Raw genomic sequence first — 56,167 nt, 5'->3', positions numbered from 1 at the left:
ACGCTCGCGAGCGGATAATCGAGGCCGAGCTTCTGCCATTTGGTCTTGCCCATCTGGTGAAAACGCAGGATCTCGACGCGCTGCAGCGACACCAGCCCGGCGCAGATGTCGGCCACCTTCTCCACATTGTCCCAGGCGTCGGTCAGCCCCGGAACCAACACGAAGCGGACCCACATCGGTCTCTGCAGCTCAGACAACCGGCGCGCATAGTCGAGCGTGGGCTGCAGAGGCTGGTGCGTCACCTTCTCGTAGGTTTCCGGGTCGCCCGATTTGATGTCGAGCAGGTTGAGGTCAATATCCATCAATTCCTGGTCACTGAATCGATCGCCCAGGCGGCCCGACGTGTCTATGCAAGTATGGAGGCCCAACTCCTTGCAGCGTCGGAAGATGCGCAGCACGAACGGCCGCTGCACCATCGGCTCACCTCCAGATAGAGTAACTCCACCCTTGCTGATCTTGAGCACCTGAGCGTACTTGGCGATCTCCTGCATAGCGCGCGAAACCGTCACCGGCCGACCGTTGTGTTTGTGCCAAGTATCCGGATTGTGACAATACTGGCAGCGCAGCAGGCAGCCAGTGAGGAAGGCAACGAAGCGCAGGCCGGGACCATCCACGGTGCTGCCGACCTCATAGGAGTGCACATACCCCGTGAGGTCTTCCTCTTCCTTGATCTCCTCGACGTCGCCGGGATGCACGGCATAGTAGTCACCAGCTGCCTTGCGCCCTGCGGCACCCTGGCGACTGATCTGCAGCTCGTAGCGGCTGCCGGTGCGCGGCCCGGTCACGCCCTTCCCCTACAGGCTGCCGTGGAAGGTTCTGTTGATCACATCGAGTTGCTGTTCACGCGTTAGCCTGACGAAGTTCACGGCATAACCCGACACCCGGATGGTGAGCTGCGGATACTTCTCGGGATGCTTCATCGCATCCTGCAGGGTCTCGCGGTTCAACACGTTGATGTTCACGTGAAAACCACCGCTCGAGAAGTACGCGTCCAGGGCGTTGACCCCCCGCTCGATTTGCTCCTGCTGACTCCCAAGCGCCGACGGTACAACGGAGAGGGTCAGCGAGATCCCATCCTCGGCGTCGTCATAGGGGATCTTTGCGACCGACATCAACGCCGCCAGTGCTCCGTGCGTGTCGCGTCCGTTCGAAGGATTGGCACCCGGTGCGAAGGGTTCGCCCTTCTTGCGGCCGTCGGGCGTATTGCCAGTTGCCTTGCCGTAGACAACGTTGGACGTGATGGTCAACACCGACTGCGTGTGCACCGCCCCACGGTAGCTTGGATACATGCGGATCTTGTTCATCATCGTCGACACCAGCTTCTTGGCGATGTCATCCGCGCGATCGTCGTTGTTGCCGAAGCATGGAAACTCCCCGTCGATCTGGAAGTCGACGACAAGACCGCGCGTGTCGCGCACGGGCTTGACCTTGGCATACTTGATGGCCGACAGGCTGTCGGTGGCGTGCGACAGCCCGGCGATGCCACACGCGAGAGTGCGCAGGACATCGCGATCGTGCAGCGCCATCTCGATCGCCTCGTAGCAGTATTTGTCGTGCATGTAGTGGATGCAGTTCAGCGCATTGACATAGGTCATGGCGAGCCAGTCCATCATCGGATCCAGCCGATCCATAACCTCCTCGTAGTTCAGCGTCTCGCCGGTGACCGGCGCGAGTTTCGGCCCGATCTGCTCGCCGCTCACCTCGTCGCGGCCGCCATTGAGCGCATAAAGCATCGTCTTGGGCAGATTGACCCGCGCACCGAAGAACTGCATCTGCTTGCCTACGCGCATCGCCGAAACACAGCATGCAATGGCGCAATCATCACCGAACTTCGGCCGCATAAGATCATCGGACTCGTACTGGATCGAGCTCGTGTCGATTGACGTCTTGATGGCGAACGCCTTGAAGCCTTCGGGCAGACGCGGCGACCAGAAGACAGTCAAGTTGGGCTCTGGCGCCGGACCGAGATTGTGAAGCGTGTTCAGCATACGGAAGGCCGACTTGGTGACGAGCGTGCGGCCATCTTCGCCCATCCCGCCCAGCACCTCGGTGACCCACACCGGATCGCCGGAGAAGAGCTGGTTATACTCGGGTGCACGCAGGAAGCGCACGACGCGCCACTTGATTACCACGTCATCAATTAGTTCTTGCGCCTGCTGTTCAGTCAGCTTACCGGCACGCAAGTCGCGCTCGATATAGATGTCCCAGAAGGTCGACAGCCTGCCGGCCGACATCGCCGCGCCATTCTGCTGCTTGATGGCGGCGAGATAGCCGAAATAGGTCCACTGCACCGCCTCGCGCGCCGTAACGGCCGGCACTGAGATGTCATAGCCATAGTTCTTCGCCATCTCCTTCAATTCCTTGAGGGAGCGGATTTGCTCGGCCAATTCCTCGCGCAGGCGGATCACCTCCTCGGTCGAATGGCGATGATCCATCTCGTGCCGTTCGCGTTCCTTGTCGGAGATCAGGAAATCGACACCGTAGAGCGCCACCCGACGATAGTCGCCAATGATACGACCGCGCCCATAGGCGTCGGGCAAACCGGTAACGATGCCGGACGAACGCGCCTTGCGGATATCCGGCGTATACGCGTCGAACACGCCGTCGTTATGGGTCTTGCGATACTTGGTGAAGATCTCGCCCAGCGCTGGGTCCGGCTCGTAGCCGTAGGACTCCAGGCTCGCCGCCACGACACGCCACCCGCCGAACGGCATGATCGCCCGCTTGAGCGGAGCATCGGTTTGCAGCCCGACGATGAGCTCGTTTTCCTTGTCGATGTATCCCGGTGGATGGGCAAGAATGCCTGAAGGCACCTGAGACACATCTAGAATGCCCTTCTCGCGTTCCTGGACCAGGAGCGGCTGCAGTGTCTTCCAGATGCCAAGCGTCCGGTCGGTAGCACCCTGTAGGAAGGCCCCGTCGCCTTCGTAGGGTGTATAGTTTCGTTGGATGAATTCGCGCAGATTGACTCTGGTCTGCCAGCTGCCGGGTGCGAAGCCGGCCCATGCAGCGATGTCGCCTTGCTCCATCGCGGTCTTTGTCTTGGTCGCCATCGTGCCCCCTATCGCTCAATGCCCTATCGGGCTCGTGTTGCTTGCAATGGCTCGGTGCAGCTTTCTCTCGAGATATCGTCAGCACTCCGATTTACTGAAGCGGTCGTCGAGTATTTGCGGTTCAGTGATCCATGCTCAGGTGTTTGCGCCACCCAAGAGGTCGAGCGTGACTCGAACGACGCCTCGGTCGCGGTGCGTCGTCATCTTGAGGCCGCAGCGCTCGAACACACGAAGCATTGGCAGATTCTCAGGTAGAACGTCCGCGACGAATGTCTGCAGCTCACTGGCCCGCGCGATGGCGACCAAATGTTTCATTAACTGAGTGGCAATGCCGAGCTTCTGATGCGGGTCGTCGATAGCGAAGGCAACCTCCGCCTGACCAGGCTGCGTTAGAACATACCTTGCACCGCCCACGATAGTCTCTTCGCCACTTTCGTTCAGCACGGCCGCCAATGCCACGTGATTGACGAAGTCCACGTTGAGAAAGAATTCGATTTCCCGTTCGCTGAAGCTGTTCTTCGGAGCAAAGAAACGACGGTATCTCGTCTGTGGACTGGTTCTGTCAAAAGCGGCCAGCATCTCTACGCGGTCGCCAGGCACAAGTGCGCGGATCTCGATCTCCGCGCCGTTACGCAAGCGCTCGCTGGCGGAGTATCGTGCGACGTTCATGCGGCGTCACAAGCAACGGTCAGGCGTTGCCTCGGTTTCATATGCCTGCGTCCGCGTAGCATTCTGGCTCTACACCGCCAGTCGAGAAGTGGTGGACGTACCGTGCCCATTGCTGCCTCTTGGTCAGGAAGCGTAAACCTCGCAGGCTGCGCTGCCCTTGACTTTGATCAAGCTGCCAAGACTTCTTCACTATTCCAAAATCGCCGGGATCGCTGATGGACGGCATTCAAGATCGCACCATCAGTGCTGGCCCGGTATGTCGAGGCGGTGAAATTTTTCTCCGACCAAACATCGAGCCAGCGCGTGCGCAACTAGCGCATCGTTGTCTGACTAGGCAGGTGGGGACAGCGCCTCCCTACCGAGCGTCGTCACTTACATGTCGGGAAAGCACGGCAACGCCTGTTCGCGTCGGACTTCCTACTCAACGCGAGCTGCCCCTATCGAATCGGTGAGTGAACTCCGTACCGACTTGAGGGGTCATGAGCTTTGGAGACAAGCGGCTCGAGAGAGACCGAATGTGCCTAGGGATGCTAAAGGATAGCCAGGAGCTTTGCGGGAAAAGTCAACTGTTGCTGGGCACTTTTGAACCGAATCTCGGCCGGAGAGACGGTTCGCGGGGCGATAATGGCGGAGAGGAAGGGATACTCCGCCAAGAAGCCACAAAACGCACAGACTGCTTGATATCTCGAACGGTTCAATTGCACACTGTGTGGAAGATGTGTGTGGAATGGGTTCCGTCGACTATGTATCTCGTCAAGCGTCATCAAATCTACTGGGCCCTTCATGACGTGCCCAAGGCCTTACAAGGGAAGCTCGGTCGCCGCCTCGCCAAGTCGTTGGAGACCGGCAACAAACTGGAGGCCGAACGCAAGGCCTCCTTGCTCTGGCTACACGACTGGTCGCACAAGCTCGCGGGAGGCGGCCGACGGACCGAGGACTCTCAGGCGTTCTTCTATCGAGAGCTGGTCCGCAATGCCGAGACTGAGCGCGAGCGGGAAGCCATCACAAGCCACCTCGCTGATATCTACTCGGATCGCGACTATGCCGCTCAGGAGCGCGGCGATGCCGAGGCCGCAAATGCCAACTTCCGGCAATTCAAGATCGCAACAGGCCGGCTAACGCCCCTCTCAGAGCATCTAGACGCCTGGATGGACAGTGTCGCGGACACCCCCAAGACCAAGGCCATGAAGCGAGCCGAGGTCCTCAAGCTCGAAAAGGCGCATCCCTACGCCGAAGAGGTTACCGCCGAGGTTGCCAGCAAGTGGATCGCGGGCTTGGGAAAGCAGGCATCGGCCAAGACCATAGGACGCATCCTCTCTTTCCTTCGCGGCTATTGGAAGTACCTGCGGGCCCAAGACGTCCTCAAGGCTGACCCGTTCGCCGGTCTGTCCCCGCCTTCGACGGCCCGCCGTAGGGCAAGCTGGGTGCCCTTCACGGCCACTCAGGTAGTCGACCTGAGGAAGCAAGCGGCGGCCGGTGGCGATCACGAGCTGGCCGATTTGATCACCCTGGCCATGTGGTCGGGTGCTCGCATTGAAGAGCTGTGCAGCCTGGAGATTCCGAACGTCGATCTCCAAGCCAAGGCATTCAAGGTTGTCGACGCGAAAACCGAGGCGGGCCTCCGAGAGGTGCCTATTCATCCGAAGGTCTTGCCAACGTTTCGACGGCTGATAGGCAAGCGCAGGGAGGGCTGCGTACTGGCCCACCTCTCATCCAATAAGTTCGGTGACCGATCCAATGCCATTGGTAAGCGCTTCGGGCGGCTCAAGAGTGACGCTAAGTTCGGCGCGGGGCATGTGTTCCACTCGATTCGCAAGACGGTGGTGACGTTGCTGGAGAATGCGGGAACGTCGGAGAACGTGGCGGCGGACATTGTGGGCCACGAGAAACCCAGGATCACCTACGGCCTGTACTCAGGTGGCGCGAGCTTGGAGGTCAAGCGCAAGGCGCTGGCCAAGCTGCGGTATCCTGCGGGCTAGAGGCAATCACCCCTTCAAGGCCTTCCATGTCAGTGTCCGCCCGCGGTCGTCGAGGTGTGATAACATGCGTCAATGCCGAACGACCTTGACCGCACGAAAGTGACCTTCGAGCAAGCTGAGGGCATCGACCCCCTGCCTGCACAGCTAAAACCCCAAGAACTGTCGCCACCCTTGCGAGCAGGACTGTGGGCAATTCTCCATCGTCATCTCGTTAACGCGACGCAGCACGTCGAGTACGGAAGGCCAGTTCTGAGAGAACCTTGGCGCGGCATGTTGGAGGGGTTGCACATTTGGCATCGCCATAAACCGGCCGACGAGTTCACATCACACAGCGAACCGCATATCGCCGCGATGAAGCGAATACTCATGTCAGGGGCCTATCACGAGGTTTATGGGACACTGCAATATCTCGTTCGCCTTCAATCGTGCCCGATCAGCTTTCGCGCTGATATCAAGCAGGTCCTGTTGTTTCGCAACGCCGGCTACAGATTGATAGATGGCCCGCCGCCGACACTCGTCCCCATTTCGAGCGATGAGGAGGCTGGCATTTCAGCACAGGCCTTCGCCGCCGTAAGCTCCTCTCCGCGATACCAAGGCGCCAAGGTTCACCTCGTGTCCGCCGCCGCTCGGTTGAGCGAAGGCGACTGGGCTGGGGCAATACGGGAGAGCATGCAGGCGGTGGAATCGGTAGCCCGAGTGATCACCGGGGAGAATACATTTGCGAACGCTCTCAAGGTGCTCGAGACCCGCTGGAAGATACACGGTGCCCTCAAGACCGGCTTCGGCAGACTCTATGATTACACAAGCGCAGAACAGGGCTTGAGGCATCCCCTGCTGGACGACCCGAACGCTTCAGTCGACGAAGTGGACGCGATGTTTATGTTCGGCGCATGTGCCGCCTTCGTGACATATCTTGTCAACAAGGCCACGCCCAAGTGACTCCGCAGAAGATCGCACCTACGGGTGCCATCACCCTTGCCGTTCCTTACGCTCAGCGACCTGAGCTTTGATCTCTTCAGTTCGGCGCTCAGTTTCGCTCAGGCCGACCATCAACAATGCAAGCGTAGCATGAGTTCCGCCTTCGAACTCGCGCAACGCAAAGTCTTCGAGTGCTCGCCGGAACTCGCGCCACCGATCTTGCACCACTTCGAAGGCCTGCCACTCGTGGTCACCGAGCAGCAGGCGCAGGTCCATCAATGCCTGCTCCAACTGGGCCTTTGCGACGGTATAAGCTGCACTAGTGCGAGCCTTCATAGCTACATTTGAGTTAAACGGTGATGGTGCTTCCGCATCTTTGGCCAGCGCCTCAACAACCCCATTAGCAGCCGTACTGCTGGTGACCGCGGGATTATGCATGATCGATTCGAACTTATGCACGTCATCCAAAGTCATGCCGTTGTCTCGTAGCTTGGCCGCAAGGTCAGTGACGCTGTTGAGATAAGCGGCTCGTTCTTGCCGCGGGGCACCCGTCCACCAGCGTCTAAGCACGAATACCAGACCGCGCCCAAGCCACCCCAGCAACCCACTGACCAAACCAATAACAGCGGCAATGAGTGTGGCTTCTGCGGGTGTAACCTGGATCATCCGCAACTCTTACCTGACCTGCCATTTCGTGGCGACCACCATGGTTGACTATAGAAGCCCACGGCCTCCCAAAAATTGCGACGTCTCTTCAGAAAAATCTGAGCGCCACCCCCTTCTGGCCGGACTGCGACTCCCCCCGTGCCCCGCCCCGTCCTGTACTCGCGCACGCCCAGGCGCACCCGGCCGCGCACAGAGATGATCACGCGCACGAAATGGCACGCTTCATTGGCACATCGGGCCATCCGATGCTGCTGGCAACCGCAGCGCCCACAAGCGAAGGCCCCGAAGTTTCCCTCGGGGCCCTCTAGTCCTCCTGTCGTGCTCCGTTGGTGCGCTGCTAGGCAGCTTCCGCCTTCACCTTGCGGGCCTTAGCTCTGCCAGTTGATTGCCTCGCCGGTCTAAATGCTGCGGCATGTGCGATGACAACCACTTGCCTGTCCCTCCGGTGAAACGTCCAGCCGTCCACTTCCCTCGCCTCCCCGTCCTTGAGGTCCGCTGGGTGAATGTTGGGATCGAACCATTCAATGATCACTCGGTCCTTGTTTGCAAGTTCAACATCGATACCGTCAGTGTCCCACTGAGATGGTACTAACTTCATGTTCATAGGTTGGTCCCGCTTCTGTGCTGTGTCCTCCAGCGGCGGAGCCACTCCGTCGCCGAGTGCCGTTGAGCCTAGCGAGACTTGATGCGGGGTGAATCCCCTCTTTCGCACTGCCACTAATGGCAATAATTGCGCTCATGCGAGAACTCATCTGAGGGTTCATATTCTATCGGCATCGGGGACTCGTCCGGGTGCTGGGCTTAGTGCAGAAGAGCCGCATTGCCTTGAGAAAATATCGTCTGTGGGGGGCCTTCATGGAAGCGATCGGCCGAGACAATGCCCTTGGGCTTCGCGTCATGACGCCCTCAAAGTCCAATGAAACCGGGCATTCTAAACAGACGCCACTGCGGCGGGACAACGGCGGGGGTGTCGTCAAACTCTCCACTAATGGCAGCAGCGGCGCGGTAAGGTCGCCCTTCTCGGCTGGTGTTCCAAAATCCCCCTCGACGCAATCCTTGAGAAACGCAGCAAACACAACCACTCGACCCGTTGGATTTCAATGTTCCAGAAATAGCTGTTATTGGGACAATCGCGATGATACTCTCCCGTCGCCCACGGAAGCCCTTAGGAGCCCGCCAGTGTCGACCAAGCCCCACCGCGTTGCCCTGTACCTCCGCGTGTCGACCGACGGCCAGTCGACGGCCCTGCAGCGCCGCGAGCTGGTGCAAGCCTGCAAGCATCGGGGCTGGGAGGTCACCGAGGTCTACGAGGATGCAGGCATCAGCGGGGCCAAGGGCAGAGATGGCCGCCCAGCGTTCGACAGGCTTTGCCAGGACGCGACCCGCCGTCGCTTCGATGTGATCGCCGCGTGGTCCGTGGATCGCCTAGGGCGCTCCTTGCAGGACCTCGTAGGCTTCCTTGAGGAGGCGCATGGGGTAGGCGTTCACCTCTACCTGCATCAGCAGGCCGTCGACACGACCACGCCAGCGGGCCGCGCCCTCTTCCAGATGATGGGCGTCTTTGCGGAGTTCGAGCGGGCCATGATCCGTGATCGTGTGAAGGCTGGGCTCGCCGACGCCAGGGCCAAGGGCGTGAAGCTCGGAGCGCCGCGGACGGATGCCAAGGTGCTTCAGCGTATCGAGCGGGAGAAGGCGAAAGGGCTGTCAGTGCGGGCCATCGCCGCCAAGGTGGGCGTGGGTGCAGGAACGGTCCATCGTGTACTCAGTGGCGAGCATGTCTCGCAGGCAGGGGCTTAGACCCCGACGAGGCACGGCCTAGCCCTGCCCCCAAAGGAGATGAACCGTGCTGCCCCGCTATACCGACGGCAAGGTCGTTCTAGACGTCGCGTCGAAGGATGAGCGGCGGCGCTTAGAGATCATAGAGCGAGCGGATGGCGTGTGCCGTTACGTAGAGACCTGCCTGGAGTATGACGAGTACGCTGGCAGCTATTGGGGAGTGGCCTACGAGTCGGGCCTGTATGCGGACCTGGGGCTCGCTCGGAGTGACGCTATCCAGACGACCCCGTGGCTGAGGCCCCCTGAGGAGGAGTGGTAGGCTCCTCTTACGGCACCGAGTTCGAGGACTTCTGGCGTGACCGCTAGGTGGCCATAGTTGGCCCTTGGGGTCCTGCCGTGAAGGAGTCGCCTAGCGGAGCTACGCGCTAAGGCCCCAAACGGACTCATACAGCGCCTTTGCCCCGTCCCGAGTCCTTCCCCCGTCAGCCGAGCGGCAAATCGAGTCTGGTGAGTCTCGTAGGGGCTCCTAGGGGCATCCTGAGGTGAGCGGTGTGGTCCGCCATGAGCGCCAGGACGGAGGCCGAGGGCACGACTCATTGTTGCGTGGTGATCCTCGGTCTGAGCAACAATCAAAAAGTCAGCCCCTTTGCACCACTGGAGGCGTTTAGGCCCTCCTGCCCCGAGTTCAGCGCCTGAATAAATAGAGGGGCCAATTAGTCGGTCCCTTTGCATCAATGGAGGTGATCCCGCGCCGAACCTTTGCAGCCGAGGTCCCGGCGTCATTTGCGTCTGATGGGGTTTGCCTGGACCAAAGCGGAGACCAGCGGAGGCGATTAGGGCCCACCTTTGCAATACCGCCAAGCCTCGGCAGGCATGCAAGGGGGCGCAGCCGTCGATCGCCCTACCTTGGAGGCAATTAGGCCGTCCCTTTGCAGCACCCCAAGCTTCCACATGCAGGCAAGAGCCCTTGATCGCCACGGCCTTCGCCTTGGAGGCAATTAGGGCGGACCTTTGCATAACCAAAACCCTGCGCCGGCCCTGAGCCCGCTCGGGGTGCCCTCAAATTCCTCTTCGCGCACCTCGCCAATCCCTTCGCCCGCCCGTTTCGGTTCTCACCCCCATTCAAGGCCCCGACCTTGGAATGCGATGGATGGTCCCAGGAGATGCACCGGGCGGCAAGGTCCGCGAGGTGTGCGCAAGGCGGCGCACGGTGTCTTCCCCGCTCCCGAGGTCTGTCCTGTCCTCGACCGGGGAGCGCCGTGCGTCGTTCGTCACTCAAATTTCAACACCTCACCTACAAGATGAACACCGAAACCAAAGACACCCCCAACGTAGACTGGGCTGCCATCGAGGCCGGCTTGGAAGAACTGAAGCGCCGCCCCAATCGGCTATCGACCCTCATCGGACCACCCGGAAAAACCCATAGGCAGCAGCTCCGCCTAACCTCCGTTGAGAACGCGGCACTAAAGCTCATCAACGTGACGCTCGCCATGCTCGTCGGCCGAGGCGTGAGCCATGCCCTCGTCCACCGGCTCGCCCTGAGCCTCCTCCTCGACCAGTGCAAGGCCTCGCTGGCCGATCCCGCCGTGGCAACTCGGCTGAGAGCCATGCTGATCAAGGTGCGCGAGGAGCGCCGCGCCGAGCATGCGTGATCGAGACAAGCAGGATCAGCTCGCGCGGACCTGGGGTTTGATGGCGGATGCAGTTGAGCGAGCCTTAAGGGCCGAGACACCTAGCGCTGCAACACTTGCCGCGGCCAACAAGTGGCTCGACGCCAACGGAGTTACTTTTGAAATACTGAAGAGCTGGCGACGCAACGGCCTGGGGTTTACCGGCCCACTTCCGACGTTCGACGATGATCCCATCGAAGGCACCGAGGAGACCGCCACGTCTGATCCGCTCCGCGTGGTGCCGTCCTTCGTAGCTTCCGACAGCAACGGCTAACAGTCCCCACAGCCTGCCCATAGTCGCGGGCACGAGGGGGCCTCAGGGCGTCGACCACGCCCCCAGAGCTTTCTCTTATCTACCTCAACGTACTTCTTTCGCTCGCTGATTTTCCTCTTGTCGGATCAAGGGGTTAACAGGCGCTTGGTGCCGTTCGCCTCCCCAGGTCGGCACCACGATCACCACTAAGGGGAACCCCATTTAGGACTAAAGCCGCGTGGCACATGACCTGCAGATAACCGACCGCACCCGGTCAGAGACGACACAACCCTCCACCATCACTGCCCTTCCCGAAATGGTCGTCATCGACACCATTCCCGGTGGCTATAAGACGACGTTCATCATCAACCACATGAACAAGGCTTACGAGAACCACCTCGCGGACAGGTTGATGGGAAGGACCGACGAAGATGGTCTCCCTCCGCGCTTCCTCTACGTCACGCCTCTCCTAGACGAGGTAGAGCGGGTTAAGGAGAAGTGCCCCGACCTCCGCTTCCGAGACCCTGTCCCAGTACATGGCCGAAAGTTCTTCGACTTGGAGCGTTTGGTCGAGGCCGGTGAGAGCATTGCGACAACTCATGAGTTGTTCAGGATGCTTACTCCCGCCGTGGTTAAGAAGCTTCAAGACCGAGCCTACCATCTGGTCATCGACGAAGTCCTGACGTGTGTCGACTACTTCAAGTACGACGAAGATGACGTCCAAATGTTGTTCAACCAGAAGATGGTCTCCATTGAGGAGTCGACCAATCGCCTTCGCTGGAACCACGACCTGTGGCCGGACTACGACGGCAAACATCAACAGGTAAAGAACCTGTGCGACTGCGGAAACTTGGTCGCTTGGACGATGGATGAGGCCGGCTTCGTCCCAGGTAAGAAAGGCAGCCTCCTGTTGTGGGCTTTTCCGACTACCTTTCTCGCAGCATTTCAGACTGTCCACGTCCTCACGTACCTCTTCGCAGGGTCACCAATGAGGGCCTACCTTCAATCTCAGGGCGTCGAGTTCAGCCTTCAGACTGTCGTCAACCAAGGCAAAGGTTTGGCTCCGTGGTCGCGGGCGGCCGAGGGTGAAGCAAAGGCACGCATCAGGAAGCACCTCAAGGTCTACGAAGGTCCCCTCAACGCCATTGGTCGTCGCCCTCGTGGCACTCGTGCGAACCCAATGAGCAAGAACTGGTTCCTGAAGGGTGGAGAGACGATCACCAAGCGGGCGCGGTCGGCGGCAACAAACCGCTTCCGTCAACTCGTGCGCGATCGCTTCTGCACCTCCCGAGAGATCGCTTGGACGACCTTCAAGCCATTCCGCAGCAAGCTGGCAGGCAAGGGCTACAAGCACCACACCCAGTGGATTCCACTCAACGCCAAGGCCAGTAACGAGTACCGGCACAAGACTGCAGTGGCCTACCTTGCTAACCGCTTCGCGCTACCGGAGATCAAGAACTTCTTCGAGAGCTTCGACATCGACATCTGCGAGAACGTCTATGCCTTGAGTGAAATGCTTCAATGGCTCTGGCGTAGCGCAATCCGCGACGACAAGGACCCGAAGGACGTTCACGTCTTCATCCCATCGGAGCGCATGCGGGAGCTGCTGAAGCTTTGGCTGTCGTGTGACGACGCCGAGACGTTCGTGAGGAAGGCATCGGAGTTCACGCTTCGATAGCTTGATCCACCTACGGCCCCTAGGTTCACCTAGCGCCACTTCGAGGGCTGTTCCCTGCGCCCCCTCATGTCTACCTGTGGGTAGGCACGAGAAGACAACGACCGGAGCCCCCGAGGAAAAAACGCCAGAGACCTTTAACCAAGTCTCGCCCAGTCGCCCCTTGGCGCGATCACACAACGACGTGCCCGCGCTTCGGCGAGGGGGGGCCACACCTCTCTTGCCTACCGTCACCATCGAAGAGCCTTGAGGCCCGGACCACAGTTCCTGCGGGAGCTTTGGCATGGAGAACTTCGCGGTCGATCGACGGCGGGACGCGAGAGGGGTGTGGTCGCCCCTCATTCGAACTCCGCCCTCATCGAATCGAAAGGCTCCTCCATTAAAACCTCCACCGCTCCTCCTCCGAAATCACCTCTGCCGCCGCCCGTCCCTCCTGCCTGGAATGCCAAGTGGGCCGGTCGATTGCGTCGGCGTTACGGGATTGCGACCCCGATGGCTCCTGACGACGAAGACAACCACCCCGATGAAGTACCCACGTAAGTCCCAGGCGGCCTTCCTCCGTGAAGCCCGCAAGGGAGCCCTAAGACCACCTCGCGCCACCCGCCCTAGCCGTCGCATGGCCCCGTCCATTGCCGCGAACACCAAGCATCGTTGCGAAGCTCGCCACTGCTTCCGGTCACGACACAGAGTCGGCAGGTACTGCAGAGAGCACGGTGCCCGCTACTGGGAGACTGGCGATCCGGTCGCCCTCAACATCGGGCCTCGGATGTGGCGGCCCTTCTTCCAGCAGGCCGAGAAGTTCGTCACTCAGCATCTGGTCGACGATCATGCTGCCATCTCTGCAGCAGTCCGGTGGATCACGAATGAGATCAAGGCTGCCGAGTCGCCTACCCGCTTCGATGACCCTGCGTTACTCGACTACTGGTCGGCACTCCTCCGGGTTCACCGGAGCGGCATTGAGGCCACCGAGCTGCTTGCAAGATGGGTCTCTGGTGAACTGGCGGACGATCGCTTCACTGGCGAACCCGGCCCTCGCTATGCATCTGACACCCATGCCGCACATCAGCGGGCACGCCTGCTCCTCTACGTGAAGCCCCTCAACCGGCCGGCCTGGGCGAAATGCCAAGTCGAGCCTCAGGCCTCACGAGGCCGCACACGACTCCTCTGGCGGACCCGTGCCTTTGCCTTCGAGCGATGGAACTCCGCGCTAGGGCTTCTCGCCGTCAAGGCAGCCGACGCTATCCGACAGCAGCACCAGCAATAGGCGCACCCGTCGTCACCACCCTTCAATGGAACTCATGACTTACCTTGCCAATACGCCACCACCCTCGACTCCTCCGATGCTCCCGTCGGACCTTCCTCCTCCACGACTTCCCAGCGACGAACCTCTCGGCCTTCCGAGCGATCGTCTCGAGCCCCCGTGGCAACTCCCTAGCGACGCGCCCCTTCGGATCATCTTGCCATCCGACCGCATGCCACCCGCGTCGCCAGAGCGCCCGCACTAGCAGCGTCAAGCAATCACCAGCCCCTCAACCTCACTCAAGAGAACTCAACCACCATGTCCAATGACAACTCTAGCCACCAATTCGGCATCGACACCGGCAGCATTTACGACGCTGAACAGAACACCGACACTGGCGAAGTCCATATCGGAGGCTTGTATTCGGGTGGCTATCGCGGCCACGGCCGAGGCGAAGACAACTACACTCGTACTTATGTGGAGGCTCCTGATCTGGGTGGCTTCACGGCTCGCACCCCGGGTGGCTCCAAGATCACCGACGCGGCCGAGCTTCGCCCCACCGACATTGTCCTCCTACCGAATGGCATGGAGACAACCGTTGAAGTGGCTCGCATGAATGGTCTTCTGGGTCCTGGCGCTCTGCAGCAGGCCCAAGGGCAGAGCGACAACGCCGACCAGCAGGGCGACAACACCGACCAGCAGGTCGACAACGACAAGACTCGGCAGCAGAAGGACGACGCTGAGTACCGGCAGCCTATGCACCCCGCGGCCGAGTCGATCATGAGGCAAGTGCTTGATACGTCAGTCGAGATGACCATGGGCGCGGCCATGAACATCATCGAGAACGATGGCGACCTTGGCGAGGCCAGCGCCGAAGAGATCGCGTCGAGGCTTGGTCAGGGCGTCGACCCCGATCAGGTTCGCGAAATGGCCGAGACTGTGAAGCGTGGTTACAGCGAGGACGCATACAAGGGCGGCGCAAAGGCTGCAGGCGTTCCCTATGCACTCGCCGCCGAAGCTCTCCAAAGCTGGCGCATCAGCAACCCGAGCGCGTTCCGCGAGGCTGCGCTCATGCATCTGAACGAAGGTAGCACCCGGCATTACGGGGAGTTCGTGACCGAGTACATCGCGAACCTCGACGCCACGCCAGAAGGCCGTGCGCGGCTCCTCCGGGCCACCGGCCCAGACCGTCAGCGGCTTCGCGAGGGGAATAACGAAATCATCGTGACGGGTGACGACGGCATCGAAACTAGCTGGGCTACCGCCGTTCGGCAGCGCCGCATCAAGCTGAACTAACAATGGACATCTTCACCTGCGTGGTCGCCCTCTTCGTTGGGGGCGGCTACCTATCTTTGCGGGCTCTTCTGCGGGCACCGCAACAGTGGCGATCAGCGCGGCAGCCAAAATGACTGTCCCTTACATCATCCGAGAGGCCACCCCAGCGGACGCCGACCGGATTGCCCCACTGCTTCGCGAGAAGGACCGGCGGGAGGTCGAGGCCATCACGGGCGAATGCCCCGAGGCTATCCTTCCCCGGTCGTTCGTGGCCGAGCCACCCTGCAAGGTGCTCTTCGCGGAGACGGCCGAGAGCAAGCAGCCCATCCTGATTGGCGGCGTGCGCTCCACGCCTGACCATGGCGCTACCTCGGCCGCCGTCTGGATGGTCGGGACGCCACTCCTAGAGCGCTACAGCTTCACACTCGCTCGGGAAGCTCGCCGCTACGTTGACGCGTGGGGCAGGTCCTATCACCGGCTTTGGAATACCGCTTGGGAAGGCAACGACCTTCATGTCGAGTGGCTCCGATTCCTCGGCTTCACCATTACCGGCCGCTTTGAACATCGCGGCCTCCCATTCATCACCTTCGAGAAAAGTATCCCATGTGTGGAATCGATCCCGTTAGTGCGGGAGTAACCGCTCTCTCCACCGGCCTGAGTATCGCCGGCAAGATGTCCGACCAAGCCACCGCCCAAGCCAACCGCGATTCTGCGATGGGCACCGCGTTCAACGAGACCATCCCGTCAATCAACCGCTCTCGCCGAGGTCTACAACTCCAACAGCGGCCGAGTGAACCAAGAGCGCGACGCTGCGGCAGCCGAGAGTTTCGACATCGTGCGCTCCATGGCGGAAGCCAAGGGCACCGCAGTGGTCGCAGCCGGTGAGTCCGGTGTCGGTGGTGTGAGCTTCGCGAACATCCTCAGCGACTTCGAGACACGCGAAGGGCTCGCTCGGGGCAAGCTCGACTACAACACCCTCACGAAACAGCAGCAGATCGCGGACGACAATGCGCAGGCACGCACGCGAGCGCAGGCGGGGATCAACTCCTCCATCAACGCGGCTGTGAATGCCACCCCGGTTCCTAGTGAGACCGCGATGTGGGCCGGGATTGGTGCTGACATTGCGGGCGCTGGACTCAGGATTGGCGATAAGGCCGGTTGGTTTGACAAGGCCAACAAGGTCGACCCCGCCACCGGCACCGTCATCAAGAAGAGCTGAGCGTGCGCGTACGTTTCTATTCCGGGCCCGAGCGCGAGCGTCTGCATCCTGAAGGCGTCGACATGCCGTTTGGTGGTGGCTCGTTCTTCATTCGGCCCGAGGCGGCCGCGACGTTGGCCCATGGGCTCGTCCAGCGTGACCGGGAGACCGGACGCTATCGCCGTGTGCAACTCACCCAATGCGAAGAGCGCATGATCATCGAGGAAGCCCGAGGGCGGGCGGCAGCGATCGTTGACCGTGACGAGCCCACCCCTTGGTCGAGCGGGCGAACGCCCTTCTCGCAGGCCTCGGTGTCTCCCCCGCAAACCAAACGCTAACGCTTGAGGGCACGTCCCCCGTGCCCGCTTGGTGATTGTCAACAGTCACCAAGCGGGCCACAGCGAGCCACGGGCTGGCATCTAGCAGGGAAAGACCGAAGGCTTCTTCAAGGCGCTCATAGGTCCTCAGTGCTTCGCTATTCAGCCCGAATAGCAACACCCTTGCATGACACTGACGCCCAACAGTTGGTACCCCATGTGTCTGTCCCTGCAGTATCGCAAGTAACGTCCATAACGGAGTTTGCCCCGCGTTTAGCTGCATCCACTCGCAACCGAAGAAGCGCGTCGTTGGTTGTAGGTGGCGGGTCGGTCATCAGGTTTTTGCAGCTATTGCCTACCACCTGCCCAAGGTACTGCGCCACTTTCGGTGCGTCGGCCCCGACCCTGTAGACACGGACATTAAGGGCATCCTTCATCGTCTCTGGAGGCACCGTATCTAGTTTGGTGACGGGTATAAATGGGCCGCAGCCGGCGACAAGTAAAACTGCTGCAAGACTCCACACAATCTTAGGTTTCATTGGTCTCCCCTAAGGAAAACCTATCGCGTGTGCGAGCATACGGCTAGAGGATATGATGTGAGTTAAGTCCGGCCACTCCGATTGAGACTGCTTACTCAAAACGCAGTTTAAAGACTTTCTCAAACCTCTCCCTCAAATCTGCCGGAAGCTTCTCATATCGCTCCCGCTCGTCCCCACTTCCACCAAAACGCTGATTAAAAATTCTCTGTAGCTTTCGAGCATCGTCTGACGATATGTCCAGGATGGCCCTATAGCCGACCCAATCGAAGTCTTCAGGCTCCAACAACGCGGCTTTGCCTTGGAGCGCGGTCACCGTGCTATGGGAAAGCCTGACGCCTGTGCCATCAATCATCTTCTGAAGAAAGTGCTCGTACTCCTGATGGGCGCGTTTAGTCTCGCGAACAAGTTCATCGACCTTCTCCGCAAGCTTTTTCATCGCCTCCACTTCAGGTGGCCGGACGATGGCTGTGTGCCTCAAATCCCCGAGGAAAAGCCGAAATGTTTCCTTCACTTTCTTCCCAAGGAAATCGTACTCAGCAACGACGGTCAGTTCGGCGTCAGATGTTCTCAGAACGTCATTTGCAATTCCCAGATAGAATGAAAGTTCCGCCCCGGGGCGGATACTGCGCAGCCCTCGCGTAGTCAGTGTTTCAAGGCCTTTGGTCTCAGTTTTGAAATTGTGAGTGATCGAAAACTTGAGGTTCGCCAACGCTTCCGCCGAATGATCATTTTTCAGCGTCAGCAGGAGCATGACTTCTTGAACAGTTCCGATCTCAACGCGAAGCGGGGCAAGGCCACCCTTCGGGCGGCTCCGTACGTCTTCAATCTCATAGTGCTCCATTGGTTCACTGTGAGGACCGCGCCGCTTGTAGTATTTGTAGTCGAACTGATGAGGCGCAAGCGAACTAGCGGAGACATCGATCACATAGTAGCGGCTGCCTCCGTTCGGCACTTCAAACACCTCGAATGATTCGATAGGTGGAGAAGTTCGACTACTGACAATCTGATAAATCCAATCACGCTGTGATGGCCCCGGCACTCCCCCATCCAAACGCATAGGAACTCCGTTTGTCGCGTCCACGCCGACAACGAATTGTCCACCCGCAGAATTGGCGAATGCCGTTATTGTCTTGCAGAGCTTCTCTATGCTCTTCTTAGTGACGATATCGGATGCCTTGTATTCGAGCGCCACGCCTTCCGGGATCGCATTGGTGACAATGCTCTCAAGGTCTTTCAACGCACGATAAGTGTTTGATTGCATGCCCCTCTTTGGCAGTTGCCCCTTCCCCATACAATCCGCGCCGGTGGGGTCTTTTTTAAAGGATTCGGCGTGTGTGGAAGACCTGTGTGGAAGGCATCCATAAAACGCTTATTTTACTAGTCTGCGGGCGAATGGCGGAGAGGAAGGGATTCGAACCCTCGATACGGGTTTACCCCGTATAACGGTTTAGCAAACCGCCGCCTTCGACCGCTCGGCCACCTCTCCGCAGCCCGCTAAGGCCCCGGCGATCGATATATCCACGACAGATGCGCGGCGGTTCTAGCGGCGGGCGTCGGGAGTGTCAACGAGTTGGCGATTCAGCTAGGATTCTCAGGATCTTGGCGTCGTTTACTTAACACGGCCGCCCAACCGTCAAACGAGGAACACCCGTTCCTGCAGACTGTCGGCGGCCTCCCGCGCGGCCTGCTGGGTATCCGTCAGGAAGACAGCCATGGAGAACATCAGCTCGAAGGGTGGCTCCCTGTCGGCTTCAAGAAAGGTCAGGAATGTTCTGATCTGATCCTCGAGATTGCCCTGCCGATAGGAGGCGACGCGCGCTACCAGGAACTGCTGGAGGTTGGCGAGGTCGAGCCGGTCATGCGAGGTCAGTCGCAGCTCCCTCTGCGCCTCTTTGGCCTGCAGGGCCGCGAGAGGTGGATGCAACTCGAAGAGATCGTGGGTCAGTCGCAGCCGCAGGACGCGATCGGCATAGACCAAAGTGAAGGCATCCTGCAGGCGATCACGATCGGCCACCGCGAACTGGCTTCCTTCGACACCCGACACGACCGCTGCGTGAACGAGTGCCACTGCCTCCAGCTCGAAGCCGTCGCGGCGATGCAGGCCGAACGGCGTGAGCCTGTTGCGCAGGCGCGCCAGCAGCGGCGCTGCCGCTCGATGAATTTCGAGGGCGGCCGTCGGTAATGGCATTGCTTTCTTGAACAGCCACATGGTGCTCGTCCGCAGCCGCCGATCCTAGCACGAACTGTGCGCTTTGCGTCACTGCGCATGACGTGCGACGGTGCGGACCATGACCGCTTCCGCTTTCGCCTCCCCGTCTATCGACATGCTGCAGCGCCTGGTGGCGTTCGACACCACCTCGCGCAATTCCAATCTCAACCTGATCAAGTTCATTCAGGGTTACCTGACCGACCATGACGTGCCGAGCACGCTGGTGCCGAACGAGGATGGCACCAAGGCCAACCTCTTCGCCACCATCGGCCCCGCAGCCGAGGGCGGCATCGTGCTTTCAGGCCACACCGACGTCGTGCCGATCGACGGGCAGCCCTGGTCCACCGATCCCTGGACGCTGACCGAAAAGCCCGACGGCAACCTCTATGGCCGCGGCACCTGCGATATGAAGGGTTTCATCGCGGCCTGCCTCGCCCACGTCCCCTCCCTCAAGAAGGCCAAGCTGAAAGTGCCGATGCACTTCGCCTTCAGCTACGACGAGGAGATCGGCTGCCTGGGCGCTCATTCGCTGGCCGAGAAGCTGGTCGGCAACGTGCCGCGGCCGCAGGCCGTGATCGTTGGCGAGCCGACGATGATGGGCGTCGTCAACGCGCAGAATGCCGGCGGTGGCATCGTCGCCACGTTCACAGGCGTCGAGGCCCACTCCTCCATGACGCATCTCGGCGTCAGCGCCATTCACTTCGCCGGCGACTTCATCCACTGGCTGAACGAGCTGCAGGTCGAGCTGTCGGGCCGCAAGCGGACGGATATCGACACAGTGCCCGGCCACACCACCATCAACGTCGGCATCGTGACCGGCGGCACGGCGGGCAACATCCTGGCCCGTGAATGTACGCTCAACTGGGGCTATCGCACCCTCCCCGGTGACGATCCCTGGGAGGTGCAGCGCCGGGCAGAGAAGTATGTCGCCGAGCTGCTGTTGCCCAAGATGAAGGCCAAGCATCCCGACGCCGACATCACATTGAAGCGCCGTTCCTTTGTGCCCGGCCTGCTGCCGCAGGAAAACGAGGAAGCAGCCAAGCTGGCGCTGCAATGGACCGGCGGCAACCGCACCTACGCCGTTCCCTACGGCACCGAGGCCGGCATCTTCCGCGGCCACGGCATCCCGACGGTGATCTGCGGACCGGGCGACATCTCGCAGGCCCACCAGCCCAACGAGTTCGTGGCGCGCTCGCAGATGGATGCCTGCGATGCCTTCATCGGCAAGATGATCGGCTGGGCGGAAAGGCAGTAGCGCCTTCTGCCCGAACCGCTGTTCTGATCAGCCCTCGGTACGGCGCGTCGTCTCAAAGAGGAACCACACGCGCTGTTCGGCCTCGTCGATCCAGTTCTCGATGAGGCTCGCGGTGGCGACGTCGTTGTGCTCGTCGCAAAGTTCGTGAAGCGAGCGCATGCTGGCGCAAAGCTGCTTGTTGTCGTCCCGCAGCTCCGCCAGCATGTCGAGCGGCGTCACATAATCGGCGTCGTTGTCGAGGACACGCTGCAGCCGCGAGATATGGCCAATCGACCGGATGGTCGTGCCGCCCAGCTTGCGCACCCGCTCGGCAATCGGATCGCTCATGGCGTCGACCTGCGTCGCCTGCTCGTCGAGCATCAGGTGATAGTCGCGGAAATGCGGACCCGAGACGTGCCAGTGGAAGTTCTTGGTCTTCCAGTAGAGTGCGGCGACGTCGGCTAGCAGAAGGTTCAATCCGCCGGTGAGATCTCGCGTGGCGTTCTCGCCGAGGTCGGTCGGGGTGGCGAGCGCGGCGGTCTTGCGTGACTTCGGATCCTTGCTCATGTGGCTGGCACTCCTGCGGGTACGAATGGCAACGCCGCGACCCTAGCGTGCTTTCGCAGCGTGGTGAACTGGCACCGATCACAGTCCAGCGCAGACCGGCCTTTCCACGCGCAGGACGCTCTCCTGGCCGAAACGTTTGACGTAAGTATCGACGATCGACGTTACTTTGGGGTGATGGGTCGGTGCATCGAAGACGACGATGACAATGAGCTTACTGCTCTCACGCACAATGCGGCCGGATGCATTGCGGTACTGGCCGTCGGTATCGACGACGCTGTGCCCCGCGGGAAACTGCGGCGTCACAATCTCGGTGACGAAGGAGGCCCACTCCGCATCGCTCACCTGCCCGCCAGTCGGCTTGTCGCGTCCGAAGTAGAGGCTGACTTCGAGTGCCGGCTTGAGCGGCGCGGTGCAAATGGGCAGCGCACCGGGCTGGGCGCAGGCCGAAAGCAGGAGCAAGGCCCCTGCCGCAACGGCCCGCGATGCCGAAGAACGCATGTCTAGTTGAGATACGGGACCGCCATGCCTTTGGTGACGGCGGGACGGGCATTCACGATGTCGTACCAGCGCTTCACGTTAGGGAACTCGGCGAGGTTCACCGTGTGCCACTCGTGGCGTGCCGCCCAGGGGAAGATCGACATGTCGGCAATCGTATATTCCTCACCGGCGACGAACGCCTTGCCGGCAAGCTGCCGGTCGAGCACGCCGTAAAGACGCTTGGCCTCGTCGACATAGCGCTTGATGCCGTACTCGATCTTGGACGGTGCCGCGCGCAGGAAGTGATGCGCCTGCCCCAGCATCGGGCCGAAGCCACCCATCTGCCACATCAACCACTGCAGGGCGTCGTAACGTGCAACGCCTGTGGCCGGCAGGAACTTCGTGGTCTTGTCGGCGAGGTAGATCAGGATCGCGCCAGACTCGAAGAGCGAGTACGGCTTGCCGCCCGGACCGTCGGGATCGACGATCGCGGGGATCCGGTTATTGGGGCTGATCCGCAGGAACTCCGGCTTGTGCTGTTCGCCCTTCGAGATGTCGACCTTGTGCACGCTGTAGGGCAGCCCGCATTCCTCGAGCATGATGGAAATCTTACGGCCGTTCGGCGTGCCCCACGTGTGAAGCTCGATCATCTCGTCATCTCCCCCGGTTCATTGCGAAAAGTTGCGACTCAGCCCCAGCTATCGTCGCCGCCACCATCGTCGAACGATGCGGTGTCGTAGTCATCCTGCTGCATTCCAGCATCCTGATCGTAGGCCTGCTGCTGATCCTGCTGCGGTGACTGGGATGTATCAGGTGGTGTCAGTTCAGACGGTGTCTGCGGCACGGCGGCCTGCTGGCTGGAGCCCCCTGCCCCAAACGGCCCGGGATTGTTGCCCATCAAATTGCGGATGCCCTCGAAGAGCAACGCGCCGCCCGCAACACCCGCTGCGGTCGCCATTGCCGTGCGCAGGAAGCCACCCCCGCCACCCGCAGGTGGCGATACGGCGGCCTGCAACGGTGAGCGCGTCGACGGCATGCCGGGCCGCGGTGCAGGCGCCTGCGCGGCCTGGGCTGACGGTGCCGATCCCCAGGGTCCGATCTTGGGGGCGCTGCCCAAAAATCCACCAGCAGCGGCCGGTGCGGCGGTCCCCGCCTTCGCTTCGAGTTCGGCGATACGTTCCTGCGCTGCCTTCAGTGCCTGTTCCTGCACCAAAACGGTCTGCACCAGGAGATAGGCCGACGCCGGCTGGCGCGCCGCGAGATCCTTGATCAGCGTCTCGGCCTCTGCGTCGCGTGGCTGGGATTCGAACGGCTGCAGCCGGCCGAACAAACCCGTAATAAGTTCGCGTTCTTGATTTTGCATGACAGTGCCTCCTGCCCCTTTTGGTCCAAGGAGCACCGCCAACGTGGTTGCCCGTCCGCCGAGCGTCAAGAGCGGCCGGATTGATTACATCTTTGTAAAGTCCCGATAAAGGACTTGCCCTGCTATTCGATCACCTTGCGATACGAACGCTTGGCGGCGACTTTGCCGTCCCGCATGGTCATGACATCACATGCCTGGAATCTTATTGGCCTGCCCTCGGCCGAAGTGCCAGTAACCAACAACTCGAGCACGATGAGATCGGGACCGAAATTGCAGCGCACCAGTTCGTAGCGAATATCCGGCATCGCCTTGAAGGCATTGGCGATCGCCGAGCGGATCGCTGCGGCACCGTCGAAGCGGGTCCCGTGAGGCTCCGGGCCTCTGGGAGTCTCCCAGAGGCAATCCTCGTTCATCAAGGCCATCGCGCCCTCGACGTCGTGGTCGTTCCACGGTTTCATGAAGCGTCGCACAAAGGCTTCGTCATAGACCGGCATGCGCGTCTCCCTCAGTTGCGCGTGAAGTCCATGATCCAGTTCGTCTCCCAGTCGCTCCCTTCGCCAGCCGAGAAAGCCTGCTCCCAACGCGCTGATGTCGGCGTGATGCGCGACCAGAGGAAGCGGACCTTGATGGCACGGCCCTCGTGCGTGTCCTCGCCATCGAACGTGCCGATCACGTCGACGAATCGGCCGTGCACCGGAGGAAAGATCTGCCCTGGATAACGGCTGTCGAGCCAGTAGATCGACCAGCTTTCGGACTTCGGATCGTAGGTCCGCAAGCTGACACCGGCGTAACGGCCCGACGGCAGGTGGATATCGTCGTCGTCAATGTTGGCGAAGCCGTCAAGAATCTTGCGCATCGAGCTGGTGCCCGCGAACTCGATCCACTCCGTACAGCCCGCCAGGCGGCGCAGCAGGTAGCGGTGATGGACGTTCCAGTTGCCGATGAGGAAATCGAAAGCGTTCTGTTGTGACATGATCGTTCTCCCAGGTTCGAGGAGACCGTCATACATTCCTATACCTGACAGAATACGTCATGAATTTATGCTAGCTTGCGAATCATGCGCGGCAGCCGGCTGCTTTCCATTCTGATGACCTTGCAGGCGCGCGGCCGCATGACGGCCGAGGCCTTGGCGGCGCAGTACGAGGTCTCGGTGCGCACGATCTATCGCGATATCGATCAATTGAGCGCCGCCGATGTGCCGGTCTATGCCGACCGCGGACCGGGCGGCGGCTTCCAGCTTCTCGACGGCTACCGCACCAAGCTGACGGGCTTGTCGCCAGCCGAGGCTGAAACCCTGTTCATGGCAGGCCTCCCCGGCCCTGCCGCCGAATTGGGGTTGGCCGACGCGATGGCCACCGCCCAACTGAAGCTCACGGCCGCCCTGCCTGAACGGACGCGCACGGGTGCCCGGCGCATTGCCGCTCGCTTTCATCTCGACCCGGTCGACTGGTTCCACGGTGCCGAAACGGCGCGCCTGCTGCCTGCGCTCGCCAAGGCGGTATGGGACGAGACCTCGGTCGACATCCGCTATCGGCGCGGACAAGGTTCGGTGACGCGGCAACTCAAGCCGCTCGGCCTCGTCCTCAAGGCCGGCACCTGGTATTGCGTCGCCGCCGTCGGCGAGCAGACACGCACCTACCGCGTCGCCCACATCCTGGAACTGGCCCCGACCGGTGACCGTTTCGAGCGGCCGAAGGACTTCGACCTCGTCCGCTACTGGACAGCGTCGACACGCGCCTACGAAGTCGGCATCTATCGCAGCCACGCGACCTTGGGCGTGTCGCCAATCGGCCTGGAGCGGCTGGAGCCATTAGGTGCCGCCGTCCAGCAGGCTGCGCGCGAGTCGGCTGAGCCGATGGGCGCAGACGGATGGGTCAAGGTCACAATCCCGACCGAATCGATCGATCAGGCTGCCCTCGACTTGCTGCGGCTGGGCAGCGAGGTGGAAGTGCTGAAGCCGGTGGCGCTACGGCGGCGCATCGCCCGTGTGGCCGGCGAGATACGCCGCCGTAACGGCTAGCGGACGACCGAAGCGGTCTGACCGAACAGCACCTTGCGTTGCTCCTCGGTGTTGATGCCCGGTGTCTGGCGCAGTTCGGCGCCAGCCTCCTGACCCTTCACGACCCCTGGCCGCTTGCCGGTCTCCTTGAACCACTTCTGGAGGCTCGGGAAATCGTCGAGCTTCTGGCCGAAATTCTTGTAACCGACGACCCACGGCCAAATCGCGATATCGGCAATCGAGTAATCACCGGCAACGAACGGACGATCCGAGAGGCGCTTGTTCAGCACGCCGAACAGTCGATTGACCTCGTTGCTGTAGCGCTGCTGACCGTAGGTGAGTTGCTCCGGCGGATTGAACTGTGGGGCATACCTGTTGAAGTGGTTGGCCTGGCCAGCCATCGGGCCCAGGCCACCCATCTGCCAGTTGACCCACTGCAGCACCTCGTATTTGCCGCGCAGATCCTTCGGCAGGAACTTGCCGGCCTTCTCGGCGAGATATTGCAGGATGGCGCCCGACTCGAAGACCGGGACAGGTTCACCACCGCCCGGTGGATCGTGGTCGACGATTGCGGGCATGCGGTTGTTGGGACTGATCTTGAGGAACTCCGGCTTGAACTGATCGCCCGTGCCGATGTTCACCGGGATCAGCTTATAGGGCAGACCGCATTCCTCGAGCATGATGGATATCTTCCAGCCGTTGGGGGTCGGCCAATAGTACAGGTCGATCATGGCGTCTCTCTTCTGAGGAGCATAAGCAGGCGTGGAATCTAGACCATCCGGCAGAACGCCTGAAACAAGGAAGCCTCAGTCGGCTCATGAGGAAATGGTTGCGCCGTTGTGAAGACCGTCGACAATGCCGCCAACAAAGACCCCCGGGAGGATTTGAACTATGGCGATCTCACTCTACGAGCTCAGCGTTACCAACTACCTGCAGACGTTGGGCGGTGTGGAAGGCTTTCTCGGCCGCGGCCTCACCCACTTCCAGGACCAAAAGATCGACCCTGCTGAGATCGTCGAAGCGCGACTGGCCCCGGACATGCTGCCGTTCAAATTCCAGCTTCACTCCGTCGTGCACCATTCCCTGGGCGCCATCCGCGGCGTGCAGGCTGGTGTCTTCAAGCCGCCGGCACCCGTGCCGGCGCTCGACTATGCCGGCATCCAGAAGTCAGTGACCGAGGCCCGTGAGGCTCTGCAGCAGATCAAGCCCGACGAGGTGAACAGCCTCATGGGCAAGGATGTCTTCTTCGAGATCGGCGACCGCAAGCTGCCGTTCACGGCCGAGGGATTCCTGCAATCCTTCTCGCTGCCCAACTTCTATTTCCACGCCACAACCGCCTACGACATCCTGCGCCACAAGGGCGTGCCGCTCGGCAAGCGCGACTATCTCGGCAGGATGCGCATGAAGGGCTGACGCCTTCGTCCGGTGGAGGGCGGCCAATGCAGTTCGGACTGTTCGGCGGAGCGCGGACCAAGCCAGCGGTCGGCCTCGAAGACAGCCAGGGCTACGAGACCTTCATCGAGTATGTGATCGAGGCCGACCGGCTGGGCTTCCGTCAGCTCTTCATGGTCGAGCATCATTTCACCGGCCACGGCCAGGTCTCGGCCTCGATCACCGTCCTGGCCTATCTCGCCGCCAGGACGAAGAACATCCGCCTCGGCACCGCCGTCGTCGTCCTGCCCTGGCACAATCCCGTGCTGATTGCCGAGCAGGTCGCCACGCTCGACCTGCTGACGGGTGGCCGGGTCGACTTCGGTGTCGGCAAAGGTTACCGCCAGGCCGAATTCGATGGCTTCTGCATCCCCATGGCCGAGGCCACGGAGCGCTTCGACGAGGCCATGGATGTGATCCGCAAGGCGTGGACGACGGAAGGCCGGTTCAGCCATCACGGCAAGCGCTGGCACTACGACAATATCCTGGTCGAGCCCGCACCGGTGCAGCATCCTCATCCGCCGATATGGCTGGCCGCCGGCAGCCCGGACAGCGTGCGCCGCGCTGCGCGCGAGGGCTATCATCTGCTGCTCGATCAGCTCGCCCAAACCGACCAGATCGGCCGGCGTATCGCCCTCTTCCGTGAGGAATGTGAGCGCGTCGGACGCGTCTACCATCCCGGCCTGGTGGCAACAGCCCGCGCCCTGCAGATGATCCATCACGAGAGCGAGCGGGCCGCCGCCTACGAGACACGCAAACGCGTGATCGGCGTGATCGGCGATCTGGCGCGCGACAAGCTGCCGGACCGGATCGAGGATGATACCGCCGTCCTGCTCGGCCTGCCCGAGGAGATCATCGCGCGCCTTCACGAGCTGGAGGCAGTTGGCGCCACCAATATCCTGCTGGTCGATCCCAACGCCTCGCTGGCCAACCTGCGCGCCTTCGCTCGCGAGGTGATGCCGGTCTTTCAACCGGGACGCCGCGCCGCCGTCCGATGACAGCGGCTCGGATTCCGGTCTAGGATCGCCAGTCGATACAAGAAAATCGGGGAGGAAGGTTCATGCTTATCAGGCGTCGCACCTTCGGCAAGCTGGCAGCCGCTGCAGGTGCCGGTACGAGCGCGCTCGGGTCGGCTCAGGCGCAGGCCAAGCCGTTCACGATCGGCTTCGGCATGGCGTTGACCGGCGGACTTGCGCCCAACGGCAAGGCAGCACTGCTGGCCATGCAGATTTGGGAACAGGACGTCAATGCACGAGGTGGTCTGCTCGGCCGGCCGGTAAAGCTCGTCTACTACGACGACCAGTCCAATCCCTCGAACGTACCCGGCCTCTACACCAAGCTCATGGATGTCGACAAAGTCGATATCGTCACCAGCGGCTATGCCACCAACATGATCGCGCCGGCAATGCCGGTGGTCATGCAGCACGATCGAACCTTTTTCGCACTGCTGGGCCTGGCAGTTAACAGCGAATTCAAATATCCACGCTACTTCTCGATCACGCCGACCGGCGGACCGAAGCCCAAGGAGGCTTTTGCCGAAGGCTTCTTCGCTGTCGCCATGGAGCAGACGCCCAAGCCACAGACGCTCGCCCTCATCGGCGCCGACGCCGAGTTCCCGCGCAATGCGCTCGACGGTGTGCGTGCCCAAGCCAAGCAGTACGGGCTGAAGATCGTCTACGACAAGACCTACCCGCCGACGACGGCCGACTACACACCGATCGTACGAGCGGTCGCGGCGACCAATCCCGACATCTTCTTCGCCGCCTCCTACCCGCCCGACTCCGTAGGCATCATCCGCGCCACGCACGAGATCGGCTTCAAGCCCAAGATGTACGGCGGCGGCATGGTCGGTTTGCAAGCGACCGCCATCAAGACTCAGCTGGGACCGCTCCTGAACGGCATTGTGGTCTACGACTTCTGGCTGCCCTGGGCAGGCTTCGCCACCGACGAAGGCCGCGAGTTCCTGAAGAAATATCAGGCCAAGTCAGCCGAGGCCGGTGTCGATCTGCTGGGCTACTACCTGCCACCGTTCGGCTATGCGTTGGGTCAGGTCGTCGAGCAAGCCGTCAAGGGCGCCGGCAGTGCCGACGACGCCAAGCTCGCGGAGTTCGCCCGCAAGAACACGTTCAAGACCGTGGTCGGCGACATCAAGTTCAACGCCGAGGGCGAGTGGCAGGAATCGCAGGTGGTTGCCGCACAGTTCCAGGGCGTGAGCGGCAACGGCGTCGATCAGTTCCGCGATCCCAAGACGGAAGTGATTCTGTGGCCGACCAAGTACAAGACTGGCAACATCATCTATCCGTACGATCCGAAGAAGTGACGATTTAGGCCCCGAGGTAGAACTCGCGAATCAACTCGTTGTTGCTGAGCGCTTCAGCGGAGTTGCCGATGAACGCGATGCGGCCGTGGACAATGACGTAGCCACGGTCGGCGATGCGGATGGCCTGGGTGAAGTTCTGCTCGGCCATCAGGACCGTCAGGTCATATCCCTCCTTCAGCTCCTTGATCTTGTCGATGGTGCGCTTGACCAGCAGCGGCGCCAGTCCGACCGAGGGTTCGTCGATCAACAGAATGCGCGGCGCCGACATCAGCGCCCGCGCCAGCGCCAGCATCTGCTGTTCGCCGCCGCTCATGCTGCCGGCGAGCTGGCGTGCCCGTTCCTTGAGCCGTGGGAAGGTCTCGAAACAGAAGTCGAGATTGCGCTGAATGGCCGAGCGCGCCTTGGGCCGGAAGGCGCCCAGCAGCAGGTTCTCGGTCACCGTGAGCTTGGGGAAGAGCCGTCGCCCCTCCGGCACGAAAGCAACGCCGAGATCGACGATCTCTTCCGTCGAGCGGCCGATCAGTTCGTGCTCCACATCGTCGATGGTAGCCCGGATGCTGCCGGCCACCGGCTGCACGATGCCCATGATGGACTTCATCAGCGTCGACTTGCCGTTGCCGTTGGTGCCGAGCAGCGCCACCGTCTCCCCCGCTCCGACCTGCAGCGAGACATCCTCTAGCACGCGCACGGAACCGTATCCGGCGTCGATGTTGGCGACAGTGAGGCTACTCGCCAAGGTAGGCCCTCACGACTTCGGGGTTGCGCACGACCTCCTGCGGCGTGCCATCGGCGATCTTGCGGCCCGCCACCAGCACCGCGAGGCGCTGGGAGAATTCCATCACCGCCCGCATGATATGTTCAATCATGATCACGGTGACGCCCTGCCCGTTCAGCCGGATCAGCAGGGCGATGATCTCGTCGACTTCGTTGTGGCTGAGGCCCGCCATCGCCTCGTCGGCGATCAGCAGCTTGGGATCGGTCGCCATGGCGCGCGCAAGCTCGAGCTTGCGCATCTCGATCTGCGTCAGATCGCGCGGACGCAGGCCTGCCTTGTCGGCAAGACCGACCTCTCCCAACAGCTCCAGGCAACGTGCCTCGATTGCGCTGCGGCCGAGGCCCACGCCAGGCCGGGCATTCACGGTGTAAAGGATCGGGATACGTACGTTCTCGGCCAGTGACAGGCTGCCGAAGGGGCGCGGCAACTGGAAACTGCGTGCCAGGCCACGGCGCGTGCGCTGATGCGCTGACAACCCATCCAGCGCTTCCTCACCGAAGCGCACACGGCCGCTCTCATTCTGAAGCGTGCCACAGATGCAATTGACCAGCGTCGACTTACCCGAGCCATTGGGTCCGATCAGGCCGAGCCGTTCACCCTGCTGCACTTCGAGGTCGATCGCCTCCAGCGCTACGAAGCCGCCGAAGCGCTTGCCCAGCCCCTCGATGCGAAGCAGCGCCGTCATCGCTTCTTCCTCTGGAAGAGGCCCACGATGCCCTGAGGTGCGAGGATCACGAAGGCGACCATCAGCACACCTGCGACCAGCACGTTGACGGCAGACGAGATCGTCACGCGTAGATATTCCTGCAGGCCGCCCACCAGGATGGCGCCGACAACCGGCCCCAGCCAGCTTGAGGTGCCGCCGATCAACGGCATGGCGATGGCATTGACTGCATAGTTCAGGCTGAAGCCCGAGGCGGGATCGAGGTAAGTCACGTAGAACGGCAGAGGCGCACCGGCCATGCCCATGAAGCCGCCGGAAAGCCCGGTCGCAATCAGCTTCAACCGCAGGGTCGGCACGCCTGAGGCCTCGGCTGCCGCCTCATCGTCGCGGATGGCGGCAAAGCCGTAGCCGAGAGCGGAGCGCTCGATGGCTCGCGCCGTCGCCAGCACAATGACGCAAAGCCCCAGCATGATCAGGAACAGGTACTGTACGTACTCACCGCCGATCAGTGGCGCGATACGCGGCCGCAACACATAGGCGCCCCTCGCTCCACCAACGAAATCCCAATTGGTGATCAAGGTCTGGACCACGACGGCCAGCGCCAAGGTGGCGATGGAGAAAAACACGCCCCGCAGGCGCAGGGTGAGATAGCCGGTGCCGAGTCCGACCAGACCCGCCATCGCGCCGCCGATCAGGATCATCACCGGCAGCGGCATGGCCGGCACGAGCTTGTTCAACACCACGGTCGAGTAGGCGCCGATGGCGAAGAAGGCCGTGACGCCGAAGTTCACGTACCCGGTGTAACCGCCCAGGATGTTCCAGGCCGTGCCCAACACGATGTACTGCAGAACGACATAGCCCACGAAGAAGGCATAGGAGCTGCCGAGCCAGCGGCCCGTGGCGAAGATCACCGCGGCAATGGCTATCAGCACCAAAACGAACGGCAGCCCTCGCAGGCCTGGAAGAACGCCGCTCGCGGCAGTCTTATCGACCAAGGATGCCACTGGGTCGTACCGCCAGGGTGACGAGCAGGATGCCGAAGGCCACTGCGGGCGCCCACGACGGACCGAAGAACGTCGCGGTCAGGCTCTCCGCGATACCGAGCGTCATTGCCGCGATCACCATGCCCGGAAAGCTGCCCAGCCCGCCCAGCACGCAGATCGCAAAGACGCGGCCGATATATTCGCGGCCGATCGACGGCTCCACCGGCTGGATGATGATCAGGAACGCGCCGGCCAATGATGCCGTGGCAATCGAAAGGCCGAAGGCGATACGCTTGATCTTGATCGGGTTAGCGGCCATCAGGCGCAAGGCGAGCTGGTCCTGTGCCACAGCCTGGATGGCCCGGCCGATGAAGGTCCGTGACAGGAAGAGCTGCAGCACCGTCACCATGGCCATCGACACCAGGAAAGGCACCAGGAGCCGCAACGGCAGGTCGAACAGGCCGAGACTGATCGTTGCCCCGATATAGCGGGCCTGCACCGTGCGGTAGTCGACACCGAAAACCAGCACGAGAGCGACTTCGGTGATGAACAGCAGACCGAAGAAAAACGAAAGCCCCCGCAGGGACTGGTCGTCACGCCGCTCGAACGCAACGTAGTAGACCTGATAGGCCAGCATGCCGAGGAAGTAGAAGGCCGGCATCGCGATCAGCGCCGCCAGGATCGGATCGATCCCCAACACGGTGTTGCCCAGGAAGGCAACGTAGGAGCCGAGCAGAATGAAGGCCGGGTGGGCGATGTTGACGACGTCCAGCAAGCCAAACGAGATCGCCACGCCGATCGAAACCGCCGCATAGAAGCCGCCGAGTAGCAGCCCAGAGATCAACGCATTGAGCAGTAGATCGAGCGAGGCGTCCATCGAGCCTGCTCAATCCGCCATCGTCACGGCCAGGACTGAAGCCTGCTCCGACATCGGCGCCCCTCCCCAGGGTCCAAGACGTGGCGATATTTCGCCTACGCCTTTGTAGTGTGACGGCAGCTCACGCGATTGCCTAGTGGTCTTTTCAGACCACCGTCTCAGTTCACCATCGCCTGATAGACGAGATCGCGCATCAGGAAGCGATAGCGCAGCCGGGCCTGTGGCGACTGCATCATGAACACGACGTACATGCGCTCCCGCGGGTCGTGCCAGAAATAGGTGCCGTAGGCGCCGCCCCAGTAATAATCATTGGGAGATCCCGGCAGCGGGTTCACGCCCTGCACGTTGCGCACGGCGAAGCCCAGGCCGAACCCCTGCCCCATCGCAGCGCTGGGCTCCAGCGCTTCGAAGCGAAACATGTCGGCGCCCATCTTGATGTCGGGCGGCAGCGCGTCCGCGGTCATCAGGTCGATGGTCTTGCGCGACACCAGCCGCACACCATCGAGTTGGCCACCATTGGCGAACATCTGGAGGAAGCGCGCATAGTCGGCCGCGGTCGACACCATGCCACCGCCTCCCGAGCGCCAGGTGAACTTCTCGGTGACGTCGGGGATCGGCGGCATCTCGTTCTTCGGCCCCTCTTTCATGGGCTTGGCGCCCCGCGCCTTCTTGTCGGCCGGCACTTCGAAGGCCGTATCACCCATCTTGAGTGGCTTTGTGATGCGCTCCTCAATGAACTTGTCGAGCGGCATGCCCGAGGCGACCTCGACAACGCGGCCCAGCACGTCGGTCGACATGGAATATTCCCAGGTCGTGCCCGGCTGGTAGAGCAGCGCCAGCTTGGCGAGCTTGTCCGCCATCTCGGCATTGGTCTGACCGCGGTCGTTCACCTTCATGTCGAGATAGGATTGCTTGACCGGATTGGCGCCGGCCGCACCGTAGGTCAGACCCGAGGTATGACGCATCAGGTCGTGTACCGTCATTGGCCGAAACTGCGGCAGCAGCACCTGCTCGACCGTGCCGTCGGCATTTCTCTTCTGGACGGCAACCTTGGTGTCGGCGAAGGCCGGAATGTACATCGACACCCTGTCAGCCAGGGTGAGCTTGCCCTCCTCCATCAGCATCATGGCCGCGAGCGTCACGATCGGCTTGGTCATCGAGGCGATACGGAAGATCGTATCGTTGGTCATCGCCACCTTGGCGTCCTTGTCGCGAAAGCCGTAGGACTCGAACAGCACGATCTTGCCGTTGCGCGCTATCAGCACGACGGCGCCCGGCAGTTCGTTGTTCTTCACGCCCTCGTTCAATCGATCGCTAAGCCGCTTCAGGCGAGTCGAAAGAAAGCCCACCTCCTCTGGTGATTGGACCTTGGGGATACCCTGTGCGCTGGCTGGCAACGCTGCGCCGAAGGCCAAGGGGATGGCAACGGCCGCAGCAGCAGCCACGCGAAACAACGTCATACGCTCTCCTCCCGAACTTTCTTCCATCAAAGCAAAACGCCCCCGCCTAAGCGAGGGCGTTTCTCCAGACCGTTTCGACGATCAAGTCACCGCGATCGGGCCACCGTTCGAACCCGTCGCGCCCTTGATGGGTGCGGGCGAGAAGATGTAGGCGAACTGGTACTTGCGATCGGCGATCAGCGCCGTGAAGTCCAGGTTCTCGTGGTTGAAGATGCCGTTCTTGCATATCAGCTCGCTATGCACCACGAAGGCCAGGTCCTTGTTCGGGTTGGGTACGACCTCTGTCGCCCATTGATCGGCGCCGGTGAGGGCAATGCCCTTGTCGACACACCATTTGGCCACTTCGAGGCCGATACCGGGCTCGCCGCCGTTGAACTTGTCGTTGTTCTTCATCCAGAGCTTGCCCCAGCCGGTATTGAAGAAGACGGCATCGCCTTCCTTGATATCGGCTTCCTGCATGTTCTGCTTCTGGAGCGCAGCCCGCAGGTCGGCGACAGTGATCTCCTGGCCAGCCTCCATCATGTTGCCCTTCAGCGCTTCGATATCGAACAGATGTCCGCGCGTGAAGAACGGCTTCACATTCTCGATGCCGAGCTTGCGCATGCCATAGGCGCCGCCCATTTCCTGCTCGGTGACGCCGTTGTAGTAGCGCATCTCGTTCTTGTCGCCGTCCTTGCCCATCTGGATGCCGATATGGGCGAGGCCATCGAACTGCGTACCGGTCTGGCCGATCTCGGTGGCGAGATACTCGTCGTTGTAGATCAGCTTGTTGGTGCCGAACGGTCCACCTGTCGGCCCGCCGGGAATACGCAACGTGAAAGCACGCTCGCCGAACTTGGGCATGCCCGATTCGTACATGCGGCCGATGCGATAGACCTTGCCGTCCTTGATCAGCTTCACAGTGTCGAGAACTTTGGCCGGCGTCATGTGGTTGGAGGCGCCAGCCTGATCGTCCTTGCCCCACTTTGGATGCGGCCACCACGGTTTGTCCGAAAGCGCCGGCGCTTGCGCGACCTGTTGCGCGTGCGCCGCACCTGCGACCAACGCGCCAGCCGCGACCGCGCCACCGACCAGCCCGGCGGTGAGGAACGCCCGACGGTCGTCATCGACCTCGGGCGTCGACGACTTGAGCCCTTCCTTGTCCTTCAGATATCTCGAGTCCATGGACGCCCCTCCTTTTATTGATTGATGCCCGAAGCGTCGTGCCGTCTCATTGGACCGTCAAGAAGAACTGGCATTTGTTATCTTGTTACATATGCATTCCCGAACGTGTCATCCGGTGAGGCGGCCCCATGAGTCTGTTTGATCGCGACAAGTCGGCCGAGCGTCTGCCGGTGGCCCTGATCACCGGCTTCCTCGGTAGCGGGAAGACCACGCTGCTGAACCGCGTGCTGGGCGACAGCCGCATGGCGCGCAGCCTGGTGCTGGTGAACGAGTTCGGCGAAGTCGGCCTCGATCACCTGTTCATGGAACAGGTCGGCGGCGACATGGTCCTCCTGCAATCGGGATGCGTGTGCTGCACCATCCAGGGTGATCTCGACCGCACCTTGCGTGACATCGCCAAACGCCGCGCCGCTGCTGAAACGCCGCCCTTCGACCGCGTGCTGCTGGAGACGACCGGCCTCGCCGATCCGGCGCCCATTCTGCAGTTGCTGCTCAATCATCCCATGATCAGCCACGACTATCGCCTCGACGGCGTCGTCACCACGGTCGATGCCGTGAATGGCGCGCGTCAGCTCGATGAACATGCGGAAGCGGTAAAACAAGCCGCTGTCGCCGACCGTTTGCTGATCAGCAAGACAGACCTTGCCGATATCACTGCCAGCGCCCAGCTGCGGGCACGGCTGGAGGAGCTCAACCCCGGTGCGGCACTCTACGAGATCGTCCAGGGCGACATCGATCCGGCCCTCTTGTTCGACTCAGGCCCATCCGACCCGGCCGGCAAGGGCGACAAGGTCCAGGCCTGGCTCAATGCCGAGGCCCATGACCAAGCGCACCACCACGACGGTCACGAGCACCACCATCACGACCGCTCGCGGCACAACGAGCATATCGGCTCGTTCTGCCTGACCTTCGAGGAACCGCTCGACTGGGATTTCTTCAATCGCTGGCTGATGGCGGTGCGCGCCTCCTGGGGCGACCGGCTGCTCCGGGTCAAGGGCGTGCTGAACGTCGTCGGTGAAAGTCAGCCGCTGGTGATCCATGGCGTGCATCGGACCTTCCATCCCCCAACCCTGCTCGCGCGCTGGCCCGACACCGACCGCCGTTCGCGCCTGGTGTTCATCACCCGTGACCTCGACCGTGCCAGCGTCGAGGCAAGTTGGAAGCAGATGATGGAAGAGGCCTGATACTGCTTCTTCCGGCGACCATGTCCGAAATCCGCCAGACCCATACCTACTGGCTCACCATGTTCCCTTTACCCATAGAGGAGCGACGAACATGGCAACCTTGAAGAAAGAGATCCCCGTCAACGCTGGTGCAACACCAGTTTGGCATGCCATTCGGGATTTCGGCGCCGTGCATACGAAAGTCGCGCCGGGCTTCCTGACCGGTCTCGAGATGGACCAGGGCGATCGCATCCTGACCTTCTTCAACGGCATGGTGGCTCGCGAGCGGCTGGTCACGCTCGACGACGAGAACTGCCGGCTGGTCTATGCCGTCATCGACGGCCAGGCGAGCCACTATAATGCCGCCGTCCAGGTCTTTCCCGAGGGCGATGGCAGCCGGATCGTCTGGACGATCGACCTGCTACCCAATGAACTCGCCCCCGCGATTGGCACGTTGATGGACGTCGCGGCGACCGCCATGAAGAAAGCACTGGCGGCCGCCTGACTATCGCAGCCTCAGGCTGCGTCCTGCTTGGGTAGCACGTCCTCGTACTTCTTGAAGCCCGGCAGCTTCTCGACCCTCGCCATCCACGCCTTGATGTTGGCGTAAGGTCCGAGGTCGATGCCGCCTTCGTCGGCATATGCGACGTCGCCATAGACCGCGACGTCGGCGACGGTCGCTTCGTCGCCGACCAGGAACGACGACGTGCCGAGCGCGCTCTCCAGGACCTTCAGCGCGTCGTTCGCGAGACCCGTGTAGAGCTGATAGACATTGTCGTCGGCCTTCATGAAGCCGCGCTTGATGGCGCGTGGCCGATAGACGTTCGACGCCAGGCGGTCGTATTCCCAGAACAGCCACTCGCGAACCCGCGCCTTCTCCTCGGCCGTCTTGCCGCCCATTTTGCCGAACTTGTCGGCGAGATAGAGCAGGATCGAGCCGGACTGGCAGAGCTTGAGGTCGCCGTCGACGAGCGCCGGCACCTGCCCGAAGCGATTGATAGCAAGATAATCCGGCTGCTTGTGCGCGCCAGCACGCAGGTCGATGTGCTTGTAGGCAAAGGGCTGGCCCATCAGGGACAGCGCCAAGCCGGCCTTGTAGGTCGGACCGCTCAACCAGATGCCGTAAAGGGTAATCTTAGACATTATTCCTCCTCTATGAGAGTCGAAGCATCGCACTTGAGGGCGGGCTGGTTAAGCCTGTATGAGCGGGCATGAAAATCTCGGCACGCGATATCGACCACCTCTCGCTGACCCTCTCGGATCCCGAGGGCGCCGCCCTGAAACTGGGACAGCTCGGCTTCAACCTGACGCCTGAGGGCGTGGAGCCGCGCTGCATCTGCTTTCAGCCGGACCGCGACGATATTCCGAACTACATCGAGCTGCTGCAGGGTGACCCGGCTGTTATCGCACTGGCACTGAATGTCGCCGAACTCGAAGGCGAGGAACGTACCCACGCCTGGGAGACCGAGGACGGTTTCGAGGTCGATGCCGGTGTCGTGGTTGGCGAGAGCGGCGGACCGATCCCCTGGTTCCCGGTCAAGCACGAGACACCGGATGCCTTCATGGAGCCGGAATGGATCGTCCATCCCAACGGCGCGCTCGGCCTGATGGCGATCCACGCCGTTGCCGAGAACCCGCGAGAAACCGCCAAGGCGCTCAAGGCGAGCTGCGGCGGCACGCTCGAAGAGATCTTCGATGGCTGCATGCTGTTGAAGACTGGCTCGGTCGAGCTGCTGATCTGGTCGCCGCTCGCCTACCAGCTCGAATACAAGGCGCTGGAAGTAATGGCGCCCAGCGAGCTGCCGTCGATCGTCGGTGCAGCTATCGCCGTCGAGCGCTCGCGGCCGCTGCAGGCGCTGCTCCGCGCCAACAATGTGCACTTCGCCTTGACCGAAGGCGATCGCGTGCTGGTGGCACCGGAGCAGACTGGCGGCTTCATGATCGAGTTCATGCCGCAGAATTAGAGACGTGCGTCAGAACGCAGGCACTGGCGCCTGCCGCACGCCCTTCCAGAAGTCGGGGTCGTGGCCGAAGAAGAGCTTGGCCCCGCCCTTCTCCAGCGCCTCCAGCCGGTCGAGGGAGACGAGCATCTGCTCGCGGTCCCAGACGAAGCGCGGCAGCCGGCGTTCACGCAGGGTGCGGCAGAAATAGCAGGCGTCGCCGGTGATCACGATTTCGCCGGCCTCGGTGCGCACCTTCAAGGACTGGTGGCCAGGCGTATGCCCGTAGGTCGGCAGGCAAACTACGCTGCCGTCGCCGAACAGGTCATGCTCGCCCTCGACCTGCATCACCTTATGGCCATGATCGAAGTCGGCGCGAAAGAAGCCGACCTTGGCGGCGGTCTCGGGGTCCTGCGCCGCCTGCCACTCGCGCTTCTGCACGACCATGGTGGCATTCGGGACCAGCTCGTTGCCGCCGGCGTGGTCGAAATGCAGGTGTGAGTTGACGATGAAGTCGATCTTGCCGGGATCGCGGTCGATCGACTCAAGGCGTGACTTCACGTCGTCCTGTGGACCGTACTGCTCGAAGCCGAAGATGCGCGCCACTCGTTCGCCGAGGCGTCCCGCTGCATCGTCGCGGCATTGCGGATGCATACCCGTGTCGAACAGCGCGCGGCCTTTGGGATGTTCGATCAGGTAGGACGGAATCGGCAAGGCGACCTGGCCGTCCTCCCCCTCGATCATGTCCTTCAACCGGCCGACAAGCCGGCCGCAGGTCATGGCATAGAGTTTCGCCGTCATCATGTCTCCCATGTCGCCGCGTCAGCAACGCCAGCACATACCTCGCCACCGGGTCGCAGGACGCAACCCTGCCATGGTGGTTGCGTTTTCGAAAGACGATCGAGAAGTCAGTGAACGCGGGGATCCAGCCGTGAAAGCCATCACCGTAGAGCCCGGGACGATCAATTCGCTCCGGCTCGAGGAATATGCCGACCCGATCAGCGATCCCATGCATCTGCTGGTGGAGACAATCGCTCTTGGCATCTGTGGTACCGACCGCGATATCGTCATGGGTCACTACGGCTGGGCGCCGCCCGGCACCTCACGTTTGGTGATCGGACATGAGTCGCTCGGCCGCGTTCTTGTCTCGCCGGAAGGCAGCGGCTTCTCCGCGGGCGATCTGGTCGTCGGCATCGTCCGTCGGCCCGATCCCGTGCCTTGTCCTGCATGCGGTGCCGGCGAATGGGACATGTGCCGGAACGGGCTCTACACCGAGCGCGGCATAAAGGCCGTCGACGGATATGGATCGCAGCTCTTCTCGGTGGAACCTGCCTACGCCGTGAAGGTCGCGCCGTCGCTGGGAGCACTCGGCGTGCTTCTCGAGCCGGCGAGCGTGCTCGCCAAGGCATGGGACCATATCGACCGGATCGGCCGACGCACTGCGAGTTGGAAGCCGCGGACCGCGCTCATCACCGGCGCCGGCCCCGTCGGATTGCTGGCCGCTCTCATGGCACATCAGCGCGGCCTGCAGACGCATGTGCTCGATCGCGCTGACAGGCCTCTCAAGACTGACCTGGTCCGCGCGCTCGGCGGCGTCTACCACGCCGACAAGCTGCCGCCGGACCTGCAGGTCGACATCGTCATCGAATGCACGGCCTCTTCACCGTTGATCCTGGATGCGCTGTGCCGGTCGGGCGGCAATGGCATCGTCTGCCTCACCGGCGTATCGAGCAGCGGGCGCACCGTTCCGTTCGACGTCGGCGCCTTCAACCGCACCGTGGTTCTGCAGAACGACGTTGTGTTTGGTTCGGTCAACGCCAACCGGCGACACTATGAGATGGGCGCGACGGCGCTTGTCGCCGCCGATCCTGCCTGGCTGGCCCGCCTCATCACGCGGCGCGTGCCGCTCACCCGCTGGCCGGAGGCGTTCGAACGCCATGACGGCGACATCAAGGTCGTCCTGCAGTTCGCACCCGATCCAACATGAGCGCATCTCTCGAAAGTTACGGGCTGATCGGCGATTGCCAGACAGCGGCCCTTGTCGGGATCGACGGTTCGGTCGACTGGCTGTGCTGGCCGAGGTTCGATTCGGAAGCCTGCTTTGCGGCGTTGCTCGGCACCCCCTCCAACGGACGCTGGCACATCGGACCGCAGTGCGTGGAACAGTCCGTATCGCGGCGCTACCGCCGCGGAACCTTGATTCTAGAGACGCGCTTCGAGACGCCGTCCGGAAGTGCCGTCCTCATCGACTTCATGCTGCCCCGCGGACGGGCGTCCGACCTCATCCGCATCGTCAAGGGTGAATCGGGCGAGGTCCCCATGTGCCTGGAACTGGTGTTGCGCTTCAACTATGGCGCCACTGTTCCCTGGGTCAGTCGTTTGAAGGACGGCACGCTGCGCGCCATCGCGGGACCAGACATGGCCGTCCTGCGCACACCGGCGCCGCTGCATGGCGAGGACTTCCGGACGGTCGGCGCCTTCACGATCATGGAAGGGCAAACCATTCCGTTCACGCTGAGCTATGGTCCGTCCCATTTGCCGGTACCACCGCCGTTCGATGCGGCGAAGGCGCTGCGCGATTGCGAAAAGTTCTGGTGCGACTGGATCGAGCGCGCCAACACGGCTGGTCCTCACGCCGATGCGATCCGTCGCTCGCTGATCACCTTGAAAGCGCTGACCTATGCGCCGAGCGGCGGCATCGTGGCGGCTCCGACAACATCACTGCCCGAAGAGGTGGGGGGCTCCCGCAACTGGGACTACCGCTTCTGCTGGATCCGGGATTCCACCCTCACCCTCCTCGCATTGATGAATGCCGGCCTCTATGAAGAAGCATCGGCGTGGCGCGACTGGCTGCAGCGTGCCGTCGCCGGCAGCCCTACGGACATGCAGATCATGTACGGCATCCTCGGCGAGCGGCGGCTCACCGAATGGCAGGTCGACTGGCTGCCGGGTTATCTCGGCTCCAAGCCGGTGCGAATTGGCAATGCGGCGCACCGGCAGTTCCAGCTCGACGTCTATGGCGAGCTGATGGATACCTTCGAGCAGGCACGCGAAGGCGGACTCAGCCCGACGGAGAGTGGCTGGGACCTGCAACTGGCGCTGACCGAGCATGTCGCACGATGCTGGGCGGAGCCGGACTACGGCATCTGGGAGACGCGAGGCCCGCGCCAGCACTTCACCTTCTCCAAGGTGATGGCCTGGGTGACCTTCGATCGGGCGATCAAGGCGGTCGAGCACCATGGCCTGCCCGGTCCCGTCGACGAGTGGCGTATGCTCCGCGCCCGTGTCCATGATCAGGTCTGCGAGCTGGGCTTCGATCCGCAACGGAACAGCTTTCGGTCCGCCTATGGCGAGACGACGCTCGATGCCAGCCTGTTGCTTCTGGCACAGGTCGGGTTCATCGCACCGACCGATCCACGATACGTCGGCACCGTCGAGGCGATAGAGCAGGATCTTTTGGTCGACGGTTTCGTCCGTCGCTACGACACGGAAAGCACCAACGACGGACTCGAGCCTGGAGAAGGCGTTTTCCTCGCTTGCAGCTTCTGGCTGGCCGATGCCTACATTGCCATCGGACGGCGCGCCGATGCGGAAACGTTGTTCGACCGGCTGCTGGCGTTGCGCAACGATCTCGGGCTGCTTGCGGAGGAATACGATACCGAGCGCCGGCAGCAGATCGGCAACTATCCGCAGGCCTTCTCCCACGTCGCGCTAATCAACACCGCGTTCAACCTGACGCGCGCCACCCATCCGGCAGAGCAGCGCGCCAAGGGCGACGTCTCCGACGTCCAGGCTCCCCGACCGCCGGGACCGCCAAAGCGGCCCCCCGGATCGAACGGCCGTGCCGTTCAGGACGCGAATGCCGCGAAGGTCAGGCGTCGAGCGCCTTCCTCAGGAGTTCGTTGACGACCTTGGGATTGGCCTTGCCGCCCGTCGCCTTCATTACTTGGCCGACGAACCAGCCAAACATGCTGGGCTTGGCCTTGTAGGCGGCGACGTTGTCGGGATTGGCCTCGATGACCGCCTTGATGGCGGCTTCGATGGGGCCGGTGTCGGTGACCTGCTTCAGGCCACGTTCTTCCACCAGCACAGCCGGATCCTTGCCCGTTTCCTCCATGGCGATGAACAGATCCTTGGCGATACGGCCAGAGATCGTGCCATCGGCCTGAAGGTCGAGAAGCTTGCCGAGGTGAGCCGCACTGATCGGCGAGTCGCTGATCCCGACGCCGCGCCGGTTCAGCATGGCAAAGAAATCGCCCGTCACCAGCTTGACGGCTTCCTTTCCGTCCCGGCCCTTGGCCACCGTCTCGAAGAACTCCGCCGTCTCCTTTTCCGCCACCAGCACGCCGGCATCGTAAGGCGTGAGGCTATAGTCCTTGGTGAAGCGTGCCTTCTTGGCGTCGGGCAGCTCCGGCAGGCTCGCCTTGATGGAGTCCACGAACTCCTGCTTCAGGTTGAGCGGCAGCAGGTCGGGATCGGGGAAGTAGCGATAGTCGTGCGCGTCTTCCTTGGAGCGCAGCGAGCGTGTCTCGCCGCGGCCCGGGTCGAACAGGCGGGTTTCCTGCACGATCTTGCCGCCGCCTTCGATCACCTCGATCTGGCGCCGCGCTTCGTACTCGATGGCCTGCTTCACGAAGCGGATCGAGTTTACGTTCTTGATCTCGCAGCGCGTGCCGAGCTCGCCACCCGGCCTGCGCACCGAGACGTTGACGTCGCAGCGCATGGAACCCTCGTCCATGTTGCCGTCGCAGGTGCCGAGATAGCGCACGATCGAGCGCAGCTTGGTGAGATAGGCGGCTGCCTCGTCCGAGTTGCGCATGTCGGGCTTGCTGACGATTTCCATCAGCGCCACGCCGGAGCGGTTCAGATCGACATAGGTCTGGCTCGGATGCTGGTCGTGCAGGCTCTTGCCGGCGTCCTGTTCGAGGTGCAGGCGCTCGATGCCGATCGTGCGGATCTTGCCGTCGGGCAGGTCGATCTCGACCACGCCCTCGCCGACGATCGGGTCCTTGTACTGCGAAATCTGATAGCCCGCCGGCAGGTCGGCATAGAAGTAGTTCTTGCGGTCGAATACCGAATGCAGATTGATCTTGGCATTCAGTCCCAGGCCGGTACGGACCGCCTGCTCCACGCAGCGCTCGTTGATCACGGGCAGCATGCCGGGCATGGCGGCGTCGACCAGCGACACCTGCGTGTTGGGATCGGCGCCGAACGTGGTCGGGGCGCCTGAAAAGAGCTTGGCGTCGGAGATCACCTGGGCGTGGACTTCCAGCCCGAGGACGATTTCCCACTCGCCGGATTCAGTTTTGATCAGTGACATAGGGGCTAAATAGGCACTTGCGTCGTACCTGTCCATGCTTAGGCTCCGGCCCCAACAAAGACAGCTACAGGGAGGTCTAAATGACCATCATCAACCGCCGTTTTCTCATGGTTGGTGCGGCCGCAGCGACGCTCGGCGCGCCAGCCCTTGCCGGGGCCCAGACCACCGGCACCGGTGACTGGCCCAAGGGCCAGATCAAGATCATCGTGCCCTTCCCGCCCGGCGGATCGACCGATCCGGTGGCGCGCATCATCCAGGCCAAACTCATCGAGAATACCGGCTGGAACATCATCATCGACAACAAGCCGGGCGGAACCGGCGCCGTCGGCTCGGCGATCGCCGCCAAATCGGCGCCGGACGGCCAGACCTGGATGTTGACCTTCGACAGTCACATCCTCAATCCGGCTTTCGCCCCGGGCCTGCCGTACAAGGACTCGGATCTCACCAACGTCATGCTGATCGGCCGCACGCCGCAAGCTCTCGCCGCGCATCCCGACCGGCCCTACAAGACCTTTGCTGAGGTCGTGGCCGACGCCAAGGCACGGCCGGGCAAGGTCAATGTCGGCGTGCTGGGCGCCAGCCAGGCGCTGGTGTTGATGACCCTCATCAAGAAAGAGAACAACGTCGATCTCAACCTGATCCCCTACAAGGGCGGCGGGCCTCTCACCCAGGATTTGCTGGGCGGCGTTACCGACATCGGCATTTCGAGCCTGACCTCGTTCAGCCCGCACATCCGTGCCAACAAGATCCGGCCCATCGGCGTCACGGGCGAGAAGCGGACACCTGCACTGCCCGAGACGCCGACGCTGATCGAACAGGGCATCAAGGGATTTCCGTCCTACTCCTGGTGGGGCGTCTACGCGCCCACTGGCACGCCGCGTCCGTTGATCGACCGAATGAATGCCGAGATCAAGAAAGCGGTTCAGGCGCCCGACGTCACCCAGAAGTTCCTCGAGCAGTTCAACATGGAAATCCTGACCAGCTCGCCGGAAGAATTCGCCGCCTACCAGAAGAGCGAACAGGAGCGCTGGTTCAAGGTCATCAAGGACAACGACATCAAGGGCGACTGAGGCTCTGATCAGGTAACGCGCTCGCCGCGTCAGACTCCCATCAGCGAGAACAGCGCCTTGCTGATCTCGCTGTCAGGTTGGCCGAGACGATCATCCTCCTGGAAGTGGTTGGCATTGAACGCAACGGTTCGGCTCGCAAGCCTGCCCATGCCCTGAAGCGCGTCCGCGAAGACACTCGACTGGCGCTTGAATTCGGGACTGTCCTCGTCGGCAGACGTGATGGCGATCGGACAGGCGACCTTGTCGAGGTGACGCATCGGACTGGCCGCCGCCTCCTCTTCCGGCGTGATGTGCAGGAACTTGCTGCGCGAGGAGAGCCGCACCGGATAGAGGTCGTACATGCCGCTCATGAGCAGGGCGCCTTTGATGGCATCGGCAGGCAGGCCGCGCTTGGTCCATTCGGTGATGAGAACGCAGCCCGCGAGATGCGCGCCCGATGAGTGGCCGGCAAGATAGACGCGCCTGGGATCGCCGCCGAAGCTCGCCGCATTGCGGACCGTCCATTCGAGCGCGAGGCGGCAGTTCTCGATCATCTCGGGCAGCCTGATAGTGTTCAGGCTACCGAAGTCCGGCGCCAGATAGGCAGCACCTCGCCCGACCAGGGCCGGAGCCGGAAACGAAGCATCCAGCCGGGAATTGCGCGTCCAGGCGCCACCATGAATGAAGACCACGACCGGCACGTCTTTCGCGCCCGGTGGAGTGAAAATATCGACGAGGTTCGTTTCGCTCCCACCGTAGCGCTCCGTCCGCGGTGGCATTCTCCGGCGCACTTCTGCGCTCTTCGTACCATCACCCGCCTCGAGCTCGGCCATCTGCGGCGCCCAGAAGGATTGATCGTAGGCCTTGTCGAGCTGTTCCTGGCTGTATTCCAGAAACACCGGCTTCGGTTGTGCGGAAGATGGCGCAACGACCGCGGAGCCGATGGCGCCACCAAGCGTGCCTGTGGCCGCCAGAAGATGTCGACGCCGCATAGTCCGCGCCTCCATGATTGTTCGCCAAGGACAGCAGCATGAGCGACGGCATCACGCAACCCACTCAGCAGAGGCACAGCCATGCCGAGATTGATCAGCATTCACGAGTATGAACTAAAGCCCGGCGTGTCCGGCGAGGCGTTCGAGCGAGCTACACGGGAGGCCGAGCGCCGCGGCCTGTTCGACCTTCCGGGTTTGGTCGGACATCACTTCCTGAGAGGATTGAAAGGCGCGCGACGCGGCGCCTACACCGCTATCTGGGTCTTCGAGAGCCGCGAGGCATGGGAGCGGCTTTGGGGAACGGTCGAGGCACCCGTGCGGGCCTCCGATTATCCGGAACACTGGAAGACCTGGGAGAACGACGTGTTGGCGCCGTTGTTAGAGCAAGATCCCGACACGATCCGTTTCACGAGCTACGAGGAAGTCTGACGCCAGGGCCAGCGCCTACTCCACCAGCTTCTGCAATTCACCGACCGCGCGGAAGAAGCTGTCGGCGGGCGTGGAGTCCGGGTCGATGAGGCGGTGCAGGCGGAAGCCATCCTCCAACGCCAACAACATGCTGCTGGCCCAAGCGGGATTGCGGACTTCACCGCCTGCCGTTTCCCGCGTCGTCGCCGTCACGATATCGGCCACCAGCTTGCGACGCGCGCGCAGACGTTGCGCAAGCTCGGGGCGGCGCTTCTCCGACCGCGCGACGAAGAGGATCAGTTCCATGTGCAGAAGCGGCGCACGGCCTAGTGGATCCTGGCGGCTGCGTTCGGTCGCGCGCAGGGCGGCGACGAAATCGGTGGGATTGAGATGGCGTTCCAGCAGCCGGCGATGATGCTGAAGCGAGCGCTCGACGTGATCCTCCAGCATGGCGACGATCAGATCGTCCTTGCTCTCGAAGTTCGAGTAGAAGGCGCCGCGCGTGAAGCCGGCGGCAGCCGCAATCATCTCGATGCTGGCTGCACCGATGCCGCGTTCCTCGAAGACCTGGGCCGCCGCTTCGAACAGCTTTTCCCGCGTATCGTCCCGGGTCGGACGCGTGCGCACTCTTGACATGCCTCGGAATTTAGCACATTGCAACTCGATACATAACTGTATCGAGTTGCAGCGAGGGTTCCATGACCATGCAAGCCAGCACTCAGACCAGTATCCAGAGTACCCAGCCGACCCTGGCCGACCGTTTCTTCGTCGAGGCGATGTCGCCCGCATTCCGCGAGGATCCCTACCCCTATTACGAACGCTTCCGCGGCCCCACGCCGTTGCTGCCGGTCGGCGAGACGATCTGGTTCGCGCTGGGTCATGCCGATGTGACGACGATGCTTCGCCATCCGAACCTCTCGACCGACGAATCGCATGCCGCCACCGAAGCCGAGCGCGTCGAGGAAGATCCCAACCGTTCGCGCAGCCTGCTGTTCATGGACCCGCCCGACCACACGCGGCTGCGCGGCCTGGTGGCGCGAGCCTTCACGCCGCGCCGCATCGATGAGCTGCGTGCCACGACCCAGGCGATCGCGACCGAACTGGTCGACGCCATGGCGGCAAAGACTGGACCTGTCGATCTCGTGCAGGCTTTTGCCTATCCCCTACCTGTCCGCGTGATCTGCGCCCTGCTCGGCGTCCCTCCCGAAGACGAGGCGCTGTTCACGAGCTGGTCGCGCGGTGTTGCACGCTCGGTCGATCCCTCGGTGTTGCGCACGCCGGCCATAGAAGCAGCCATCGAGGAGGCCCGCGCCAATCTCCGAGCCTATCTCGGCGATCTGCTGGCCGCGCGGCGACGCACGCCGGGCGACGATCTCGTCTCTGCGCTCGCTGCCGTCGACGCCGATGGCGACCGCATCACGTCGCGTGAGGTCGTGGCCCTGGTGCAGCTCCTGCTGGTTGCCGGACATGAGACCACCGTGAACCTGATCGGCAACGGAACCCTGGCGTTGCTGCGTAACCCCGAGCAGCTTGCCCTGCTACGCCGTTCGCCCGAACTGGTCGGTCCGGCGGTGGATGAGTTCCTGCGCTTCGACGGGCCGGTGCAGATCACCCAGAGGGTCGTCACCCGGGACATGACCGTCGTCGGCTGCCCGGTGAAGCGAGGCGACGAGATCATGCTAGTCCTGGGCGCCGCCAATCGCGACCCCGCGGCATTTCCTGACCCGCACAAATTGGACGTCACGCGTGATGCCCGCCGGCATGTCGGCTTCGGCGGCGGCATCCATCATTGTCTGGGCGCCGCGCTCGCCCGCATGGAAGGCCAGATCGCCTTCGCCACCCTGCTCGACCGCTTCCCGCGCCTCGAGCTGGCCGGCACGCCCGAGCGGCGGCCGACCTTCACTTTGCGTGGGCTGGAGACCCTGCCCGTCACTTTCGCTTAGGCAGCCTGCGGGCCGCGAACGAGCTTGCCCGGCAAGGCGCCCGTCGTCTCGCCGTCGCGATAGGTGACGGCGCCCGAGACGATGGTGGCGCGATAGCCGGTGGCGCGCTGCAGCAGGCGTTTGCCGCCGGCCGGCAGGTCCCACTTCATGATCGGTGCCTCGACCCGCAACCGGTCGAAGTCGATGACGTTGAGGTCGGCCTTCTTGCCGACCGCCACGACGCCGCGATCGTTGAGGCCGACGGCCTTGGCATTGTCCTGGGTGTGGCGCTTGACCAGCCATGACAGGTCGAGCTTGCCGCTCTTGCGGTCGCGGCCCCAATGCTGGAGCAGGTAGGTCGGATAGGAACCGTCGGAGATCAAGCCGACATGCGCACCGCCATCGCCCAGCCCGATCAACGTGTGCGGGCTCTGCATCATCTCGCTGCAGCAATCGAGGTTGAAGGCGGCGAAGTTGGCGAAGGGCGCGAAGATGAAGTTCTTGCCCTCGCCTTCGATCAGATAGTCGTAGACGACCTCGCGCGGATCGCGGTTCTCACGGCGCGCCCGGGCACCCAGCGAGCTTTCCTGGGCCGGCTCGTAGTCCGGCGGATCGCCCAGCGGGAACATGCGGTCGAAGTCGGTGAGACGCGCCGCCATCTCCGAGCGCAGCGGCTCGTTTGCCTCCTGCAGGACCTTCGCGCGGAACGCCGGGTCGCGCATGATCGCCAGGCGCTCGGCGACACTCTTGTGCTGGATCGCCTTGTAGGAAGCGCACATCGAGAACGGGATACGGCTGGCCTGCAGGCCCTGCAGCACGCCGATCGGTCGCGGCGCCACCTGCGCCTTGGCGCTATGGCCCTTGGCCGCCAGCCCTTCGACCAGGCCGAGAAGTCGGCGCCAACCCTCGGGCCGGGAATGGGCCTGTGCCAGCGACACTGAGAACGGCCGGCCCGACGCGGTGAGCAGCCGGTCGAGCATCTCGAATTCGCTCTCCGGGTTGGGCGTATTAAAGTCCGAGATGAACTCGATGACACCGCGGCCCGCATCCTTCATGCCGAGCGCGATGCCCAGAAGTTCGGCCTCCGAGGCCCGCAGCGACGGCGTCGGATCGCCCTTCACCGTGCGATGGTTGAGCGTGCGCGAGGTCGAGAAGCCCAGCGCGCCGGCGCGCATGGCTTCCGCCGTCAACGCCCGCATCTGTTCGACCTCGGCCGGCGTCGCCTCTTCGAGCTTGGCCGCCCGCTCGCCCATCACGAAGACGCGCAACGCACCGTGCGGAAGCTGGGCGCCGAGATCCATGTCGCGCGGCCTCGCCTCGAGCGCATCGAGATACTGGCCGAAGGATTCCCACGACCAGTTCAGGCCTTCGTCGAGCGCGGCGCCCGGAATGTCCTCGACGCCTTCCATCAGCTCGATCAGGCGCTGGCGATCCTCGACCTTCACCGGCGCGAAGCCGACGCCGCAATTGCCCATCACCGCCGTGGTGACGCCATGCCAGCTCGACGGCTGCAGATGTGAATCCCAGGTGGCCTGGCCGTCATAGTGAGTGTGGATGTCGACGAAGCCCGGCGTCACCAGCAGGCCCTTGGCGTCGATCTCCTCGGCGCCCTGCCCGCTCACCTTGCCAACGGCAGCGATCCTGCCGTCCTTGACCGCGATGTCCGCTTCCTTGATCGCCGCACCGGTGCCATCCGCCACGTTGCCGCCGCGCACCACAAGATCGTAATCCGCCATGTTCGTTTCTCCCGGGTTGTCGGGAGTTTACCGCAGCCGACCGGGCGGCGTCAGGCAGTGTAGCGCCGCTCGGGCCGCCCTGCGGACCTCGCATTTCGCCGACGGGGACACTCGAACTGCTTCAGCGTCCGGAAGACGCGGCGCGGCCACCGAGGGCGCCGCTCCAGACAGCTTCGTCCCACAAACGAATACCGCCCGTGATACCGGCATCGTTGGATGCGATGTGGACGTTATCCGGCAGGGTGACAGTGACCTTGGCAGCGTTTCCTCCGCCCAGATACAAAACGTCATAGTGCAGGAGGGCGTGGACGACCTTGATGACCTTGAGGACGCGTCTGTTCCATCTCCTGCTGCTGAGCGCAAGGCGCGCGGCGTTGCCGACATAGTCGTTATAGGTCTCGCCCTTGCCGATCGGGTGGTGCGCCAGCTCAAGGTGTGGCGTCAGCGTACCGTTGCTGAACACAGCGCTGCCGAGGCCCGTGCCGAGCGTCAGCACGACCTCGAGCCCTTGCCCCTTGATGATCCCCAGTCCCTGCACCTCGGCGTCATTGAGCAAGCGGACCGGCTTGCCGAAGCGGCGTGCCAGAGTGTTTGCCAGCGGAAAGTCACGCCAGGCTTTGCCTTTGAAGTGCGGAGCTGTGACGATCGCTCCGTCTCGCACGACGCCGGGAAAGCCGATGGAAATACGTTCGTAGGAGGTGAGAGCCGCCGTCAGCTTGGTGAGCGCTTCCACCAATATATCCGGCGTGCAGGGATTGGGCGTCGGCATGCGCACGTGCTTTTCCACCATCTTCCCCGATTCATCGAGGACCGAGGCTTTGAGCCCCGTGCCGCCGACGTCGATCGCCAGGGTTAGTGGCTGTTGGGTCGTGGATTCGCTCACCTGCTTTGCTCCTCGCAATCGACCGACGCCAACTCGAAGACATTGTAGCGCCATGCCCCAGGTCGATGAAGAGGCCCGGCTCGATCAAGCTGGCGCCGTCTCGGCAGTAGAGTTCGCTTCCCCCCCCATCGACGAGCCGAAACTGACGGCCGGCCAAGTCTGCTGGGGCGGAATCAACAACCAGGCACTGTCACGAAGCGCGTCAGTCTTCGTCAGTTCCGCCAGCAGCCTGCCGGATCAGACCCGGCTGGCATTGAAGGCGCAACCCGCTCCTTGCCCTACTCAGCGGGTGAATGATGGACGCGGGCTGTGGACTCGCCATGCTGAATCAACTTGCGTCCCGAGAGCTTGCGCAAGCCGACATAGAATACCGGCGTCAGGAACAGGCCGAACACAGTCACGCCGATCATGCCGGCGAACACGGTAATGCCGGTGGCCGAACGAACCTCGGCACCGGCGCCGTGCGAGAGCACGAGCGGAACCGTGCCGGCAATGAAGGCGACCGAGGTCATCACGATCGGACGCAGGCGCAGGCGGCAGGCCTCCAATGCTGCCTCAACGATGCCCTTACCCTGGAACTCCAGTTCGCGGGCAAACTCGACGATCAGGATCGCGTTCTTGCAGGCCAGCCCCATCAGCACGACCAGTCCTACCTGCACGAAGGTGTTGTTGTCGCCGCCGAACAGCTTCACGCCGGCCAAGGCCGAAAGAATGCACATCGGCACGATCAGGATCACCGCAAGCGGCAGCACCCAGCTCTCGTAGAGTGCGGCGAGCACCAGGAAGGCCAGCAGGATCGCCACCGGGAACACGAACAGGGCGGCATTGCCTTGCGTGGCTTCCTGAAAGCTGAGGTCGGTCCATTCGATGGCGATGCCGTTGGGCAGCACCGAACTCGCCAACCCCTCGATCAGGCGCATCGCCTGAGCCGACGACAGTGCGCCAGGTTCAGCCTCACCGATGAAATCGGCCGCCGGATAGCCGTTGTAGCGCAGCACCGGATCGGGACCGTAAGCCTCCCGGATCTTCACCATCGAGCCGATCGGCACCATCTCGCCACGCTCGTTGCGTGTCTTCAGGTTGGCGATGTCCTCGACTGTCTTGCGGAAGTTGCCGTCGGCCTGGGCGTAGACGCGCCAGGTACGCCCGAGCATGTTGAAGTCGTTGACATAGGCCGATCCGAGATAGACCTGCAGGGTGCTGAACAGCTCGGTCAGAGACACGCCCTGCGCCTTGGCCTTGACACGGTCGACCTCGATGTCGAGCTGAGGCACGTTGGACTGATAGCCCGAGAACGGAAAGCCCATGCCCGGCGCCGCCATGACCGCCCCCTGCAGGGCGGCGACCGCCTCCTGCAGCGCTCCATAGCCCAGGCCGGCGCGATCCTCGATGAACAGCGAGTAGCCGGCGCCCGTGCCCATGCCGTCGATCGGCGGCGGCATCATGACGAAGGCCATGCCTTCCTTGATCCCGGAGATCTTCGCCTGCATGTCGTCGGCGATCTCCTTGGCGCTGCGGGTCCGTTCGTTGAATGGCTTCAGGATCGGGAAGGCCACGGCATAGTTCGGCGTATTGGTGAACTGGATCGCGTTGAGGCCGGTCATCGCCACCACGTGCGCCACGCCGTCGGTGCCCAAGGCAATGTCCCTGAGCTTCTTCATCGCCGCGTCGGTGCGTTCGAGCGAGGCCCCTTCGGGCAGCTTGATGACAGCAATCAGGTAGAGCTTGTCCTGGACTGGAATGAAGCCGCGCGGCACGGCATTGAACATCGCACCGGTACCGACCAGCAGCAGTGCGTAGATCGCGAACACGATGCCGCGGCGCTTCAGGATGCGCGAGATCGAGCTCTGGTAGCTGTCAGAGCTGGCCTTGAAGAAGCGGTTGAACGGCCGGAACACCCAGCCGAACGCACCTTCGATGATCCGCGACAGCAGGTCCTTCGGGGCGCTGTGCGAGCGCAGGAGCTTGGCTGCCAATGCCGGCGACAAGGTGAGCGAGTTGATCGCCGAGATCACCGTCGAGATCGCAATCGTGACGGCGAATTGCTTGTAAAACTGCCCGGTCACGCCGCTCAGGAAGGCCATCGGCACGAACACGGCACACAGCACCAGCGCAATCGCCACGATGGGCCCGGAGACTTCCTTCATCGCCTGGTGTGCCGCATCGAGTGGCGAGAGGCCCTCCTCGATGTTGCGCTCGACATTCTCGACCACGACGATCGCGTCGTCGACGACGATGCCGATGGCGAGGACCAGACCGAACAGGGACAGCGTGTTGATCGAGAAGCCGAGCAGATAGAGCACGGCGAAGGTGCCGACGACCGATACCGGGACCGCGATCAACGGAATGATCGAGGCCCGCCACGTCTGCAGGAAGAGGATCACCACGAGTACGACGAGGATGATGGCTTCCAGCAGCGTGTTCACCACGGAGCGGATCGAATCGCGCACGAAGATCGTGCTGTCGTAATCCGAGCGGTAACTCACGCCGGGCGGAAAGCGCTTGGCCAGCTCGTCCATCTTCGCGATGACCCCATCGCGTGCCGCCAGCGCATTGGCGCCGGGGGCCTGGAAGACGCCGATGATGCCGGACGGATAGTCGTCGAGCTGACCGCGCAGGGTGTAGTCGTTGGCCCCCAGCTCGATCCTCGCTACATCGGCCAGGCGCACGACCTCGCCGTTGGCGCCGGTCTTGAGAATGACCTCGCCGAACTCCTCGGGTGTGCGCAATCGACCCTGCGCATTGATCGAGATCAGAAAGTCGCTGCCGCTGGCAATCGGCTCGGCACCGAGCTGGCCGGCCGACACCTGCAAGTTCTGCTCCCTCACCGCGAGCAGGACGTCATTGGCGGTCATGCCGCGCGAGGCGACCTTGTTCGGGTCGAGCCAGATGCGCATCGCATAGTCGCCGCCACCGAACAGCTGCACCTGGCCGACGCCAGGCAGGCGCGCCAGCTCGTCCTTGACCTTGGTGTTGACGTAGTTGCGCAGATAGAGCGGATCGTATCTGCCATCCGAGATCAGCGTGATCATCGTCAGGAAGCTCGGCGACTGCTTCTGCGTCGTCACGCCGAGGCTGACCGCTTCAGCCGGCAGGCGTGACAGAGCCTGATTGACCCTGTTCTGCACATCGACCTGGGCCATCCTGGGATCGGTGCCGGGGCGGAAGGTGATGGTCATCTGCAGCACGCCGTCGGAGCCCGCCACCGACTTCATGTACATCATGTTCTCGGCGCCGTTGATCTGCTCTTCGAGCGGCGCCGCCACCGTATCGGCGATGACTTTAGGGTTGGCACCGGGATAGGTCGCGCGCACGACCACCGTCGGCGGCACCACGTCCGGATATTCGCTGATGGGCAGCAGCGGAATCGCGATCAGGCCGGCGACAAAGATCACGATCGACAGGACCGCCGCGAAAATCGGGCGGTCGATGAAGAACTTCGAAAAATCCATGGTAGGTACTCAGTCGCCTCCGACCTTGGTGTCCACCGTCACCGCTTTCGACGGCTTGACCATCGGCACTTCGCTCGGCTTGACCGGCATGCCGGGCGCAAAAATCTTCTGCAGCCCGGCGACAATCACCTTGTCGCGGGGATCGAGACCCGACTGCACCACGCGCAAGCCCTCGATCGCACCACCGAGCACGATGTTCTTGCGCATGGCTTTACTTTCCGGACCGAGCACGTAGACGTACTTGCGGTCCTGATCGGTCATCACCGCCTTCTCGTCGATCAGCATGGCCTTGAACTCGCCACTGCCCTCGAGTTGGACACGTGCATACATGCCTGGCACGAAGACACGGTCCAGGTTGGGCACCACGGCGCGCATGGTGATCGTGCCGGTCGTGGAATCGACCTGATTGTTGACGAAGTTCACCGTGCCTTCATGCGGATGGCCCTCGTCGCCGGCCAGGCCGACTCGCACCGAATTGGCAGAAGCGGCGCGCTCGCCCTTGCGCGCCATGTCGCCGTAGCGCTGGAAAGTCTGCTCGTCCGGCTGGAAGTAGACGTAGACCGGATCCTGCGACACGACGCTGGTAAGCACGGTCTGGTCGGCCTGGATCAGGTTGCCTTGGGTCAGCATCGTGCGGCTGACCTTGCCGGCGATCGGCGAGCGCACCTCTGTGTAGTCGAGATTGAGCCTGGCCGTTTCCAGCGCCGCTTCGGCGGCACTCACTTCCGCATTGGCCTGGGCCAGCGATGTGCTGTTCCTGTCGAACTCGTTGCGCGAGATCGCGCCGGTTTTGATCAGCTGCTGCGAGCGCTGGTCCAATATGTCCGCAAGCCGGGCTGTGGCCTTGGCACGCTCGAGCTGCGCGGCGACGCTATCGAGAGCCGCCTTGTAAGGACGCCGATCGATGACGAACAGCAGGTCGCCCTCCTTGACCTCGTCGCCTTCCTTGAAAGCGACGCGGCTGAGGTAACCGCTCACGCGCGCGCGAATCTCGACAGCTTCGATCGCCGCGATTCGTCCGGTGAACTGATCCCACTGCCGCACCGGCTTCGACACGACGCTCGCGACATCGACCTCTGGAGGCGGTGGCGCTTGGCCGGCGGAAGGGCCGGACGCTGCAAGGACGATGCTGCCCGCGACGGCGGCAAAAACTAAAAACCCAAACCGCGTCAATGCGGGCATGGGGCGGCGAAACGACATGGCCGTCCTCATCAAGAATGCTGGCTTGCCAATTTTTGGAGATGCTTCGACTTTATTGTTAACCAATTGGTTTAGTCAACTTCAAACATCGATTGGGAGGGAGATCTGCCCAAGAGGAAGGCCCGGGCAGGCTGTCAGCGAAGTGGGCATTTCAAATGCCAGCGTCAAGCTTCCGGTCGAACATCACAGGTGAAGAACTTCTCGAATGCCCCGCTTTTCACAATGGCGATTCGACTCATTCTCCCTCGTCAACGTTGGGAGATAGGCCACGTGCATTGCCACAACGTTGCTTGCGCCTGAACAACGTTGACTACGTCACCCGCGCGTAACCAGTGATGATGTAACTGTCAGCAGTGCTAGCAATACGCGCAGAGTCGTTCACGCATGCGCGTGGTACCTTCGACGGCACATAACATGTTGGCGTTTTTGCCTGATCCGCCTCAATCGGCCAAGCCTGCCACGTTCTTCGCCGGCTCCCACAATTCGATCGGATTGCCTTCGGGATCGTGGATGCGGCAGAAGCGGCCGACTTCCGAGTCCCACTCCACTCGGGTTTCCACGGCGATACCGTCGGCCTTGAGTTTCGCCATCATCCCGTCGAGGTCGTCGACGCGGAAGTTGATCATCCATTGCTGCTCAGCACGGCCGAAGTACTCGGTGCCATGGGCAAACGGCGCGAAGATGGTACTGCCCGCCTGCTGGGCCCAGACGGATTTCTGAAAATCGTCGATGCCCAGATGTCTTTCGTACCAGGCGGCGAGCGCCTGCGGATCGCGTGCCCGAAAGAACACGCCTCCGATGCCAGTCACCTTCACCATGGCTCAACGCGACCGCGAGAAGGCGAGCCAGAGGCCGCCGCCGATCAGGAATCCGCCACTGACTTTCTCTAGGAAGGCAATCCGGCGCGCTGAGAAAACCCGACGCGCGCGGCCGGCGGCCAACGCGTAGATGCTGTCGCTGACCACCGCGACCGCCATCGCCGTCACGCCCATGATGAAGATCTGAAGGCCGAAGTCGCGCGCCGGATCGACGAACTGCGGAAAGAATGCGCCGAAGAACAGCAGGGTCTTGGGATTGCTGAGCGCCACCAGGGCGCCCTGCAGCAGGAAGCCGCCGCGCGGTGGCGCCGCCTCACCGTTTCCAAGCTCGCCGCCCGCGCCGCGGATCATCTTCCAGCCCAGCCAGACGAGATAAGCCGCACCGGCGAGGCGTAGCCAGTCGAACCAATGGCCCATCGCCTCGACCAGAGAGGTGAGACCGACACCCACGATCAGCAGCATCACCGCCAGACCCAGCTGCGTACCGGCGACGCTCAGCAGGCCCGCCCGCGTGCCATGCTTCAAGCTGTTGG

55 protein-coding genes and 1 tRNA gene (2 of these 56 only partly in view) are annotated in these 56,167 nt (G+C 62.4%); 24 read left to right on the top strand and 32 right to left on the bottom strand.

All coding sequences use genetic code 11. The annotated features are described in order from the left end of the window. The 3 genes from pflA to EPO50_RS03510 form a co-directional block, all read right to left on the bottom strand. On the bottom strand, window positions 1–785 hold the 5' portion of the coding sequence (gene pflA, locus EPO50_RS03520) for a pyruvate formate-lyase-activating protein (RefSeq protein ID WP_296341268.1). It extends 73 nt beyond the left edge of the window; only the first 785 of its 858 coding nucleotides appear in the window; the start codon lies at window positions 783–785; its stop codon lies beyond the left edge, outside the window. Window positions 786–794: 9 nt separating this feature from the next. Continuing rightward, a complete protein-coding gene (pflB, locus tag EPO50_RS03515) occupies window positions 795–3,029 on the bottom strand; it encodes a formate C-acetyltransferase (RefSeq protein ID WP_367268030.1) in 2,235 nt (744 codons plus the stop codon). 159 nt (window positions 3,030–3,188) lie between these two features. Continuing rightward, a complete protein-coding gene (locus EPO50_RS03510; protein WP_296341266.1) occupies window positions 3,189–3,722 on the bottom strand; it encodes a GNAT family N-acetyltransferase in 534 nt (177 codons plus the stop codon). Window positions 3,723–4,465: 743 nt separating this feature from the next. Between EPO50_RS03510 and EPO50_RS03505 the strand changes: the two genes are divergently transcribed. Beyond that, window positions 4,466–5,701, top strand: a complete 1,236-nt coding sequence (locus tag EPO50_RS03505) for a tyrosine-type recombinase/integrase (protein ID WP_296341265.1) — start codon at window positions 4,466–4,468, stop codon at window positions 5,699–5,701. 72 nt (window positions 5,702–5,773) lie between these two features. Beyond that, window positions 5,774–6,640 (top strand): hypothetical protein, encoded by an 867-nt coding sequence (locus tag EPO50_RS03500; protein ID WP_296341264.1) that lies wholly within the window; start codon window positions 5,774–5,776, stop codon window positions 6,638–6,640. A gap of 30 nt (window positions 6,641–6,670) precedes the next feature. Here EPO50_RS03500 and EPO50_RS03495 read toward each other — a convergent pair whose 3' ends face one another. Beyond that, window positions 6,671–7,285 (bottom strand): lysozyme inhibitor LprI family protein, encoded by a 615-nt coding sequence (locus tag EPO50_RS03495; RefSeq protein ID WP_296341263.1) that lies wholly within the window; start codon window positions 7,283–7,285, stop codon window positions 6,671–6,673. Between the two features lie 1,179 nt (window positions 7,286–8,464). Here EPO50_RS03495 and EPO50_RS03490 point away from each other — a divergent pair. From EPO50_RS03490 to EPO50_RS03450, 9 genes are all read left to right on the top strand, one after another. Next, window positions 8,465–9,082 carry a recombinase family protein gene (locus EPO50_RS03490; protein ID WP_296341262.1) on the top strand — a complete coding sequence of 206 codons (618 nt, stop codon included), beginning with the start codon at window positions 8,465–8,467 and terminating at the stop codon, window positions 9,080–9,082. Window positions 9,083–10,320: 1,238 nt separating this feature from the next. Then, window positions 10,321–10,713: a hypothetical protein gene (locus tag EPO50_RS03485; protein ID WP_296341261.1), complete on the top strand. Its 393-nt coding sequence runs from the start codon at window positions 10,321–10,323 to the stop codon at window positions 10,711–10,713. Beyond that, window positions 10,706–11,005: a hypothetical protein gene (locus EPO50_RS03480; RefSeq protein ID WP_296341260.1), complete on the top strand. Its 300-nt coding sequence runs from the start codon at window positions 10,706–10,708 to the stop codon at window positions 11,003–11,005. Before EPO50_RS03485 ends, EPO50_RS03480 begins: the two co-directional genes overlap by 8 nt. A 217-nt stretch (window positions 11,006–11,222) precedes the next feature. After that, the gene (locus EPO50_RS03475) at window positions 11,223–12,662 is read left to right on the top strand and encodes a hypothetical protein (RefSeq protein ID WP_296341259.1); all 1,440 of its coding nucleotides are present in this window, start codon (window positions 11,223–11,225) and stop codon (window positions 12,660–12,662) included. Window positions 12,663–13,425: 763 nt separating this feature from the next. After that, window positions 13,426–13,923: a hypothetical protein gene (locus EPO50_RS03470; protein ID WP_296341258.1), complete on the top strand. Its 498-nt coding sequence runs from the start codon at window positions 13,426–13,428 to the stop codon at window positions 13,921–13,923. Window positions 13,924–14,217: 294 nt separating this feature from the next. Continuing rightward, window positions 14,218–15,195, top strand: a complete 978-nt coding sequence (locus EPO50_RS03465) for a hypothetical protein (protein ID WP_296341257.1) — start codon at window positions 14,218–14,220, stop codon at window positions 15,193–15,195. 85 nt (window positions 15,196–15,280) lie between these two features. Then, complete coding sequence (locus EPO50_RS03460) at window positions 15,281–15,811, top strand: hypothetical protein (RefSeq protein ID WP_296341256.1); 531 nt, start codon at window positions 15,281–15,283, stop codon at window positions 15,809–15,811. A 153-nt stretch (window positions 15,812–15,964) separates the two neighbouring features. Next, window positions 15,965–16,393, top strand: a complete 429-nt coding sequence (locus EPO50_RS03455; RefSeq protein ID WP_296341255.1) for a hypothetical protein — start codon at window positions 15,965–15,967, stop codon at window positions 16,391–16,393. A gap of 2 nt (window positions 16,394–16,395) precedes the next feature. Then, window positions 16,396–16,710: a hypothetical protein gene (locus EPO50_RS03450; RefSeq protein ID WP_296341254.1), complete on the top strand. Its 315-nt coding sequence runs from the start codon at window positions 16,396–16,398 to the stop codon at window positions 16,708–16,710. Window positions 16,711–16,847: 137 nt separating this feature from the next. On the opposite strand, the gene rcsF is transcribed toward EPO50_RS03450, so the two are convergent. The 4 genes from rcsF to EPO50_RS03435 all read right to left on the bottom strand — a co-directional run bounded on the left by rcsF (window position 16,848) and on the right by EPO50_RS03435 (window position 19,437). Beyond that, window positions 16,848–17,126: an Rcs stress response system protein RcsF gene (gene rcsF, locus EPO50_RS31495; RefSeq protein WP_367268029.1), complete on the bottom strand. Its 279-nt coding sequence runs from the start codon at window positions 17,124–17,126 to the stop codon at window positions 16,848–16,850. 193 nt (window positions 17,127–17,319) lie between these two features. Beyond that, window positions 17,320–18,489, bottom strand: coding sequence for a helix-turn-helix domain-containing protein (locus EPO50_RS03445; RefSeq protein WP_296341253.1), 1,170 nt, complete (start codon window positions 18,487–18,489; stop codon window positions 17,320–17,322). Window positions 18,490–18,621: 132 nt separating this feature from the next. Continuing rightward, window positions 18,622–18,714 (bottom strand) — tRNA-Ser (locus EPO50_RS03440). Window positions 18,715–18,861: 147 nt separating this feature from the next. Beyond that, complete coding sequence (locus tag EPO50_RS03435; protein WP_296341252.1) at window positions 18,862–19,437, bottom strand: hypothetical protein; 576 nt, start codon at window positions 19,435–19,437, stop codon at window positions 18,862–18,864. Window positions 19,438–19,516: 79 nt separating this feature from the next. Between EPO50_RS03435 and argE the strand changes: the two genes are divergently transcribed. Then, complete coding sequence (gene argE, locus EPO50_RS03430; RefSeq protein ID WP_296341251.1) at window positions 19,517–20,692, top strand: acetylornithine deacetylase; 1,176 nt, start codon at window positions 19,517–19,519, stop codon at window positions 20,690–20,692. A 27-nt stretch (window positions 20,693–20,719) separates the two neighbouring features. Here the strand turns inward: argE and EPO50_RS03425 are convergent, their stop codons facing one another. The 6 genes from EPO50_RS03425 to EPO50_RS03400 all read right to left on the bottom strand — a co-directional run bounded on the left by EPO50_RS03425 (window position 20,720) and on the right by EPO50_RS03400 (window position 24,051). Beyond that, window positions 20,720–21,238: a DNA starvation/stationary phase protection protein gene (locus tag EPO50_RS03425; protein ID WP_296341250.1), complete on the bottom strand. Its 519-nt coding sequence runs from the start codon at window positions 21,236–21,238 to the stop codon at window positions 20,720–20,722. Window positions 21,239–21,316: 78 nt separating this feature from the next. After that, window positions 21,317–21,736 (bottom strand): DUF3574 domain-containing protein, encoded by a 420-nt coding sequence (locus tag EPO50_RS03420; protein ID WP_296341249.1) that lies wholly within the window; start codon window positions 21,734–21,736, stop codon window positions 21,317–21,319. Window positions 21,737–21,738: 2 nt separating this feature from the next. After that, on the bottom strand, window positions 21,739–22,365 hold the full coding sequence (locus EPO50_RS03415) for a glutathione S-transferase family protein (RefSeq protein ID WP_296341248.1): 627 nt from the start codon (window positions 22,363–22,365) through the stop codon (window positions 21,739–21,741). A 38-nt stretch (window positions 22,366–22,403) separates the two neighbouring features. Next, window positions 22,404–23,078 carry a DUF2076 domain-containing protein gene (locus tag EPO50_RS03410; protein ID WP_296341247.1) on the bottom strand — a complete coding sequence of 225 codons (675 nt, stop codon included), beginning with the start codon at window positions 23,076–23,078 and terminating at the stop codon, window positions 22,404–22,406. A 122-nt stretch (window positions 23,079–23,200) separates the two neighbouring features. Next, window positions 23,201–23,572 (bottom strand): nuclear transport factor 2 family protein, encoded by a 372-nt coding sequence (locus EPO50_RS03405; protein ID WP_296341246.1) that lies wholly within the window; start codon window positions 23,570–23,572, stop codon window positions 23,201–23,203. 11 nt (window positions 23,573–23,583) lie between these two features. Beyond that, on the bottom strand, window positions 23,584–24,051 hold the full coding sequence (locus EPO50_RS03400; RefSeq protein ID WP_296341245.1) for a DUF1579 domain-containing protein: 468 nt from the start codon (window positions 24,049–24,051) through the stop codon (window positions 23,584–23,586). An 84-nt stretch (window positions 24,052–24,135) separates the two neighbouring features. On the opposite strand from EPO50_RS03400, the gene EPO50_RS03395 reads away from it, so the two are divergent. Next, window positions 24,136–25,098, top strand: a complete 963-nt coding sequence (locus EPO50_RS03395) for a YafY family protein (RefSeq protein ID WP_296341244.1) — start codon at window positions 24,136–24,138, stop codon at window positions 25,096–25,098. Here the strand turns inward: EPO50_RS03395 and EPO50_RS03390 are convergent. Beyond that, window positions 25,095–25,808: a glutathione S-transferase N-terminal domain-containing protein gene (locus EPO50_RS03390; RefSeq protein WP_296341243.1), complete on the bottom strand. Its 714-nt coding sequence runs from the start codon at window positions 25,806–25,808 to the stop codon at window positions 25,095–25,097. The genes EPO50_RS03395 and EPO50_RS03390 overlap by 4 nt on opposite strands. 160 nt (window positions 25,809–25,968) lie before the next feature. Here EPO50_RS03390 and EPO50_RS03385 point away from each other — a divergent pair, with 160 nt between their 5' ends. From EPO50_RS03385 to EPO50_RS03375, 3 genes are all read left to right on the top strand, one after another. Continuing rightward, window positions 25,969–26,490, top strand: coding sequence for a DUF1993 family protein (locus EPO50_RS03385; RefSeq protein WP_296341242.1), 522 nt, complete (start codon window positions 25,969–25,971; stop codon window positions 26,488–26,490). 26 nt (window positions 26,491–26,516) lie between these two features. Next, complete coding sequence (locus EPO50_RS03380; protein WP_296341241.1) at window positions 26,517–27,506, top strand: LLM class flavin-dependent oxidoreductase; 990 nt, start codon at window positions 26,517–26,519, stop codon at window positions 27,504–27,506. 62 nt (window positions 27,507–27,568) lie between these two features. Then, on the top strand, window positions 27,569–28,828 hold the full coding sequence (locus EPO50_RS03375; RefSeq protein WP_296341240.1) for an amino acid ABC transporter substrate-binding protein: 1,260 nt from the start codon (window positions 27,569–27,571) through the stop codon (window positions 28,826–28,828). Between the two features lie 4 nt (window positions 28,829–28,832). On the opposite strand, the gene EPO50_RS03370 is transcribed toward EPO50_RS03375, so the two are convergent. The 6 genes from EPO50_RS03370 to EPO50_RS03345 form a co-directional block, all read right to left on the bottom strand. Beyond that, on the bottom strand, window positions 28,833–29,564 hold the full coding sequence (locus EPO50_RS03370; RefSeq protein WP_296341239.1) for an ABC transporter ATP-binding protein: 732 nt from the start codon (window positions 29,562–29,564) through the stop codon (window positions 28,833–28,835). Beyond that, complete coding sequence (locus EPO50_RS03365; protein ID WP_296341238.1) at window positions 29,554–30,288, bottom strand: ABC transporter ATP-binding protein; 735 nt, start codon at window positions 30,286–30,288, stop codon at window positions 29,554–29,556. The genes EPO50_RS03370 and EPO50_RS03365 overlap by 11 nt, the downstream gene beginning before the upstream one ends. After that, the gene (locus EPO50_RS03360; protein WP_296341237.1) at window positions 30,285–31,262 is read right to left on the bottom strand and encodes a branched-chain amino acid ABC transporter permease; all 978 of its coding nucleotides are present in this window, start codon (window positions 31,260–31,262) and stop codon (window positions 30,285–30,287) included. The genes EPO50_RS03365 and EPO50_RS03360 overlap by 4 nt, the downstream gene beginning before the upstream one ends. Further along, window positions 31,252–32,127 (bottom strand): branched-chain amino acid ABC transporter permease, encoded by an 876-nt coding sequence (locus tag EPO50_RS03355; RefSeq protein ID WP_296341236.1) that lies wholly within the window; start codon window positions 32,125–32,127, stop codon window positions 31,252–31,254. The genes EPO50_RS03360 and EPO50_RS03355 overlap by 11 nt, the downstream gene beginning before the upstream one ends. A gap of 158 nt (window positions 32,128–32,285) precedes the next feature. Continuing rightward, window positions 32,286–33,587 (bottom strand): serine hydrolase, encoded by a 1,302-nt coding sequence (locus tag EPO50_RS03350; RefSeq protein WP_296341235.1) that lies wholly within the window; start codon window positions 33,585–33,587, stop codon window positions 32,286–32,288. An 81-nt stretch (window positions 33,588–33,668) separates the two neighbouring features. Further along, window positions 33,669–34,751: a cyclase family protein gene (locus EPO50_RS03345; protein ID WP_296341234.1), complete on the bottom strand. Its 1,083-nt coding sequence runs from the start codon at window positions 34,749–34,751 to the stop codon at window positions 33,669–33,671. A gap of 128 nt (window positions 34,752–34,879) precedes the next feature. Here EPO50_RS03345 and EPO50_RS03340 point away from each other — a divergent pair, with 128 nt between their 5' ends. Both EPO50_RS03340 and EPO50_RS03335 read left to right on the top strand, forming a co-directional pair. Then, the gene (locus EPO50_RS03340) at window positions 34,880–35,935 is read left to right on the top strand and encodes a GTP-binding protein (RefSeq protein ID WP_296341233.1); all 1,056 of its coding nucleotides are present in this window, start codon (window positions 34,880–34,882) and stop codon (window positions 35,933–35,935) included. 91 nt (window positions 35,936–36,026) lie between these two features. Beyond that, complete coding sequence (locus EPO50_RS03335) at window positions 36,027–36,419, top strand: SRPBCC family protein (protein WP_296341232.1); 393 nt, start codon at window positions 36,027–36,029, stop codon at window positions 36,417–36,419. Window positions 36,420–36,430: 11 nt separating this feature from the next. Here EPO50_RS03335 and EPO50_RS03330 read toward each other — a convergent pair whose 3' ends face one another. Beyond that, window positions 36,431–37,057: a glutathione S-transferase family protein gene (locus EPO50_RS03330; RefSeq protein ID WP_296341231.1), complete on the bottom strand. Its 627-nt coding sequence runs from the start codon at window positions 37,055–37,057 to the stop codon at window positions 36,431–36,433. 68 nt (window positions 37,058–37,125) lie between these two features. Here EPO50_RS03330 and EPO50_RS03325 point away from each other — a divergent pair, with 68 nt between their 5' ends. Further along, window positions 37,126–37,878, top strand: coding sequence for a hypothetical protein (locus EPO50_RS03325; protein WP_296341230.1), 753 nt, complete (start codon window positions 37,126–37,128; stop codon window positions 37,876–37,878). Between the two features lie 9 nt (window positions 37,879–37,887). On the opposite strand, the gene EPO50_RS03320 is transcribed toward EPO50_RS03325, so the two are convergent. Beyond that, on the bottom strand, window positions 37,888–38,655 hold the full coding sequence (locus EPO50_RS03320) for an N-acyl homoserine lactonase family protein (RefSeq protein ID WP_296341229.1): 768 nt from the start codon (window positions 38,653–38,655) through the stop codon (window positions 37,888–37,890). Window positions 38,656–38,785: 130 nt separating this feature from the next. Between EPO50_RS03320 and EPO50_RS03315 the strand changes: the two genes are divergently transcribed. Beyond that, window positions 38,786–39,841 (top strand): glucose 1-dehydrogenase, encoded by a 1,056-nt coding sequence (locus EPO50_RS03315; RefSeq protein WP_296341228.1) that lies wholly within the window; start codon window positions 38,786–38,788, stop codon window positions 39,839–39,841. After that, window positions 39,838–41,760: a glycoside hydrolase family 15 protein gene (locus tag EPO50_RS03310; RefSeq protein WP_296341227.1), complete on the top strand. Its 1,923-nt coding sequence runs from the start codon at window positions 39,838–39,840 to the stop codon at window positions 41,758–41,760. Before EPO50_RS03315 ends, EPO50_RS03310 begins: the two co-directional genes overlap by 4 nt. Here EPO50_RS03310 and gatB read toward each other — a convergent pair. After that, entirely contained in the window at window positions 41,726–43,174 is a 1,449-nt protein-coding gene (gene gatB, locus EPO50_RS03305) for an Asp-tRNA(Asn)/Glu-tRNA(Gln) amidotransferase subunit GatB (protein ID WP_296341226.1), read from the bottom strand. The two genes, EPO50_RS03310 and gatB, sit on opposite strands and share 35 nt — an antisense overlap. Window positions 43,175–43,254: 80 nt before the next feature. Between gatB and EPO50_RS03300 the strand changes: the two genes are divergently transcribed. Beyond that, a complete protein-coding gene (locus tag EPO50_RS03300) occupies window positions 43,255–44,244 on the top strand; it encodes a tripartite tricarboxylate transporter substrate binding protein (protein ID WP_296341225.1) in 990 nt (329 codons plus the stop codon). A gap of 29 nt (window positions 44,245–44,273) precedes the next feature. On the opposite strand, the gene EPO50_RS03295 is transcribed toward EPO50_RS03300, so the two are convergent. Next, window positions 44,274–45,215 (bottom strand): alpha/beta fold hydrolase, encoded by a 942-nt coding sequence (locus tag EPO50_RS03295; RefSeq protein ID WP_296341224.1) that lies wholly within the window; start codon window positions 45,213–45,215, stop codon window positions 44,274–44,276. Between the two features lie 81 nt (window positions 45,216–45,296). Here EPO50_RS03295 and EPO50_RS03290 point away from each other — a divergent pair, with 81 nt between their 5' ends. Next, window positions 45,297–45,644 carry a hypothetical protein gene (locus tag EPO50_RS03290; RefSeq protein WP_296341223.1) on the top strand — a complete coding sequence of 116 codons (348 nt, stop codon included), beginning with the start codon at window positions 45,297–45,299 and terminating at the stop codon, window positions 45,642–45,644. Window positions 45,645–45,659: 15 nt separating this feature from the next. Here the strand turns inward: EPO50_RS03290 and EPO50_RS03285 are convergent, their stop codons facing one another. Then, on the bottom strand, window positions 45,660–46,259 hold the full coding sequence (locus EPO50_RS03285; RefSeq protein WP_296341222.1) for a TetR/AcrR family transcriptional regulator: 600 nt from the start codon (window positions 46,257–46,259) through the stop codon (window positions 45,660–45,662). 62 nt (window positions 46,260–46,321) lie between these two features. Here EPO50_RS03285 and EPO50_RS03280 point away from each other — a divergent pair, with 62 nt between their 5' ends. After that, the gene (locus tag EPO50_RS03280) at window positions 46,322–47,566 is read left to right on the top strand and encodes a cytochrome P450 (RefSeq protein WP_296341221.1); all 1,245 of its coding nucleotides are present in this window, start codon (window positions 46,322–46,324) and stop codon (window positions 47,564–47,566) included. On the opposite strand, the gene EPO50_RS03275 is transcribed toward EPO50_RS03280, so the two are convergent. From EPO50_RS03275 to EPO50_RS03250, 6 genes are all read right to left on the bottom strand, one after another. Then, window positions 47,563–49,281, bottom strand: a complete 1,719-nt coding sequence (locus tag EPO50_RS03275) for an amidohydrolase family protein (protein ID WP_296341220.1) — start codon at window positions 49,279–49,281, stop codon at window positions 47,563–47,565. The genes EPO50_RS03280 and EPO50_RS03275 overlap by 4 nt on opposite strands. Window positions 49,282–49,402: 121 nt before the next feature. Next, complete coding sequence (locus EPO50_RS03270) at window positions 49,403–50,164, bottom strand: ROK family protein (protein ID WP_296341219.1); 762 nt, start codon at window positions 50,162–50,164, stop codon at window positions 49,403–49,405. Between the two features lie 278 nt (window positions 50,165–50,442). After that, window positions 50,443–53,616, bottom strand: a complete 3,174-nt coding sequence (locus EPO50_RS03265) for an efflux RND transporter permease subunit (RefSeq protein ID WP_296341218.1) — start codon at window positions 53,614–53,616, stop codon at window positions 50,443–50,445. Between the two features lie 9 nt (window positions 53,617–53,625). Beyond that, entirely contained in the window at window positions 53,626–54,816 is a 1,191-nt protein-coding gene (locus tag EPO50_RS03260) for an efflux RND transporter periplasmic adaptor subunit (protein ID WP_296341217.1), read from the bottom strand. Between the two features lie 440 nt (window positions 54,817–55,256). Continuing rightward, window positions 55,257–55,634 carry a VOC family protein gene (locus EPO50_RS03255; RefSeq protein ID WP_296341216.1) on the bottom strand — a complete coding sequence of 126 codons (378 nt, stop codon included), beginning with the start codon at window positions 55,632–55,634 and terminating at the stop codon, window positions 55,257–55,259. A 3-nt stretch (window positions 55,635–55,637) separates the two neighbouring features. After that, window positions 55,638–56,167, bottom strand: the 3' portion of a protein-coding gene (locus EPO50_RS03250) for a LysE family translocator (protein ID WP_296341215.1). It continues 85 nt past the right edge of the window; 530 of the gene's 615 nt are visible here — the last part of the coding sequence; its start codon lies off the right edge, out of view — the gene reads right to left on this strand; it ends in the stop codon at window positions 55,638–55,640.

Origin of the sequence: Reyranella sp., from assembly GCF_004297405.1 — a bacterium.
GTDB lineage: Bacteria > Pseudomonadota > Alphaproteobacteria > Reyranellales > Reyranellaceae > Reyranella.
This window is presented reverse-complemented; position numbering and strand designations above follow the sequence as displayed.

What these genes read in the sequence shown, in the direction of transcription:
- EPO50_RS03410 (WP_296341247.1), bottom strand. Translation starts at nt 23,078, where the DNA reads ATGCAAAATCAAGAACGCGAACTTATTACGGGTTTGTTCGGCCGGCTG.
- EPO50_RS03420 (WP_296341249.1), bottom strand. Translation starts at nt 21,736, where the DNA reads ATGCGTTCTTCGGCATCGCGGGCCGTTGCGGCAGGGGCCTTGCTCCTG.
- EPO50_RS03285 (WP_296341222.1), bottom strand. Translation starts at nt 46,259, where the DNA reads ATGTCAAGAGTGCGCACGCGTCCGACCCGGGACGATACGCGGGAAAAG.
- EPO50_RS03375 (WP_296341240.1), top strand. Translation starts at nt 27,569, where the DNA reads ATGCTTATCAGGCGTCGCACCTTCGGCAAGCTGGCAGCCGCTGCAGGT.
- EPO50_RS03350 (WP_296341235.1), bottom strand. Translation starts at nt 33,587, where the DNA reads ATGACGTTGTTTCGCGTGGCTGCTGCTGCGGCCGTTGCCATCCCCTTG.
- EPO50_RS03395 (WP_296341244.1), top strand. Translation starts at nt 24,136, where the DNA reads ATGCGCGGCAGCCGGCTGCTTTCCATTCTGATGACCTTGCAGGCGCGC.
- EPO50_RS03310 (WP_296341227.1), top strand. Translation starts at nt 39,838, where the DNA reads ATGAGCGCATCTCTCGAAAGTTACGGGCTGATCGGCGATTGCCAGACA.
- EPO50_RS03320 (WP_296341229.1), bottom strand. Translation starts at nt 38,655, where the DNA reads ATGACGGCGAAACTCTATGCCATGACCTGCGGCCGGCTTGTCGGCCGG.
- EPO50_RS03330 (WP_296341231.1), bottom strand. Translation starts at nt 37,057, where the DNA reads ATGTCTAAGATTACCCTTTACGGCATCTGGTTGAGCGGTCCGACCTAC.
- EPO50_RS03510 (WP_296341266.1), bottom strand. Translation starts at nt 3,722, where the DNA reads ATGAACGTCGCACGATACTCCGCCAGCGAGCGCTTGCGTAACGGCGCG.
- EPO50_RS03400 (WP_296341245.1), bottom strand. Translation starts at nt 24,051, where the DNA reads ATGTCACAACAGAACGCTTTCGATTTCCTCATCGGCAACTGGAACGTC.
- EPO50_RS03495 (WP_296341263.1), bottom strand. Translation starts at nt 7,285, where the DNA reads ATGATCCAGGTTACACCCGCAGAAGCCACACTCATTGCCGCTGTTATT.
- EPO50_RS03255 (WP_296341216.1), bottom strand. Translation starts at nt 55,634, where the DNA reads ATGGTGAAGGTGACTGGCATCGGAGGCGTGTTCTTTCGGGCACGCGAT.
- EPO50_RS03335 (WP_296341232.1), top strand. Translation starts at nt 36,027, where the DNA reads ATGGCAACCTTGAAGAAAGAGATCCCCGTCAACGCTGGTGCAACACCA.
- EPO50_RS03265 (WP_296341218.1), bottom strand. Translation starts at nt 53,616, where the DNA reads ATGGATTTTTCGAAGTTCTTCATCGACCGCCCGATTTTCGCGGCGGTC.
- EPO50_RS03380 (WP_296341241.1), top strand. Translation starts at nt 26,517, where the DNA reads ATGCAGTTCGGACTGTTCGGCGGAGCGCGGACCAAGCCAGCGGTCGGC.
- EPO50_RS03390 (WP_296341243.1), bottom strand. Translation starts at nt 25,808, where the DNA reads ATGATCGACCTGTACTATTGGCCGACCCCCAACGGCTGGAAGATATCC.
- gatB (WP_296341226.1), bottom strand. Translation starts at nt 43,174, where the DNA reads ATGTCACTGATCAAAACTGAATCCGGCGAGTGGGAAATCGTCCTCGGG.
- EPO50_RS03500 (WP_296341264.1), top strand. Translation starts at nt 5,774, where the DNA reads ATGCCGAACGACCTTGACCGCACGAAAGTGACCTTCGAGCAAGCTGAG.
- EPO50_RS03365 (WP_296341238.1), bottom strand. Translation starts at nt 30,288, where the DNA reads ATGACGGCGCTGCTTCGCATCGAGGGGCTGGGCAAGCGCTTCGGCGGC.
- EPO50_RS03275 (WP_296341220.1), bottom strand. Translation starts at nt 49,281, where the DNA reads ATGGCGGATTACGATCTTGTGGTGCGCGGCGGCAACGTGGCGGATGGC.
- EPO50_RS03325 (WP_296341230.1), top strand. Translation starts at nt 37,126, where the DNA reads ATGAAAATCTCGGCACGCGATATCGACCACCTCTCGCTGACCCTCTCG.
- EPO50_RS03295 (WP_296341224.1), bottom strand. Translation starts at nt 45,215, where the DNA reads ATGCGGCGTCGACATCTTCTGGCGGCCACAGGCACGCTTGGTGGCGCC.
- EPO50_RS03290 (WP_296341223.1), top strand. Translation starts at nt 45,297, where the DNA reads ATGCCGAGATTGATCAGCATTCACGAGTATGAACTAAAGCCCGGCGTG.
- EPO50_RS03260 (WP_296341217.1), bottom strand. Translation starts at nt 54,816, where the DNA reads ATGTCGTTTCGCCGCCCCATGCCCGCATTGACGCGGTTTGGGTTTTTA.
- EPO50_RS03340 (WP_296341233.1), top strand. Translation starts at nt 34,880, where the DNA reads ATGAGTCTGTTTGATCGCGACAAGTCGGCCGAGCGTCTGCCGGTGGCC.
- EPO50_RS03445 (WP_296341253.1), bottom strand. Translation starts at nt 18,489, where the DNA reads ATGCAATCAAACACTTATCGTGCGTTGAAAGACCTTGAGAGCATTGTC.
- argE (WP_296341251.1), top strand. Translation starts at nt 19,517, where the DNA reads ATGACCGCTTCCGCTTTCGCCTCCCCGTCTATCGACATGCTGCAGCGC.
- pflB (WP_367268030.1), bottom strand. Translation starts at nt 3,029, where the DNA reads ATGGAGCAAGGCGACATCGCTGCATGGGCCGGCTTCGCACCCGGCAGC.
- EPO50_RS03465 (WP_296341257.1), top strand. Translation starts at nt 14,218, where the DNA reads ATGTCCAATGACAACTCTAGCCACCAATTCGGCATCGACACCGGCAGC.
- EPO50_RS03425 (WP_296341250.1), bottom strand. Translation starts at nt 21,238, where the DNA reads ATGAGCAAGGATCCGAAGTCACGCAAGACCGCCGCGCTCGCCACCCCG.
- EPO50_RS03300 (WP_296341225.1), top strand. Translation starts at nt 43,255, where the DNA reads ATGACCATCATCAACCGCCGTTTTCTCATGGTTGGTGCGGCCGCAGCG.
- EPO50_RS03405 (WP_296341246.1), bottom strand. Translation starts at nt 23,572, where the DNA reads ATGCCGGTCTATGACGAAGCCTTTGTGCGACGCTTCATGAAACCGTGG.
- EPO50_RS03505 (WP_296341265.1), top strand. Translation starts at nt 4,466, where the DNA reads ATGTATCTCGTCAAGCGTCATCAAATCTACTGGGCCCTTCATGACGTG.
- EPO50_RS03345 (WP_296341234.1), bottom strand. Translation starts at nt 34,751, where the DNA reads ATGGACTCGAGATATCTGAAGGACAAGGAAGGGCTCAAGTCGTCGACG.
- EPO50_RS03415 (WP_296341248.1), bottom strand. Translation starts at nt 22,365, where the DNA reads ATGATCGAGCTTCACACGTGGGGCACGCCGAACGGCCGTAAGATTTCC.
- EPO50_RS03480 (WP_296341260.1), top strand. Translation starts at nt 10,706, where the DNA reads ATGCGTGATCGAGACAAGCAGGATCAGCTCGCGCGGACCTGGGGTTTG.
- EPO50_RS03385 (WP_296341242.1), top strand. Translation starts at nt 25,969, where the DNA reads ATGGCGATCTCACTCTACGAGCTCAGCGTTACCAACTACCTGCAGACG.
- EPO50_RS03470 (WP_296341258.1), top strand. Translation starts at nt 13,426, where the DNA reads ATGTGGCGGCCCTTCTTCCAGCAGGCCGAGAAGTTCGTCACTCAGCAT.
- rcsF (WP_367268029.1), bottom strand. Translation starts at nt 17,126, where the DNA reads ATGAAGGATGCCCTTAATGTCCGTGTCTACAGGGTCGGGGCCGACGCA.
- EPO50_RS03355 (WP_296341236.1), bottom strand. Translation starts at nt 32,127, where the DNA reads ATGGACGCCTCGCTCGATCTACTGCTCAATGCGTTGATCTCTGGGCTG.
- EPO50_RS03280 (WP_296341221.1), top strand. Translation starts at nt 46,322, where the DNA reads ATGACCATGCAAGCCAGCACTCAGACCAGTATCCAGAGTACCCAGCCG.
- EPO50_RS03435 (WP_296341252.1), bottom strand. Translation starts at nt 19,437, where the DNA reads ATGTGGCTGTTCAAGAAAGCAATGCCATTACCGACGGCCGCCCTCGAA.